The sequence below is a fragment of the Enterococcus sp. AZ080 genome (assembly GCF_051714945.1).
GTDB classification, from domain to species: domain Bacteria; phylum Bacillota; class Bacilli; order Lactobacillales; family Enterococcaceae; genus Enterococcus_B; species Enterococcus_B pernyi.
Window position 1 is genome coordinate 742,501 of sequence record NZ_JBIOSV010000001.1, and the last position, 57,671, is coordinate 800,171.

The 57,671-nt window shown below is 39.4% G+C and carries 52 protein-coding genes, 2 tRNA genes and 1 other annotated feature; of the genes, 41 read left to right on the forward strand and 13 right to left on the reverse strand.

What is annotated here, in order from left to right:
• Positions 1-102: 102 nt before the first annotated feature.
• Positions 103-175 (reverse strand) — tRNA-Thr (locus IGK01_RS03450).
• A 199-nt stretch (positions 176-374) separates the two neighbouring features.
• Between IGK01_RS03450 and IGK01_RS03455 the strand changes: the two genes are divergently transcribed.
• From IGK01_RS03455 to IGK01_RS03470, 4 genes are all read left to right on the forward strand, one after another.
• Positions 375-448: transfer RNA gene (locus tag IGK01_RS03455), tRNA-Asn, on the forward strand.
• Positions 449-612: 164 nt separating this feature from the next.
• Positions 613-1,941, forward strand: a complete 1,329-nt coding sequence (locus IGK01_RS03460; protein ID WP_023519252.1) for an aminopeptidase C — start codon at positions 613-615, stop codon at positions 1,939-1,941.
• A 181-nt stretch (positions 1,942-2,122) separates the two neighbouring features.
• The gene (locus tag IGK01_RS03465) at positions 2,123-2,956 is read left to right on the forward strand and encodes a fructosamine kinase family protein (protein ID WP_062805567.1); all 834 of its coding nucleotides are present in this window, start codon (positions 2,123-2,125) and stop codon (positions 2,954-2,956) included.
• A gap of 14 nt (positions 2,957-2,970) precedes the next feature.
• Positions 2,971-3,720 carry an acyl-ACP thioesterase domain-containing protein gene (locus IGK01_RS03470; RefSeq protein ID WP_010736089.1) on the forward strand — a complete coding sequence of 250 codons (750 nt, stop codon included), beginning with the start codon at positions 2,971-2,973 and terminating at the stop codon, positions 3,718-3,720.
• Positions 3,721-3,924: 204 nt separating this feature from the next.
• Here IGK01_RS03470 and IGK01_RS03475 read toward each other — a convergent pair whose 3' ends face one another.
• On the reverse strand, positions 3,925-4,893 hold the full coding sequence (locus IGK01_RS03475; protein WP_010736088.1) for an asparaginase: 969 nt from the start codon (positions 4,891-4,893) through the stop codon (positions 3,925-3,927).
• Positions 4,894-5,036: 143 nt separating this feature from the next.
• On the opposite strand from IGK01_RS03475, the gene IGK01_RS03480 reads away from it, so the two are divergent.
• The 12 genes from IGK01_RS03480 (at position 5,037) to IGK01_RS03535 (ending at position 19,019) form a co-directional block, all read left to right on the forward strand.
• Positions 5,037-5,870, forward strand: a complete 834-nt coding sequence (locus IGK01_RS03480; RefSeq protein WP_023519255.1) for a DUF72 domain-containing protein — start codon at positions 5,037-5,039, stop codon at positions 5,868-5,870.
• 120 nt (positions 5,871-5,990) lie between these two features.
• On the forward strand, positions 5,991-6,830 hold the full coding sequence (locus IGK01_RS03485) for a Cof-type HAD-IIB family hydrolase (protein ID WP_010736086.1): 840 nt from the start codon (positions 5,991-5,993) through the stop codon (positions 6,828-6,830).
• 31 nt (positions 6,831-6,861) lie between these two features.
• On the forward strand, positions 6,862-7,416 hold the full coding sequence (locus tag IGK01_RS03490) for an HAD family hydrolase (RefSeq protein ID WP_062805564.1): 555 nt from the start codon (positions 6,862-6,864) through the stop codon (positions 7,414-7,416).
• Between the two features lie 203 nt (positions 7,417-7,619).
• Positions 7,620-9,341 carry a septation ring formation regulator EzrA gene (locus tag IGK01_RS03495; protein WP_023519257.1) on the forward strand — a complete coding sequence of 574 codons (1,722 nt, stop codon included), beginning with the start codon at positions 7,620-7,622 and terminating at the stop codon, positions 9,339-9,341.
• Between the two features lie 198 nt (positions 9,342-9,539).
• Positions 9,540-10,682 (forward strand): cysteine desulfurase family protein, encoded by a 1,143-nt coding sequence (locus IGK01_RS03500; protein ID WP_375152134.1) that lies wholly within the window; start codon positions 9,540-9,542, stop codon positions 10,680-10,682.
• Between the two features lie 19 nt (positions 10,683-10,701).
• Positions 10,702-11,913, forward strand: coding sequence for a tRNA uracil 4-sulfurtransferase ThiI (gene thiI / locus IGK01_RS03505; RefSeq protein ID WP_010736082.1), 1,212 nt, complete (start codon positions 10,702-10,704; stop codon positions 11,911-11,913).
• A gap of 259 nt (positions 11,914-12,172) precedes the next feature.
• Positions 12,173-12,826 carry a redox-sensing transcriptional repressor Rex gene (locus tag IGK01_RS03510; RefSeq protein ID WP_010736081.1) on the forward strand — a complete coding sequence of 218 codons (654 nt, stop codon included), beginning with the start codon at positions 12,173-12,175 and terminating at the stop codon, positions 12,824-12,826.
• 103 nt (positions 12,827-12,929) lie between these two features.
• Positions 12,930-13,142: a binding site (T-box leader), on the forward strand.
• 47 nt (positions 13,143-13,189) lie between these two features.
• On the forward strand, positions 13,190-15,835 hold the full coding sequence (locus tag IGK01_RS03515; protein WP_023519258.1) for a valine--tRNA ligase: 2,646 nt from the start codon (positions 13,190-13,192) through the stop codon (positions 15,833-15,835).
• Positions 15,836-15,956: 121 nt separating this feature from the next.
• The gene (locus tag IGK01_RS03520; RefSeq protein WP_010736079.1) at positions 15,957-17,270 is read left to right on the forward strand and encodes a bifunctional folylpolyglutamate synthase/dihydrofolate synthase; all 1,314 of its coding nucleotides are present in this window, start codon (positions 15,957-15,959) and stop codon (positions 17,268-17,270) included.
• Positions 17,260-17,913, forward strand: coding sequence for an HAD family hydrolase (locus IGK01_RS03525; RefSeq protein WP_062805560.1), 654 nt, complete (start codon positions 17,260-17,262; stop codon positions 17,911-17,913). Before IGK01_RS03520 ends, IGK01_RS03525 begins: the two co-directional genes overlap by 11 nt.
• Positions 17,914-17,976: 63 nt before the next feature.
• Positions 17,977-18,669 carry a RadC family protein gene (radC, locus tag IGK01_RS03530; protein ID WP_010736077.1) on the forward strand — a complete coding sequence of 231 codons (693 nt, stop codon included), beginning with the start codon at positions 17,977-17,979 and terminating at the stop codon, positions 18,667-18,669.
• A 149-nt stretch (positions 18,670-18,818) separates the two neighbouring features.
• Positions 18,819-19,019, forward strand: a complete 201-nt coding sequence (locus IGK01_RS03535; protein WP_010736076.1) for a cold-shock protein — start codon at positions 18,819-18,821, stop codon at positions 19,017-19,019.
• A gap of 329 nt (positions 19,020-19,348) precedes the next feature.
• Here IGK01_RS03535 and rnjA read toward each other — a convergent pair whose 3' ends face one another.
• Both rnjA and IGK01_RS03545 read right to left on the reverse strand, forming a co-directional pair.
• Positions 19,349-21,028 (reverse strand): ribonuclease J1, encoded by a 1,680-nt coding sequence (rnjA, locus tag IGK01_RS03540; protein ID WP_010736075.1) that lies wholly within the window; start codon positions 21,026-21,028, stop codon positions 19,349-19,351.
• 1 nt (position 21,029) lies between these two features.
• A complete protein-coding gene (locus IGK01_RS03545) occupies positions 21,030-21,242 on the reverse strand; it encodes a DNA-directed RNA polymerase subunit epsilon (RefSeq protein ID WP_010736074.1) in 213 nt (70 codons plus the stop codon).
• Between the two features lie 384 nt (positions 21,243-21,626).
• On the opposite strand from IGK01_RS03545, the gene efrA reads away from it, so the two are divergent.
• From efrA to IGK01_RS03560, 3 genes are all read left to right on the forward strand, one after another.
• On the forward strand, positions 21,627-23,357 hold the full coding sequence (gene efrA, locus IGK01_RS03550; RefSeq protein ID WP_010736073.1) for a multidrug efflux ABC transporter subunit EfrA: 1,731 nt from the start codon (positions 21,627-21,629) through the stop codon (positions 23,355-23,357).
• Positions 23,354-25,114: a multidrug efflux ABC transporter subunit EfrB gene (efrB, locus tag IGK01_RS03555; RefSeq protein ID WP_438840501.1), complete on the forward strand. Its 1,761-nt coding sequence runs from the start codon at positions 23,354-23,356 to the stop codon at positions 25,112-25,114. Before efrA ends, efrB begins: the two co-directional genes overlap by 4 nt.
• Before the next feature lie 72 nt (positions 25,115-25,186).
• Positions 25,187-25,675: a gamma carbonic anhydrase family protein gene (locus IGK01_RS03560; RefSeq protein WP_010736071.1), complete on the forward strand. Its 489-nt coding sequence runs from the start codon at positions 25,187-25,189 to the stop codon at positions 25,673-25,675.
• Between the two features lie 82 nt (positions 25,676-25,757).
• On the opposite strand, the gene clpP is transcribed toward IGK01_RS03560, so the two are convergent.
• Positions 25,758-26,351 (reverse strand): ATP-dependent Clp endopeptidase proteolytic subunit ClpP, encoded by a 594-nt coding sequence (clpP, locus tag IGK01_RS03565; protein WP_010736070.1) that lies wholly within the window; start codon positions 26,349-26,351, stop codon positions 25,758-25,760.
• A gap of 243 nt (positions 26,352-26,594) precedes the next feature.
• On the opposite strand from clpP, the gene IGK01_RS03570 reads away from it, so the two are divergent.
• From IGK01_RS03570 to IGK01_RS03625, 12 genes are all read left to right on the forward strand, one after another.
• Entirely contained in the window at positions 26,595-27,059 is a 465-nt protein-coding gene (locus IGK01_RS03570; protein WP_371740687.1) for a hypothetical protein, read from the forward strand.
• Between the two features lie 134 nt (positions 27,060-27,193).
• Positions 27,194-27,928, forward strand: a complete 735-nt coding sequence (locus tag IGK01_RS03575) for a glycerophosphodiester phosphodiesterase (protein ID WP_010736068.1) — start codon at positions 27,194-27,196, stop codon at positions 27,926-27,928.
• 7 nt (positions 27,929-27,935) lie between these two features.
• A complete protein-coding gene (miaA, locus tag IGK01_RS03580; RefSeq protein ID WP_010736067.1) occupies positions 27,936-28,859 on the forward strand; it encodes a tRNA (adenosine(37)-N6)-dimethylallyltransferase MiaA in 924 nt (307 codons plus the stop codon).
• Positions 28,856-30,100 (forward strand): GTPase HflX, encoded by a 1,245-nt coding sequence (gene hflX, locus IGK01_RS03585; RefSeq protein WP_010736066.1) that lies wholly within the window; start codon positions 28,856-28,858, stop codon positions 30,098-30,100. The genes miaA and hflX overlap by 4 nt, the downstream gene beginning before the upstream one ends.
• A gap of 169 nt (positions 30,101-30,269) precedes the next feature.
• Positions 30,270-30,665 carry a MerR family transcriptional regulator gene (locus IGK01_RS03590; protein ID WP_010736065.1) on the forward strand — a complete coding sequence of 132 codons (396 nt, stop codon included), beginning with the start codon at positions 30,270-30,272 and terminating at the stop codon, positions 30,663-30,665.
• 29 nt (positions 30,666-30,694) lie between these two features.
• Positions 30,695-32,035 carry a type I glutamate--ammonia ligase gene (gene glnA / locus IGK01_RS03595; RefSeq protein WP_010736064.1) on the forward strand — a complete coding sequence of 447 codons (1,341 nt, stop codon included), beginning with the start codon at positions 30,695-30,697 and terminating at the stop codon, positions 32,033-32,035.
• Positions 32,036-32,691: 656 nt separating this feature from the next.
• Complete coding sequence (locus IGK01_RS03600; protein ID WP_010736063.1) at positions 32,692-34,302, forward strand: CTP synthase; 1,611 nt, start codon at positions 32,692-32,694, stop codon at positions 34,300-34,302.
• 262 nt (positions 34,303-34,564) lie between these two features.
• Positions 34,565-35,434 carry a class II fructose-bisphosphate aldolase gene (locus tag IGK01_RS03605; protein WP_010736062.1) on the forward strand — a complete coding sequence of 290 codons (870 nt, stop codon included), beginning with the start codon at positions 34,565-34,567 and terminating at the stop codon, positions 35,432-35,434.
• A 172-nt stretch (positions 35,435-35,606) separates the two neighbouring features.
• A complete protein-coding gene (locus IGK01_RS03610) occupies positions 35,607-36,878 on the forward strand; it encodes a UDP-N-acetylglucosamine 1-carboxyvinyltransferase (protein ID WP_137072045.1) in 1,272 nt (423 codons plus the stop codon).
• Positions 36,875-38,170, forward strand: a complete 1,296-nt coding sequence (rho, locus tag IGK01_RS03615; protein ID WP_010736060.1) for a transcription termination factor Rho — start codon at positions 36,875-36,877, stop codon at positions 38,168-38,170. The genes IGK01_RS03610 and rho overlap by 4 nt, the downstream gene beginning before the upstream one ends.
• Before the next feature lie 96 nt (positions 38,171-38,266).
• Positions 38,267-38,530, forward strand: a complete 264-nt coding sequence (locus IGK01_RS03620) for a type B 50S ribosomal protein L31 (protein ID WP_010736059.1) — start codon at positions 38,267-38,269, stop codon at positions 38,528-38,530.
• Positions 38,531-39,223: 693 nt separating this feature from the next.
• On the forward strand, positions 39,224-41,443 hold the full coding sequence (locus tag IGK01_RS03625) for a M60 family metallopeptidase (protein WP_438840502.1): 2,220 nt from the start codon (positions 39,224-39,226) through the stop codon (positions 41,441-41,443).
• 157 nt (positions 41,444-41,600) lie between these two features.
• Here the strand turns inward: IGK01_RS03625 and IGK01_RS03630 are convergent, their stop codons facing one another.
• The 5 genes from IGK01_RS03630 to IGK01_RS03650 all read right to left on the reverse strand — a co-directional run bounded on the left by IGK01_RS03630 (position 41,601) and on the right by IGK01_RS03650 (position 46,723).
• Positions 41,601-42,905 (reverse strand): PTS sugar transporter subunit IIC, encoded by a 1,305-nt coding sequence (locus tag IGK01_RS03630; protein WP_023519264.1) that lies wholly within the window; start codon positions 42,903-42,905, stop codon positions 41,601-41,603.
• 28 nt (positions 42,906-42,933) lie between these two features.
• Positions 42,934-43,239: a hypothetical protein gene (locus IGK01_RS03635; RefSeq protein WP_010736056.1), complete on the reverse strand. Its 306-nt coding sequence runs from the start codon at positions 43,237-43,239 to the stop codon at positions 42,934-42,936.
• 225 nt (positions 43,240-43,464) lie between these two features.
• The gene (locus tag IGK01_RS03640) at positions 43,465-44,268 is read right to left on the reverse strand and encodes a TPM domain-containing protein (RefSeq protein ID WP_023519265.1); all 804 of its coding nucleotides are present in this window, start codon (positions 44,266-44,268) and stop codon (positions 43,465-43,467) included.
• Positions 44,265-45,458, reverse strand: a complete 1,194-nt coding sequence (locus IGK01_RS03645) for a TFIIB-type zinc ribbon-containing protein (RefSeq protein ID WP_375152141.1) — start codon at positions 45,456-45,458, stop codon at positions 44,265-44,267. The genes IGK01_RS03640 and IGK01_RS03645 overlap by 4 nt, the downstream gene beginning before the upstream one ends.
• Before the next feature lie 17 nt (positions 45,459-45,475).
• Positions 45,476-46,723: an SPFH domain-containing protein gene (locus tag IGK01_RS03650; RefSeq protein WP_010736053.1), complete on the reverse strand. Its 1,248-nt coding sequence runs from the start codon at positions 46,721-46,723 to the stop codon at positions 45,476-45,478.
• Between the two features lie 464 nt (positions 46,724-47,187).
• Between IGK01_RS03650 and dnaX the strand changes: the two genes are divergently transcribed.
• The 9 genes from dnaX (at position 47,188) to rsmI (ending at position 54,112) form a co-directional block, all read left to right on the forward strand.
• Complete coding sequence (gene dnaX / locus IGK01_RS03655; RefSeq protein ID WP_438840503.1) at positions 47,188-48,924, forward strand: DNA polymerase III subunit gamma/tau; 1,737 nt, start codon at positions 47,188-47,190, stop codon at positions 48,922-48,924.
• A gap of 18 nt (positions 48,925-48,942) precedes the next feature.
• Positions 48,943-49,254 carry a YbaB/EbfC family nucleoid-associated protein gene (locus IGK01_RS03660; protein WP_010736051.1) on the forward strand — a complete coding sequence of 104 codons (312 nt, stop codon included), beginning with the start codon at positions 48,943-48,945 and terminating at the stop codon, positions 49,252-49,254.
• A gap of 23 nt (positions 49,255-49,277) precedes the next feature.
• A complete protein-coding gene (gene recR, locus IGK01_RS03665; RefSeq protein WP_019722633.1) occupies positions 49,278-49,874 on the forward strand; it encodes a recombination mediator RecR in 597 nt (198 codons plus the stop codon).
• 89 nt (positions 49,875-49,963) lie between these two features.
• Positions 49,964-50,626 (forward strand): dTMP kinase, encoded by a 663-nt coding sequence (gene tmk, locus IGK01_RS03670; protein WP_010736049.1) that lies wholly within the window; start codon positions 49,964-49,966, stop codon positions 50,624-50,626.
• Positions 50,623-50,952, forward strand: a complete 330-nt coding sequence (locus IGK01_RS03675; RefSeq protein WP_010736048.1) for a cyclic-di-AMP receptor — start codon at positions 50,623-50,625, stop codon at positions 50,950-50,952. The genes tmk and IGK01_RS03675 overlap by 4 nt, the downstream gene beginning before the upstream one ends.
• A gap of 8 nt (positions 50,953-50,960) precedes the next feature.
• The gene (gene holB / locus IGK01_RS03680) at positions 50,961-51,899 is read left to right on the forward strand and encodes a DNA polymerase III subunit delta' (protein ID WP_010736047.1); all 939 of its coding nucleotides are present in this window, start codon (positions 50,961-50,963) and stop codon (positions 51,897-51,899) included.
• Positions 51,900-51,938: 39 nt separating this feature from the next.
• The gene (locus IGK01_RS03685; RefSeq protein WP_010736046.1) at positions 51,939-52,763 is read left to right on the forward strand and encodes a PSP1 domain-containing protein; all 825 of its coding nucleotides are present in this window, start codon (positions 51,939-51,941) and stop codon (positions 52,761-52,763) included.
• Positions 52,756-53,103 (forward strand): DNA replication initiation control protein YabA, encoded by a 348-nt coding sequence (locus IGK01_RS03690; protein WP_010736045.1) that lies wholly within the window; start codon positions 52,756-52,758, stop codon positions 53,101-53,103. Before IGK01_RS03685 ends, IGK01_RS03690 begins: the two co-directional genes overlap by 8 nt.
• A 139-nt stretch (positions 53,104-53,242) precedes the next feature.
• Positions 53,243-54,112 carry a 16S rRNA (cytidine(1402)-2'-O)-methyltransferase gene (gene rsmI, locus IGK01_RS03695; RefSeq protein ID WP_010736044.1) on the forward strand — a complete coding sequence of 290 codons (870 nt, stop codon included), beginning with the start codon at positions 53,243-53,245 and terminating at the stop codon, positions 54,110-54,112.
• A gap of 261 nt (positions 54,113-54,373) precedes the next feature.
• Here rsmI and IGK01_RS03700 read toward each other — a convergent pair whose 3' ends face one another.
• A complete protein-coding gene (locus tag IGK01_RS03700; RefSeq protein WP_153830327.1) occupies positions 54,374-54,922 on the reverse strand; it encodes a hypothetical protein in 549 nt (182 codons plus the stop codon).
• A 28-nt stretch (positions 54,923-54,950) separates the two neighbouring features.
• On the reverse strand, positions 54,951-55,310 hold the full coding sequence (locus tag IGK01_RS03705) for a hypothetical protein (protein ID WP_034691329.1): 360 nt from the start codon (positions 55,308-55,310) through the stop codon (positions 54,951-54,953).
• A gap of 474 nt (positions 55,311-55,784) precedes the next feature.
• Between IGK01_RS03705 and dinB the strand changes: the two genes are divergently transcribed.
• The gene (gene dinB, locus IGK01_RS03710; protein ID WP_375152659.1) at positions 55,785-56,921 is read left to right on the forward strand and encodes a DNA polymerase IV; all 1,137 of its coding nucleotides are present in this window, start codon (positions 55,785-55,787) and stop codon (positions 56,919-56,921) included.
• Between the two features lie 102 nt (positions 56,922-57,023).
• Here the strand turns inward: dinB and nrdG are convergent, their stop codons facing one another.
• Complete coding sequence (nrdG, locus tag IGK01_RS03715; RefSeq protein ID WP_010736040.1) at positions 57,024-57,626, reverse strand: anaerobic ribonucleoside-triphosphate reductase activating protein; 603 nt, start codon at positions 57,624-57,626, stop codon at positions 57,024-57,026.
• Between the last annotated feature and the right edge of the window lie 45 nt (positions 57,627-57,671).

The window sequence follows — 57,671 nt, forward strand, 5'->3', positions numbered from 1 at the left end:
TCCTTCAGAAATAAGCAGAGAACCCAAAAAATTTAATGGATAATTTTTTTGGGTTCTCTGCTTATTTCTCGGAGTTGGACACTTCTGTCACAACCTCTACAAAGCCACTTGACGGGCTTGAACCGTCGACCTCTTCCTTACCATGGAAGCGCTCTACCAGCTGAGCTAAAGCGGCATTTTTACTACCTAAATAGGATAACTAATTTATAGTCATTTGTCAATAACTTTTCTCTATGAACAGACGACCTTTAAAAGAAATTGAGTTGTTTTTCACAAATATAAAATAACGATGGTTAATTAGTGATTATTTGAAAAATTGAAAAAAAGTATTGCGTTATATGATGAAAATTGATATTATATTTATGTAATTTGATTCCGGCATAGCTCAGTTGGTAGTAGCGCATGACTGTTAATCATGATGTCGTAGGTTCGAGTCCTACTGCCGGAGTAATACAAAAAGTCTAGGAGAGTTCTCCTAGACTTTTTTTGTTTTTCAATGGAAATACGCAGATTGAATCGCATGATTGTTCTGAATTTTCAGAATAGCACGTTGTAATTCAAAGGGTTAAAGAGTAAAATGGAGATATATTTTCAATCGGGAAGGATGATTAAATGAACGCAATTACACCAGATATGACAAAAAAATTTGCCGATCAATTTCAAACGAATAAAAAGCAACAAGCCTTACAAAATGCTGTTGTAAAGAATGGGATCACAGCTTCAGCAGAAAATATTGCTTCACATACAAAAAACACCCCGGTATTTTCTGTAGATCTAGCGACTGGAAAAGTCTCAAACCAAAAACAATCTGGCCGTTGCTGGATGTTTGCGGCGTTGAATACATTCCGTCACAAATTGTTGAATCAATTCCACTTAAAGGAATTTGAATTATCACAAAATTATACTTTCTTTTGGGATAAATACGAGAAAGCAAACTATTTTTATGAAAATATTCTTGCAACTGGTAATGAAGCATTAGACAGTCGTAAAGTCGCTTTTTTACTGGCTGTTCCCCAACAAGATGGTGGACAATGGGATATGATCGTATCATTATTCCAAAAATATGGTGTCGTACCAAAATCAGTGATGCCAGAAAGCGCGAATAGCTCAAATTCTCGTGATTTGAATAACTACTTAAATAAATTATTGCGTAAAGACGCCGTTAAACTACGTCAATTAGTGGCAGAAGGAAAAACAAATGAAGAGATCCAAGTAGAAAAAGAAAAGATGTTAGCTGGGATCTATCAATTTCTAACAACTTCTTTAGGTACGCCACCAACTGAATTTGATTTTGAGTATCGAGATGAAGAAAAAAATTACCATATCGATCAACAATTGACTCCACAAATGTTTTACGATAAATATATAGGTGTAAATTTGGATGATTATGTAAGTATCATCAATGCACCGACCGCAGACAAACCGTATGATCGCTCTTATACGGTTGAAATGTTAGGGAATGTTGTGGGAGGAAAAGAAGTCAAATATCTTAATGTCGATATGACAACGTTCAAAAATTTAGCGATTGCTCAATTGGAACAAGGAGAATCTGTGTGGTTTGGGTGTGATGTTGGTCAATCTTCTACAAGAGATAGCGGCATCATGGCAACAGACGTTTATGAGATGGATGAATTATTTGATTTAGATTTTTCTATGACGAAAGCGGAGCGTTTGGATCATGGCGAAAGTTTGATGACTCACGCGATGGTCTTGACTGGTGTCGATTTAGTTGATGGAAAATCAACGAAATGGAAAGTCGAAAATAGCTGGGGAGAAAAAGTCGGAGATAAAGGATTCTTTGTGATGAGTGACGAGTGGATGGATGAATATACGTATCAAATCGTTGTCCGCAAAGATTTATTGACGGAAGAACAGCTAGCCGCATTTAATGCTGAACCAATTTTATTAGCTCCTTGGGACCCAATGGGGGCATTAGCTTAATTTCAATATCAATCAAAACAGATACAGAGACTTGATAGTTTTCTGTATCTGTTTTTTGTTGATTTCTTGATTTCAGGATTTTATAAATACCTGTGTTATACTTTAAAATGATATAGGAGTTGTTGCGGGCGTACTTGATCGATTAATCATCGATCTTGTGAAATAGCAAGGAGGAGTGAAAATGGATATCCAAGAAGTGTTAACAGAGATTCGTTTGAGTGGTAAAGTGATACCGATTACTGGGGGAGATGTGAATCAAAACTATCGAATTGATGAACAGCAAAAATCCTATTTTCTAAAAATCCATCCTCATGTGACCAAACGCTTTTTTGAAGCAGAAGTGGATGGTCTGAAAGAGCTTGCACCACATGTACGAGTACCTGAAACTTATATGTTAGGCGAAACAAATGAAGGTGCCTATCTATTGATGGAATGGATCGAACCAGGGAAAGGTGATCCTCGAGAACTGGCAAAAGACTTAGTAAAAATCCATCGTTCAACTGCACCACAGTTTGGTTTTCGCAAGGACAATTATCTAGGGAGTTTACCACAGCTCAATACATTTGAAGAAGATTGGTGGACCTTCTTTTTCAAAAATCGCTTGGAGGCTCAAATCGACATAGCGGAGAAAAACAATCGATGGAATGAAACACGTGAAAAAGAGTATCAACGGTTAAAAAAAGAACTACTAAATCGTGACGATCATCGGAAGATTACGCCTAGCCTCTTGCATGGAGATTTATGGAGTGGTAATGTTTTCTATGATAAGCAAGGAAGACCAGTGTTTATCGATCCAGCAGTTTCTTATGGGAATCGCGAGCAAGATATTGCGATGAGTCAGTTGTTCGGTGGCTTTCGTCCTGAATTCCTGGAAGCTTACCAAGAAAGCTGGCCATTGGAAGAGGGCTGGGAGAGTCGTTTGCCACTCTATCAACTCTATTACTTGTTGGCGCATCTCAATATGTTTGGAGAGAGTTATGGGACACAGGTCGATCATATATTAATGAAGAAGTAATTGGAGGTTTTCTTTTGGCACAAAAATATACAAAAAAACATGAAGTATCTTATTATGAATGTGATATCAACAAAACAATGACTTTTCCGTCCATGCTGGGTGTGGTCATCAAGACTTCGGAAGAACAAAGTGATCATTTAGGCCGAGGAACCGACTTTGTCAGTAGCTTTGGCTTGACTTGGGTAATCACGAACTATTCGATGAACATCAATCGCTTGCCTCATGTCGGTGAAAAAATCGATGTTACCACACAAGCGATGCAGTATAATAAATTCTTTTGTTATCGTAATTTTTGGATTCATGATGAGGAAGGAAATGAATTAGTTGAAATCGAATCAGTATTTGTTTTGATGGATCTAGTGAACCGTAAGATGAGTAGTGTGAATGAAGAAATCATTGCACCTTTTGAAAGTGAAAAAATCAAGAAAATCAAACGACAAGAAAAAATCGAGCCAATCGAATCAGGCTTGATGTTGCCATATCGTGTGCGATTTTATGATATTGACAGCAATCAACATGTGAACAATGCGATGTACTTCAACTGGATCATTGATGTTTTAGGTTACGATTTTTTGACAACACATACACCTAAACATGTGTTGATCCGTTTTGATAAAGAAGTTGAATATGGCAATGAGATCGAGAGTCATTATGAACAAACGGTGTCTGGAACAGAGGTAAAAACGAGACATGAGATCAGAATGCAAGAGCAACTTTATTGTGCAGCGAATATCTTATGGGAGAAAAATGAAGAAACAAAATAAATCGAGTGAGATAAGATTGTGAGATATTTTGCTTCGATAAATAAGCGCGAAAAACCGAAAATTGTTCTTCCAATTTTTGGTTTTTTCGCGCTTATTTCCAAAGGAGTTTCATTTGGAACTCCGTTTAACAATGATGTGATTGTAGCGTCTATTGAGTTTTCCATATGAAGAGGCGAGCAAGCCCTGTATTACTCAATTTGATTTCTATTGTGTCATAAATTTGATCAACTGTTCTTCTGACAAGCCACCGTTAATGGCAATCAAAAGTTTTATTCTAGCTTTTTGGCTATTGATACTATTACAAAAAATAACGCCCATACTTGCGAGTTCTTTTCCGCCACCTTCGTAATCATAGACGGGTTCAGCGATTCCGTTGAAACAACGAGAAACCAAGACTACTGGTATTTTTTGTATCAAGAGTTTCTTTAATGCTGTTAATGCCTGCGGAGGCAGGTTCCCAGCGCCTAAAGCTTCAATGACCAGACCGTCGACTTTCGAATGGGCAAGTGCTTCTAATAAATCACCTTGCATACCCGCATAGGCTTTGACGATTGGGATCGTTCCTTTGACTGATGCGATATCTAGTCTTTGCGCTTCAAGTAATTCTTGCATAAACAATATACGATTTTTAGTGATCAAACCGATTGGTCCTAACGTAGGAGTACGAAAAGTAGCAACATTAGTCGTGTGGGTTTTAGTGACATAGCGTGCTGAGTGGATCTCATCGTTCATCACGACCAAAACACCTTTGTCTTTTGCTTCATCACAACTTGCTACCCGAATCGCACTTTCAAAATTATATAGACCATCGCTACCTAACTCATTACTTGAACGCATCGCTCCTGTTAAGACGATCGGTAATTTATCACCAATCGTTGAGTCTAGAAAAAATGCTGTTTCTTCCAACGTATCTGTCCCATGCGTGATCACGACACCTTGGATGTCAGAAAGAACGGCTTGATTGATTCTTTCTTTAAGTTGTAACATATGTTTAGGCATGATGTGCGGGGAAGGAAGATTAAAGATATCTTCCATGATCAAATCAACATTTTCTGGAATCGTTACTTCTGCATCTAATAGTGGGTTAGCCACATCTGGACTCACACCACCTGTTAAAGAATTTTCTTTCATGGCGATTGTGCCGCCTGTGTGTAAGATAAGAATTTTTTTCATTTTCAGAACTTCCTCACGAATAATTTTGCATAGGGTTTCTAGCTTATTGTATACTATATAAAAGAGTTTTGCTATGAATGAATCAAACAGAACAATTTGGGAACAAAGATAAAATGAATTTAAACGAATGGAAGTGATTCGTCGTGATCAAAATTGGCTTGACTTCATTTAAAGAACATGAAAAATTAACAGGAAAAAAGAATAATACTCTTTACGATTATGCGAGTGTCCTTTCATTAGTCGAATTAGATACCGCCTATTATGGTATACCAAGAAAGTCATCTGTGGAGAAGTGGGTGAATGAAGTACCAGCATCTTTTCGCTTCGTGATGAAAGCTTACCAAGGAATCAGTGGTCAAGGCGACTGGCAGAAGTATTATCAATCCGAAGAAGAGATGATTGAACGCTTTTTAGATGTGATGGCACCGATGAGCGAGTCAGGTAAACTCTTTTGTTTTTTAGTTCAATTCCCTGCTTCATTTAAATGCACCAAAGAAAATGTTGCCTATTTAAGAAAACTAAGAAAATGGTTCAATGGCTATCCGGTAGCTATTGAGTTACGTGACTATTCTTGGTACAGCGACCAATTTCTGTCACGCACGAGACAGTTTATGACTCGTGCAATGTTTTCCTTAGCAATCATTGATGAACCACAATTATTGAATACGACGATTCCTTTCGATCCTTATGTGACAAATACGGATTTTACCCTTTTCCGTTTTCATGGAAGAAATGAGCAAGGTTGGCAAGCAAATGATCAGGATTGGCGTAAAAAAAGAACGTTGTATCGCTATTCTGAAGAAGAATTACAGGAATTAGCAGCAGCCATCAAAAAAGTAGACGGTGCAACAAAACATGTTGGGGTGATCTTCAATAATAACTCTGGTGGAGATGCGGCTGAAAATGCTTTGGCATTACAAAAAATCTTAGGGATCGAACCAGATGAGCTTAACCCAAAACAAATCGATTTGTTTTGAAGACCTGGCTTTTGTAACCACTCTATATAAAAAGTAGCAAGCACGCCTTACCAATAAGAAATGAAACTGTTCAACTAGAAATTTTTACTAAATAATAATCGGAAGGGGTGATGGAACGACATGATCAAAGCAGTTTTTTTTGATATCGATGGCACATTAGTCAACAACCAAGCAAAAGCGTTGGCTTCAACTAAATATGCGATTGATCAACTACAAAAAAAGGGCATATTATGCGGTGTTGCCACTGGGCGCAGCCCTGTAAGAATCAAAGAAGTGATCGATGAACTTGAACTAGACATGTTCGTCGTCTATAATGGTCAATTAGTCTTTGACCGTGATCAAACGATCGTCGACCATCCTTTTGATAAAACAGTATTAGCGGATATCGTCCACTTTTCGGATGCCCATCACCGACAAATCATTTTTGGTGGGCGAGATCAACTAGATGGTTCAACGACAATGATGCTAGGACAATCGATCATCATCAAAAAAATCGTCAATCACTTACCCAAAAAATTCCCTGTACGTCTATTGAAAAAAATCTTGCAAGTGTTCAGTCCCCATCGGCAACGAAAACGATATGAAACATTAGCGATCTTAAACGAGCCGATTTATCAATGTATTTTATTGAGCCAAACATCTGAGCAAGAAAAGCTTGACCAACGATTCCCAGAGTGTTCGTTCCAACGTTCCAATCCTTATACGGTCGATATTATTCCTAAAGGAGGGTCCAAATTGTTAGGAATCCAACAATTTGCGACAAATAAAGGAATTGCATTGTCCGAAATCATGGCGTTTGGCGATCATTACAATGATGTTGAAATGCTAAAAGGAGTTGGAATTGGTGTTGCAATGGGCAATGCGCCAACTGGTGTGAAGCAGCAAGCTGATTTTGTCACGGCTTCGAATGAAGCAGATGGTATTTATATAGGTTTGAAGCATTTTGGGATAGTTGATTGAATGTGTGTCAGTTAGGAGGACTAAAATCGTTATGGAGCCAGAAACACCTTATCAAAAAGTAGAACGATTCCATCGGACGTTCGATCCAAGAATACCAGAGCGACCCACTGCATTTACAAAAAAACATGCCGATGACCGAGCGGGTTTTAAAATCGAAGAGTTAGTTGAATTTGTGGCAGCAGCCAGTGACGGTGATGCAAAAAAATTGCATGATTCCGTCCAATATTTGCATGATGCACTTGATCAAGCAGAAAAAAAGATTCTCACAAAACAAAATTGGGGAGAGGAAAGTCTCGTTGAGCAAGTAGATGCGCTGACTGATTTGCTTTATTTTACGTATGGCTCTTTTTCTTTGCTGGGCGTTGATCCTACGAGGATTTTTGATATTGTCCATCAAGCGAATATGGGAAAACTGTTTCCAGATGGAAAACCTCACTACGATCCTGTTACAAACAAAGTATTGAAGCCAGACAATTGGCAAAAGGATTATGCACCTGAAGAAAGGATCGCAAAGGAAATCAATGAACAAATGAAGAAGGCAGAGCGAGTAAAGTTTGCCGAAGAAAATTCTTCAACGAGTCTTTGATAAGGTCTTCTCATTTTAGTTGGTAGAAAGATAGCAAAAAAGATTTTTTATGTAGGTAGTGTATGACTGAACATAGTATGTTATAATATAAAATAGATGTCTTTTTGCACGAAAGACGTATTTACAATGTTATGCAAATCAGATTCGTCTGATCACAAACAAATAGAGACAGTAGATGCATATTGAAAACGGAGGAACCTTAAATGGGAAATAATGTTATCATCGGGATCGTCATTGCAATCATTATAGTCGCCATTCTGGCTTTTTTGGTTAGTTACGTAATGAAGAAAAAAAACCAAGATCGATTGGACGTCTTAGAAAAACGCAAGGAAGAATTATTCGACTTGCCTGTGATTGAAGAAGTTGACGATGTCAAAAAAATGCATCTAGTGGGGCAAAGCCAAAATACCTTTCGTGAATGGAGTCAAAAATGGAATGACATCTCTACCTCATCATTTGCCGAGTTAGAAAGTCAGATCTTTGAAGTTGAAAATCTCAACGAGAGCTTTAGATTCTTAAAAGGGAAAAAAGCAGTAGAAGAAGCCGAAGCAACCATGAACCAAATGGAAAAAGAAGTTGCGGAGATTCGTGACGGCTTAAAAGAATTGCGTGAAACAGAAGAACGTAATTCCTTAGCTGTTCAACAAGCTTTAGACGTTTATGAGGAACTAAAAGCAACGATCCGAGAAGAAGAACAGCAATACGGTCCAGCTTTACCTGAGTTACAGAAGCAAGTGAAAACGATTGAAAATGAGTTTACACAATTTGTTACGTTAAATACTTCAGGTGATCCAGTTGAAGCCCGTGAAGTGCTGGATAAAGCGGAAAAACACACGTATGAAGTGGATGCGTTAATGAAAAAAATCCCGCCATTATTTGAAGATTTGAATACGACTTTCCCGGCGCAAGTGGAAGAGATTCAAGAGACCTATGACCGCTTAATCAAAGAGGAGTATGTTTTTCCAGAAGAAAGCCTGTCTGGCGATATCGAAACGATCAATCGTCGAATCGAACGTTCGTTGATCAATATTGAGAAAACGGAAGTTGAAACTGTTGAATTTGAAAATCGTGAAACGGCTAATCTGATCGATGCATTATACGATATTTTAGAACGTGAGATGGAAGCACAAGTATTTGTGACTAAAAATCAAGCAACGATCGAACAATATATCAAACATGCGACGAAAAACAATCGTCAATTATTGATCGAATTAGATCATACCGCTCAAAGTTATACATTGAACCATAACGAAATCGGGCGTGTACGTGGTTTCCAAACAGAAGTGGAAGAAATCGAACGTCAAAACGAACAAATCAAACCACAGTTACAACAACATGAAGTGCCTTACTCAGAAGTAAGAACGTTCTATAAGAAAGTCTTCAAAGTATTAGAAGATATTGAAAACCAACAGGTTGAAATCAGCGATTCTTTACACGAACTAAGAAAAGGTGAAAAAGAAGCGCAAGAAAAAATCGACACATTCGAATTTAAATTGCGCAGTCTTAAACGGTTTGTTGAAAAACAACGTTTACCAGGTTTGCCAAATGATTATCTAGAGTTTTTCTTTGTGGCAACAGAACGTATCGAAGAATTGAGTACTGTGTTGAATAAAATCAGAGTCAACATGGATGAGGTCGAACGTCTTGTAGCATTATGTGAAGAAGATCTAGAGTTACTCGATAAGAAAACCCACGATCTAGTGGATGCAGCAGCATTAACCGAACAAATGTTGCAATATGCGAACCGTTACCGTCACACACATGAAGAAGTGAAAGAAGCCATTGAAAAGAGTTATTACTTATTCAATAAAGAATATCACTATCAAGAGGCTTTGGATGAGATCGGCACAGCATTAGAGCGCACAGAACCAGGTGCATTCAAACGAATCGAAGATTTTTACTTCAATCATCCTGATTTAGTATAATCCTGCGATCAAAAAAGACAACACAGGCAAGTGCCGAGTGTTGTCTTTTTTTGGAAGTCATTGATGAGTAACTGTTGGGCAGGGAATACATTGATTCGAGCGATTTTTTATAGAGTCCAACTCGGAGAAAACGCCACTTGAAAGCACAAGGGACAACCGTTATAATAGGTAAGAATTTCAAAAAAAGAAGGTTTAAATATGATATATTTCGATAATAGTGCGACAACACCGATCTATCCGCAAAGTTTGGATACGTATGTCAAAACAAGTCAACGGATCATCGGGAATCCATCAAGTCTACACGATTTAGGCAATCAGGCGAACCGTCTGCTACAACAAGCGAGAAAACAAATCGCTGAACTGATTGCTGTGTCTGCGGAAGAAGTGTATTTCACGTCAGGTGGAACAGAAGGAAATAACTGGGTGCTTAAAGGAACGATGCTTGAAAAACTAGGTTACGGTAACCACATGATCATATCAGGCGTTGAACATCCTGCTGTCAGTGAAACAGCTGAGCAGTTAAAAAAACTCGGTATCGAAGTGAGTATTGCTCCTGTCGATAAAAGAGGGATCGTCCGCGTAGATGAGTTGAAAAAATTAGTACGTAAAGAAACAATTTTGGTTTCCGTTATGGCAGTGAATAATGAAGTAGGTGCGATTCAACCAATCAAAGAAATCAGTAGTTTTTTAAATGATTTTCCTAAAATCCATTTCCATGTGGATGCGGTACAAGCGATTGGTAAAGTTCCTTTAGAGGAATGGTTGACAGAACGTGTGGATTTTGCCACTTTTTCTGCCCATAAATTCCACGGGCCTCGTGGTGTTGGTTTTGTTTATTGGAAAAAAGGCCGACGTTTAGCACCGCTGTTCACTGGAGGCGGACAAGAGAAAAATCAACGGAGTGGAACAGAGAATGTGCCGGGGATCGTCGCGATGGCAAAAGCGCTGCGTTTATCTCTAGATATTAAAGCACAAAAACCAAACCAAACTGCCTATCTTAAACAAGCATTGATTGAAGCTTTACATACGTATGATAAAGTAACGATTTTTTCTGAAGGTGAAGATTACGCACCCCATATTTTGTGCTTTTCATTAAAAGGTATTCGTGGTGAGGTATTGGTCCATGCATTAGAAGAAAAACAAATATTTGTCTCTACGACAAGCGCTTGTTCTTCTAGAAAGCACATGGCAAGTAGTACGCTGCATGCGATGCAAGTACCCAATGATTTAGCTACTTCAGCGATTCGCGTCAGCTTAGATGAAAGCAATACGATGGCAGAAGTCGAACAATTCATGATCATCTTTAAACAGTTGTACAAGAAATTTTCAGTCATCAATTAAGAAACAGAGGAGTGTTTTTGTGAAGTACAGTGAAATCATGGTTCGCTATGGTGAACTTTCAACAAAAGGAAAAAATCGTCGAAGTTTTATTATGCAGTTGGCACAAAATGTCAGACAGGCATTGAGCGATTTTCCTGAAATCAAGATCCACGCAGAGCGTGATCGGATGCATCTACTGTTGAATGGTGTAGACGGAGACATAGTTATCCCTAAGTTAGCGAAGATATTTGGGATCCAAAACTTTTCACCTAGCGTACGAGTAGAAAAAGAAGTACAAAGTTTAAAACAAGCGGTTCAGGAAATCATGCAAGAAATCTATACAGGAAAAGAAACATTCAAGATCATTGCAAAACGTAGTGATCATAGCTTTGAATTGGACAGCAATGAACTAAACCAAGCATTAGGAAATGCAGTCATCGATGTTTTTCCGGATATCCAAGTACAAATGAGAAAGCCAGATATTGCGTTGCGTGTGGAAATCCGCCGCGATGGGGCTTATCTTTCCTATGAAACGATCAAAGGAGCTGGCGGTCTGCCTGTCGGTACAAGCGGAAAAGGTATGTTGATGCTTTCTGGAGGGATCGATTCTCCAGTTGCCGGTTATTATGCCATGAAACGTGGGGTAGAAATTGAAGCTGTCCACTTTGCTAGTCCACCTTACACGAGTGAACAAGCCTTGCAAAAAGCGAAAGACTTAACAGTGAAGCTGACACCCTATGTTGGTAAAATCGAATTTATCGAAGTACCGTTTACAGAAGTGCAAGAAGAGATCAAACGAGTGGTGCCCCAAGGCTACTGGATGACGATCACACGTCGGATGATGCTTCGTTTGACAGATGAGATCCGCCGTATTCGTCATGGACTAGTGATTTTAAATGGTGAATCATTAGGACAGGTGGCTTCCCAAACACTCCAAAGTATGGTGGCAATCAATGAGGTCACGAATACACCGATCATTCGTCCTGTAGCGACGATGGATAAATTAGAGATCATCGAAGTGGCTGAACAAATCGATACGTTTGATTTGTCCATTCAACCATTTGAAGACTGCTGCACGATTTTTGCACCGCCACAGCCTAAGACTCGTCCACGACTAGAAAAAGTGCATCAATACGAAGAACGTTTGGATATCGATGGGATGATCGAACGTGCTTTGGCAGGCTTAAAGATCGAAACGATCCACACAGAAACAGCAAAAGAACAAGTAGAAGAATTTTCTGATTTACTTTAAACGAAGGAACTTGTACTTCTTGTACGAGTCGATCACTCGTAATAAAAGATCCAGACTCAAGAAGTAGACACGTGAAAGAGGACGAGACAATTGTTTAGCCTCGAGAAATAAGGCGCCATCCACGAAAATTGTATGTCAAATTTTGTGGATGGTACCTTATTTTTCTTGTTTTTCATGGAGTTAAGTTTCCTCCTATTGCGAGGTTCCTTGTTCCATGCTAAACTAAAATTATGTGAAATGATTAACAAGGAGAAACGATATGCGAGAAAAATCAGAAACGTTACCCAAAGCAACAGCGAAACGGTTGCCTTTATATTTGCGCTATTTAAATATGTTGAATGATTCTGGTGTTCAACGAATCAAATCAAATGAATTTAGTGAGATCACACAAGTACCTTCTGCCACGATCCGCAGAGATTTTTCTCATTTAGGAGAATTAGGACGAAGCGGTTATGGGTACGATGTTCCCTATTTGATTGAAGTATTTGATCGAATTTTGAACACAGAGGAAGAAAAAAGAATCGCTTTAGTTGGTTTTGGGAATTTAGGAAAAGCATTGAAACACAACAATTTCAGAAGAAATGCAAATTTGAATATTGTTTGTGTATTTGACAATGATCCAGCCATCGTCGGAAAAGAAATCGAAGGTGTGATGGTTTATCCTATGGATCGCTTTAGTGAAATCGTTGAAAAAGAAGGAATCAAAGTGGCGATATCAACTGTTCCAAGTAAGTATTCACAAGCAGCCATCGACGAAATCGTCAAAGGAGGCATTACTGCGATCTTGAACTTTGCACCAGATCGTGTCAACGTTCCGCCACATGTCCATATGCAATACATCGATCTGACAACTGAACTACAGACGTTGATCTATTTTGATGAAAATTATTCGCAAGTCTTTCCTTCCAAGTAAAAACTAAGTGGGAAGATCGTGCAAAAGTGGCGTTTTTATGTGAATCGAACAGCGATTCATCAAGAGCTTTTATTGACTTTGGCTACTAACCATTGTAAAATGAGTCAAGATGTTGATCAAGAGGAGTAACTAGTCCGACGTTTAGAGAGAGAGAACGAATGGTGGAACGTTCTTAACGAAAGCTAGTGAAGGTAGCTTGGGAGTTTTTGTCTTGAATCGAGTAGAGATGAACGAGTAGTGATCGTTAACTCACTTTGAGAGGTAATAGGCAACTATTACAAATTAGGTGGTACCGCGTAATTTATACGTCCTAAATACGAAAGTATTTAGGGCGTTTTTTTTATTTCAAAGGAGGAAGACAGTATGACGGAAGAAAAGAATCTATCGACAAAGTATAATCCGCAAGAAGTTGAAGCGGGGCGTTATCAAAACTGGTTAGACGAAGATTTGTTCAAACCTAGTGGCGACAAAAAAGCAAAACCTTATTCAATCGTTATCCCACCTCCCAATGTGACTGGTAAACTCCATTTAGGTCATGCTTGGGATACAACATTGCAAGATATGTTGATTCGTCAAAAAAGAATGCAAGGCTATGATACGTTATGGTTACCAGGGATGGATCATGCAGGGATCGCAACACAAGCAAAAGTAGAAGAAAAATTACGTGAGCAAGGTGTTTCTCGTTATGATCTAGGTCGCGAAAAATTTATTGATCAAGTATGGGAATGGAAAGAAGAATATGCCGGTCATATCCGTGAACAATGGGCAAAAATGGGTTTATCTTTGGATTATAGCCGTGAACGCTTCACCTTAGATGATGGCTTGTCTGAAGCTGTTCGTAAAGTATTCGTTAGCCTATACGAAAAAGAGTTGATCTATCGTGGCGAATACATCATCAATTGGGACCCACAAGCACGCACAGCTCTTTCTGATATCGAAGTGATCCACAAAGAAATCGAAGGTGCCTTTTATCATATGAGCTATGAATTGGCTGATGGTTCAGGTGTGGTGGAAATCGCAACGACCCGTCCAGAAACGATGCTTGGTGATACGGCAATCGCTGTTCACCCAGAAGATGAGCGTTACCAAGCATTGATTGGTAAGAAAGTCATTTTACCACTAGTGAATAAAGAAATACCGATCATAGCAGATGAATATGTCGACATGGAATTTGGAACAGGGGTTGTAAAAATCACGCCCGCACATGACCCAAATGACTTTGAAGTCGGTAACCGTCATGACCTCCCACGAGTGAATGTCATGAATGAAGATGGCACGATGAATGAATTAGCAGGTAAGTATCAAGGAATGGACCGTTTTGCAGCACGTAAAGCGATCGTTGCGGATCTAAAAGAACTTGGTCGTCTGATCAAGATCGAAACGATGATCCACAATGTAGGCCATTCTGAGCGTACAGGGGTAGTTGTTGAACCTCGTTTATCAACACAATGGTTTGTAAAAATGGCACCTTTAGCTGAAAAGGCGATCCAAAATCAAGAAACTGATGATGCAGTTGAGTTTTTCCCACCACGTTTCAACCAAACCTTCTTACGCTGGATGGAAAATGTTCATGACTGGGTAATCTCACGTCAACTATGGTGGGGACATCAGATCCCTGCGTGGTATCATAAGGAAACTGGTGAAATGTACGTGGGCATGGAAGCACCAGCAGACAGTGAAAACTGGTTACAAGATCCCGATGTGTTGGATACTTGGTTCAGTTCAGCGCTATGGCCTTTTTCAACAATGGGCTGGCCTGACGAAGACAATGAAGATTACCAACGTTACTTCCCAACAAGTACATTAGTAACAGGCTATGATATCATCTTTTTCTGGGTAAGCCGAATGATTTTCCAAAGCTTGGAATTTACAGAACGTCGTCCATTTGAGAATGTACTGATCCATGGATTGATTCGTGATGAACAAGGACGCAAGATGAGTAAATCTCTTGGAAATGGGATCGACCCAATGGAAGTCATTGAAAAATATGGTGCTGATGCGTTACGCTGGTTCTTATCTAATGGTTCAGCACCAGGACAAGACGTACGTTTTAGTTACGAAAAAATGGATGCTTCTTGGAACTTCATCAATAAAATCTGGAACGCATCTCGTTTCGTTATCATGAATGTTGAAGGGATGACCGTAGAAGATATTGATCTTTCAGGTGAGAAGACTGTAGCCGATCGTTGGATTTTGACACGTTTGAATGAAACAATCGCTAAAGTGACTGACTTATTTGAACAATTTGAATTTGGTGAGGCTGGTCGCCAATTGTATAACTTTATCTGGGATGATTTCTGTGACTGGTACATCGAGATGAGTAAAGAAACACTTTACGGTGAGGACGAAGTAGCGAAACAAACGAACCGTAGTATTCTTGTCCATACGTTGGATCAGATCTTACGCTTATTGCATCCGATCATGCCATTTGTTACAGAAGAAATCTGGCAACACATCCCTCATAAAGGAACATCTTTAGTAGTGGCTGATTATCCAGTCGTGCAACCGGAATACGATGATGAAGCTGCTTCAAAAGGGATGGAAGTACTGAAAGAATTGATTCGTTCTGTACGTAATATCCGTTCTGAAGTGAATACACCATTATCAAAACCAATCACGTTACTGATCAAAACAAATGATCCGAAGATCGATCAATTCTTAAATGAAAACACTAGCTATATCGAGCGCTTCTGTAATCCAGAAGAGTTGACGATCTCAAGTGACGTAACTGCACCGGATCTAGCAATGTCAGCGGTCTTGACTGGCGCGGAAATCTTCTTACCTTTAGAAGGGCTGATCAACATTGAAGAAGAAATCCAACGTTTAGAAAAAGAACTAGCAAAATGGACAGGCGAAGTGAAACGTGTACAAGGAAAATTAAGTAATGAGCGTTTTGTATCGAATGCACCGGATGATGTAGTTGAAGCAGAGCGTGCAAAAGAAAAAGATTATTCAGAAAAACAAGCAGCTGTCAATGAACGTATTGCGCAATTAAAATCAATCAAATAAAACGAAAGGGAGAGGTGACGGAAGTTGCCTCTCTTTTTTAAGTAAAAAGAGCTCTTCTGGATTTCATTGTTTCCTACGTAAGCTTTTTTGTTATAATGAAGAGGAATGGGGGGATAGTAACGTGAAAATCGAAGAAGCAATCAATTGGATCCATAGCCGATTACCATTTGGCTCACGTCCTGGATTAGACAGAGTAGAGGCCTTATTAGAGGTAGTCGGACACCCAGAAGAAAAAGTCAAAACGATCCATATTGCAGGGACGAATGGCAAAGGTTCAACAGTGACTTATTTAAGATATTTATTAGAAGAAGCCGGCTTGACAGTCGGAACATTTACCTCCCCATATATCGAATCCTTCAATGAGCGCATTTCGATCAATGGACAAGGCATTCCTGATGAATCATTGATTCGACTAGTAAAGAAATATCAACCGCTAGTTGAGCAGATGGATCAATTTGAAGCAGTAGCTGGTATTACCGAATTTGAAACGTTGACTGCTATGGCATTTGATTATTTCTTGGAAGAACAAGTGGACGTCGCGATCATTGAAGTGGGATTAGGTGGTTTACTCGACTCAACAAACGTAGCGAAACCTTTGTTGACGGGTATCACAACGATTGGTATGGATCATACAGATATTTTGGGCGACACGATTGAAGAAATCGCTGCTCAAAAAGCAGGGATCATCAAGCAAAATGTGCCACTGGTCACTGGAAATATCGTACCTGAAGCCTTGGCAGTGATCGAAAAACAAGCAAAATTAAAAAATGCTACACAACACGCATGGGGAGAGGCTTACACAGTCAGTTACAAACATCCGGCAGAAGAGTGGGGCGAAATTTTTTCATTCCAAAATGAATTTGGCAAAATCCCTAAGTTGACGATCCATATGATCGGGAAACATCAAGTTGAAAATGCTGGTATGGCGATTGAAATGTATCAAATCTATTGTGGAATGATGAATCTTCCATTCCGTGAAAAAGACGTGATCAATGGCTTGAAAAAGGCGCAATGGCCAGGACGTATGGAACGATTAAGTGAAGAACCCTTAGTGATTTTAGATGGGGCGCATAATACCCATGCGATGGCACGTTTAGTCCAAAATCTTAAACAAGAATTCAAAGGCTATCATATCCATCTTTTGTTCTCTGCTTTACGAACAAAAGAGGTTGATAAAATGTTACACCAATTACAAGAAGTACCAGATGCAACAATCTACGTCACTACTTTTGATTATCCTAAAGCCATTGAGCTGTCGGATATCCAAGCAACGAGTGATGAGAAAGTTACGATTGTTTCAATGTGGCAATTTGGGCTTGCAGAGATCTTGGAGAAGATGACGGCTGAGGATGTTCTTGTAGTGACAGGTTCACTCTATTTTATTTCGGAAGTGCGACGTTTGCTTGTACAGTTGGGAGGAAAAAATGAAAGTTAATGCAGTGATTTTTGATATGGATGGCTTATTATTTGATACAGAGATCGTTTATTATGAGGCATCCCAAACAGTAGCCGATCGGATGGGGTTTCCCTATGACAAAGATCTTTACTTGCGATTTTTAGGCGTTTCTGATGAAGAAGTTTGGGCGAACTACCATACTATTTTTGCAAACTTTGGTCGAGAAACTGTCCAAAAATTTATCGACGATTCCTATCAAGAAACGCTTGATCGTTTTGCTTTAGGTCAAGTTAAATTAAAACCAGGTGTTTTAGAATTCTTGAACTTTTTGGAAGAAAAAGATATCCCAAAAGTAGTCGCATCAAGTAATCAGCGACATGTCATTGAACTGTTGCTAGAAAAAAATAATCTACGTCATCGTTTTGATATGATCGTCTCAGCTGAAAATGTCAAACGTGCAAAACCAGATCCAGAAATCTTTTTACATGCCCAGGCGTTATTAGGTACTGAAAAAGCGGAGACATTGATATTAGAAGATTCACAAAATGGGGTACTAGCGGCGTATGGTGCAGGAATCCCAGTAATCATGGTGCCAGATTTACTAGCGCCTTCTGATGAATTAGCCGCTAAGACAACAGCGATTGTTTCTTCACTTCATGAAGTTCCGGCATTGATCAAATAAAAATAAAATAAATATCCTCCTTTTTCGTATCTTATTTTGAGCGCACGGGAAAGGAGGTTTTTTATGGAAAAAAATTTGCTTCAAACAGTACCCGCCACGTCTCTACCAAGGGAGAGGATGGAGACTTATGGAGAGGATGCGTTATCAGATCAAGAGCTTTTAGCCATTTTGCTTCGGACTGGTCAGCATCCATATAACGTATTAGAAGTTGCGGGTACGTTATTGAAGAAATTTGGTGGTTTAGCGCTCTTGAGACAAGCAACACTAGCAGAATTAGAAGCGGTTCGTGGGATTGGTCGGGTCAAAGCCTTAGAGATCAAAGCATTGATCGAGCTGGGGCGACGGATACAAGTCGATCAGTTGCGTCAAACAACGACTGTCCATGCGAGTTATGAATTGGCAAAAGAATTGATCCTAGAACTAAAAGATCAAAAACAAGAACATTTAGTTTGCATCTATCTCGATACCAAAAATCAAATCTTACTAAAGAAAACCTTATTCATCGGGTCACTGGATCAGACGATCGCGCATCCACGTGAAGTGTTCCATTACGCAGTCCGCTATTCAGCAGCACGGCTTGTTCTTGCTCATAATCATCCTAGCGGCAACGTTCTTCCATCCAAGCAAGACATGCGATTGACACGACGCATCCAGGAATGTGGAGAGATGATGGGGATCGAAGTTCTTGACCATCTGATTATTGGTAGCAAACAATACTTTAGTTTACGTGAAGAAGGATTAATGGAAAAAGAATGATGTAGCTTTCTTGCAAAAAAAAACAACCAAGTGTACAATTATAATGTAATTTTGTTTGGGAATAGAAGTTGAAACATCTGTTGCACCTCTATCGTACACGAGCAATGTTACAATCAAATAAGTGCTTTGGCACGAGGAGGGTATTATTAATGGAAAACGGAACAGTTAAATGGTTCAACGCTGAAAAAGGATTTGGTTTTATCTCACGTGAAGATGGAAGCGACGTATTCGTACATTTTTCAGCAATCCAAGGTGACGGATTCAAAACATTAGAAGAAGGTCAAGCAGTTACTTTTGACGTAGAAGATTCAGATCGTGGCCCACAAGCTACAAACGTTGAAAAAGCGTAATCTATACGAAAATATACTGTTATGAGGCTTGCTTTGTCATGGAGCGAACCAAATAATTGATGACAGAGGTCGAAACCAACGTGTTTCCCTCGAAAAATAAGACGAGACCCACAAAAATTGTTCTTTCACATTTTTGTGGGTCTCACTTTTTTTTATAAAAAACCGCGAGTAGGACATTAGTTCTCACCACCTAAAACCGAATAAACGGCGGTAACAGAAGAACCTCTTCGATAAACAAGGCGCCATCCACAAAAAATTGAAGAACAATTTTCGTGGATGGCGCCTTGTTTATCGAGGTTGAACACTTATGTCGCAACCTCGGTTTTAAGTTAGTTTTGATCCGGTGTCATCACCATAGGGATGATCATTGGATGTCTTTCTGTACGATCGAACAAGTAAGGTTGTAATGCACCGACCATCGCTTCTTTTAATTTATGCTCCGAACAGTCGGGGGCATTTAGCACATCACGCAATGCGTGGAACAAAATACGTTGTGCTTCATTGATCATATCCCCTGATTCACGCATATAGACGAAGCCACGAGAAAGGATATCTGGTCCAGCTAGAATCTCTTTTTTCTTGATATCGACAGTTGTCACTGCAAGAACGAGTCCTTCTTCTGAAAGTAAATGACGATCTCGTAAAACAACATTACCGATATCACCGATTCCACTGCCATCGATATAGACATCGCCAGCGACGAATTTTCCAGCTAAACGAGCAGAATCACTTGTTAATGCTAATACATCACCGTTTTCCATGATAAAACAATTCTCAGCTGGTACACCTGTGTCTTGTGCAAGAGAGGCATGGATCTTCAACATCCGAAACTCACCATGCACCGGTACAAAATATTTTGGCTTCATCAAGCGAAGCATCAATTTTTGTTCTTCTTGACCACCGTGGCCAGATGTATGGATATTATTGATTTTTCCATGGATCACTTCAGCGCCAGCTTCAGACAACAAGTTGATCAAATGGTTCACACTTGTTGTATTCCCTGGGATCGGTGAGCTAGAAAAAATCACTGTATCATCTGGTTGGATTTGGATTTGACGGTGGGTACCATTCGCAATGCGGCTCAATGCAGCCATTGGTTCACCTTGCGAACCTGTACATAGGATCATTGTTTCATTTGCAGGCAAACGATTGATTTCATGCGCATCGACAAAGGTACCGTCAGGCACTTTGATGTAGCCGAGACGTTGTCCGTTGACAATTGCATTTTCCATACTACGCCCGAAAACAGCAATTTTTCTACCCGTTGCTACAGCGGCTTCCGCTGCTTGTTGTAGACGGAAGATATTAGAAGCAAAGCTGGCAAAAATAATCCGACCTTCGATTTTCTCAAATATTTTCAAAATAGAAAGGCCAATCGTTTTTTCTGATTTCGTAAACGTTGGAATCTCTGCATTGGTACTATCTGAAAGGAGGCAAAGAACGCCTTCTTCTCCGATACGAGCCATTTTATGCAAATTTGCTGGTTCTCCTACAGGTGTAAAATCGAACTTGAAATCTCCAGTAGCCACGATGTTACCAGAAGGTGTTTTGACAACCACACCTAAAGCATCCGGAATACTATGGGTCGTTCGGAAAAAGCTGACGGATGTTTTTCTGAAACGGATCACAGTGTCTTCATTGATTTCATTTAGCACAGCGTCACGAAGTAAGCCATGTTCGTCCAGTTTATTTGTGATCAAAGCTAAAGCTAGAGGGCCAGCGTAGATCGGGATATTTGCTTGCTTTAATAAGTAAGGTATCCCACCAATATGGTCTTCGTGTCCATGAGTGATCACTAAAGCTTTGATTTTGTGTATGTTTTGTACGATATAGTTGTAATCAGGAATGACGTAGTCAATGCCAAGCAGTTCATCTTCTGGAAACTTGATTCCAGCGTCGATGATAATGATTTCATCTTGGAATTGTACCCCATACGTATTTTTCCCGATTTCACCTAATCCACCAATCGCAAAGACGCCTGTCTCATTATTTTTGATGGAAAGTTTCATCTTAAAACTCCACTAATGTGAATGCTGGGTTTTCTTTTTCGTATTCTAGATGGTTACCTTCTAGAAGTTGTACGAATTCGATATTGTATGGGGTATTTTCTTCCACTCGTTGGCGTGCTTCAACATCGCTGTTTGCTTCGATGTATAGCGATTGTGTTTCTTCACGTTTTGGGTTACGGATTTTTGACTCTTGATAATAAACTTTGTAAATCATGGTTTATGTCTCCTTTATCTGCTTAAAGCAGTAATTTAGCGTATTTTTTGGACAACACAAAACGAGGGGACAAGCCACCTGTGTTTTTTTATACTTTAAGAAAAATACTTGATTCTCCTTAAAGAGACAAGCCTCGCATTTGCTTATCCAATTGGAATATTTTTTACTCGGATCCTCTGTATGAAACATACAATAGTTAATTGCTATTCTAGCATAAATCAAGAGATAAGTATAGAAAACGGTCACTGTAAAATGAAAAAACGTACGAAGAGAAAATATTTTTCAGAAAAATTTCTTTTTAAAAAATGTAGTGTTCTATAAAGTAGTAGATTGTGCTACTATTGAAAGTAATGGCAAGATAGAATATTTAAAGGAGATGATAAAGTGAAGTTAATGTGGCATTACACCATGCGCTACAAAAAATATTTGGTGTTGAATTTTATTTGTGTGTTCGGCTTTATTCTGATCGAACTAGGTCTACCAACTATTTTAGCACGCATGATCGATGTTGGAATCCTCAACGATGATTTTGACTATGTGAAACAACAAGGACTATTGATGATCGTGATCACTGTGATCGGGATCATAATGAATATATTTTTAGGTTATTTTGGGTCAAGGATCACGACGAATATCGTTGCAGACATTCGTGATGATCTGTTCAAACATATCCAAACGTATTCACATCAAGAGTATGAAACACTAGGCGTATCATCATTGATCACTCGTACGACCAATGATGCGTATCAAATCATGTTGTTTCTACAAAATATTTTAAGAATCGGTTTTATGGCACCGATGATGTTTGTTGTTAGTTTGTATATGGTTATGCGAACAAGTCCATCTCTTGGTTTATACGTGATTGGTGCATTACCATTCTTATTATTAGCTGTTGTTGGGATTGCTAAATTTTCTGAACCTTTATCAAAAATCCAACAAAAGAATTTAGACAGAATCAATAGTATCTTACGTGAAAACCTATCAGGTCTACGCGTTATCCGCGCGTTTGTAAATGAAAAATTCGAAGAAAAAAGATTTGAAAAAGTCAACGAGAACTATGCTTCAAGTTCTAAAAGTCTCTTTCGCTTAATGGCAGTTGCCCAACCTGGCTTTTTCTTTTTATTCAATATCGTGATGATTTTGATTATTTGGAGTGGTACGCTACAAATTGCAGATGGACAGTTGCAAGTAGGGAATCTAATTGCTTTTATTGAATATATTTTCCACGCGTTGTTTTCATTTATGTTGTTTGCGAGTGTGTTTATGATGTATCCGCGAGCAGCAGTCTCTGCTAGTCGTATCCAAGAAGCTTTAAATGCTACGCCTGCTATTGTTGAAGATCCAAATGGCATAGCGGAAACAAAAACGAAAGGCTACATTGAATTTAAAAATGTGACCTTCGCTTACCCTGGACATTCGCAAGAACCAGTGATCCGTAACGTCAGCTTTACTGCTTCACCTGGCGAAACAGTGGCATTTATTGGTAGTACAGGTAGTGGGAAGTCTACATTGATCCAATTGATTCCACGTTTTTATGATGTTACTCATGGTGAGATCCTGATTGACGGTGTAGATGTGCGTAAGTACAAGTTGAGTAAACTAAGACAAAAAATCGGTTTTATTCCACAGAAAGCACTATTGTTTACTGGGACGATCGCTGAAAACTTGAGATACGGAAAAGAAGATGCAACGCAAGAGGAAATGGAACGTGCGGCTGATATTGCGCAGGCTACTGATTTTATTTCTAAAAAAGCGGACGGTTATGATGAACATCTTTCTGAAGGTGGCGCAAACTTCTCAGGTGGGCAGAAACAAAGGTTAGCCATTGCTCGGGCAATCATCCGCCGACCAGAAATCTATATTTTCGATGATAGTTTTTCAGCACTTGATTATCAAACGGATGCAAAACTTCGTGCAAGACTGAAAAAAGAAACAACTGAATCAACCGTATTGATTGTTGCCCAACGTGTGGGTACTATCATGCACGCCGATAAGATCATCGTATTAAATGAAGGAGAAGTAGTAGGTATGGGCACGCATCGTGAACTACTAGAAAATTGTCCGATTTATTACGACATTGCCGCTTCTCAATTATCGAAGGAGGAACTAGCATGAAAAAAACCTTCGCTTCTTTTAAACGTTTAGCTCGCTATATCCGTCCTTACCGATTGACGTTTATCTTAGTGCTACTATTTACATTTTTAACGGTGGCTTTCAATGCGGCATTGCCTTATGTCGTCGGGCTTCCAACAACAGAAATCAGCAAAAATCTAGTGAATAATGAGGCAATCAATTTTTCTTATATCATCAACTGTTTGATTTGGATCGCGGTGGTTGGTACCGGTTATAGTATTTCTCAATTGCTTTCTGGGGTATTGATGACAAATGTTGTTCAGAGTGCCATGAAAGACTTGCGTAGAGATATTGAAGAAAAAATCAATCGTTTGCCGGTTTCTTATTTCGATAAAAATCAACAAGGAAATATTTTATCTCGTGTAACGAATGATGTAGATGCAGTTAGTGGCGCCTTGCAACAAGCCTTTATCGGTATTGTCAATGCTATTTTGGGCATCACGATGGCAGCAGCGATGATGTTTTATATCCAACCGGTCATGGCGTTGATTTCAATGATCATGATTCCAGCGTCAATTTGGATATCTAAACGAGTGATCAATGCTTCTCAAAAATATTTCCAAGAAATGCAAAATTCTTTAGGTGAATTAAATGGCTATGTTCAGGAAAACATGACTGGATTCAGTGTGTTAAAAGTATACGGTCGTGAGAAAGAAACATTTGAAGGATTTCATAAGGTCAACCATAGCTTGAAACATTTTGGGTTTCGAGCAGCCTTTATTTCTGGATTGATGATGCCGTTAGTACAATTAACTGCCTACGCTACGTATATCGGTATGGCAGTTTTAGGAAGCTTTTATGTAATTTCTGGAGTCATTGTGGTTGGGCAATTACAAGCCTTTATCCAATATATTTGGCAAATCAGCCAACCAATGGGTAATGTGACGCAATTATCCTCCGTATTGCAAAGTGCATCCGCAGCCACGAAACGGGTATTTGAGATTTTAGATGAACCTGAGGAAAAAGAAAACAAGACCGATGTTCCTTTGCCAGAAACGATCCAAGGAAATGTTTCGTTTGAACATGTCGATTTTGCTTATGATCCGAAGAAACCTTTGATCCAAGACTTGAACTTTGAGGTGAAAGCTGGACAAATGGTGGCAGTTGTCGGACCGACGGGCGCTGGGAAAACAACATTGATCAACTTATTGATGCGTTTTTATGATGTGACGCATGGCGCGATCAAAATTGATGGTATTGATACGAAAGCGATGAGCCGAAGTGATGTTCGTTCCATGTTTGGGATGGTACTGCAAGATGCTTGGTTGTACGAGGGAACGATTGCCGACAACATTCGTTTTGGTAAATTAGATGCAACGGATTATGAGATCGTTGATGCAGCGAAAACAGCGAATGTCGATCATTTTATCCGAACGATGCCTGATGGTTATGAAATGGAGATCAATTCAGAAGGAGATAATGTCTCGTTGGGACAAAAACAATTGCTGACGATTGCTCGTGCGGTTGTTTCCGATCCGAAGATATTGATTCTGGATGAGGCGACTAGTTCCGTTGATACGAGACTTGAAGCATTGATCCAAAAAGCAATGGATAAAGTGATGGAAGGACGAACGAGTTTTGTGATCGCTCACCGTCTATCAACGATCCGTGAAGCCGATCTGATCTTAGTGATGGATCAAGGTCAAATCATTGAAAAAGGAACACATGAAAGTTTATTAGCAAAAGGCGGTTTCTATGAGAAACTTTATAACAGCCAATTTGCTGAAGCAGCGGAATAATGACAAGAGGTTTCTAGGGGCGAACAGCCTTCTAGGACCTTTTTTCTTCAATAAATGAAAAGAGGGAAAAAGATGGCAAGGTTTATAGCAGATAATGCGACGGTTATCGGTGATGTAGAATTAGGAGAAGATGTCACAGTTTGGTACCAAGCAGTGGTTCGTGGCGACAGCAATTGGATCAAGATCGGCAAAGGAACCAATATACAAGACGGAACAGTCATACACGTTGATCATGATGCACCAGTTGAGATCGCTGAAAATGTCACAGTCGGACACCAATGTATGCTGCATGGTTGTAAAATCGAAAAGGGTGCGTTGATCGGTATGGGAGCGACTGTTTTGAACCATGCAGTCATCGGTGAGAATAGTTTGATCGGAGCAGGCTCACTTGTGACAGAAGGAAAAATCATCCCACCGAATGTTTTAGCTTTTGGTCGACCAGCCAAGGTAATCCGTCCGTTAACAGAAGAAGAAATCCAAAAAAATAAACAGAATATCACACATTATATCGAAATGGGACAAAAACATGCAGATGGATTCTTCAAAGAATGGCAACAATAGTTTTAACACATGTTTTTACAGCAAAAAAAGAAGGTCTGTCATCCAAGGATGAAGGCCTTCTTTTTTGATCTTGATAGGTTGATTAGCTTAATGAAGCACTGTTTTCCATGACTTCATCGATCAAGCCATATGCTTTGGCTTGTTCAGCAGTCATATAGTTGTCACGATCTGTGTCTTTTTCAATCACTTCGATTGGTTGACCAGTACGTTCCGCTAAGATTTTATTCAAACGTTCGCGGGTTTGTAAGATATGACGTGCAGCGATTTCGATTTCTGTTGCTTGTCCTTGTGCGCCACCAAGTGGTTGGTGGATCATGATTTCAGCATTTGGTAAAGCAAATCGTTTTCCTTTTGTTCCGGCAGTCAATAAGAAACTTCCCATTGAAGCAGCCATCCCCATAACGATTGTTTGGACATCTGCTTTGACAAAATTCATTGTGTCATAGATGGCCATTCCAGCAGTCACAGAACCACCAGGTGAGTTGATATAGATGTAAATGTCTTTTTCAGAATCTTGTGCATCTAGAAATAGCAATTGTGCGATGATTGAGTTTGCTAAATCATCTGTTACTTGTCCACTCAACATGATGATGCGGTCTTTCAATAAACGTGAGTAAATATCGTAGGCTCTTTCCCCACGTGAGGATTGTTCAATAACTGTAGGAATTAAATTCATAATAAGGTTCCTCCTTGATTTGTTTAGAAATAGTGTAACATAAATTGATTTTGATTACCTACAAAGTAGTATACATTTTTGGTCAATAAAGGTCAAATGAAAAAACTTTCCGAGAGCTAGTCTCATAAAGTGAGTTTATGTTATGATAAAAAAGAAATCAATAAGAAGGAGGAACCGTAATTGGTAATTGCTATCACAGGTTTTATCGGTGTATTAGTAGGAGCAATCTTAGTCTACTTAGGGATGGCGATCCAAATGCGTCATCTTGAGAATAAAGAGCAACGTAGACGCGAATTGGAACTGAAAGTCAAAGAAATCGAAACATTGAATCAATTAAATAAAAAAATCAATGAGATTCTCCAAAAGCGTGCGAGCTTGTTGGAAGAATATGTCAGCTTTGATGCTTTTGACGATTGTTATATCACAATCGATGACTTTGCGTATTTGCAATCATTTTCTGCACAAAATAATTTTTATTTACCAAATTACATTTTAGATGAATTATTCCAAAATATCGCTCATCGCAAAGTGATTCTTTCACCGGATGAAACGATGAAGATCGGCGGCTATGCTTACAAAGGTGGGCGTGTCATTTTGGAAAATTTCACAGATAATTTGACCGCAATGATCAATGAGAAAAAATCCCAGTTGAAAAATACAACGAGACAACCAATCGGCTTTTTCTCAAAAGATGATGTGTGGAGCTAAACAAAACATATTGTTTACTCAAGGATAAGAGAAACTAAACATTTTGATAAAGTAAAAGTTTGGGCACTTACAATGAGTCCAAGCTTTTTCTTTTTTGTTCCTGTGGTAAAATAGGGATGATCGGAGTGAGGACTATGGTACAGATTTATGCACATCGAGGAAGTAAAGGAACCCATCCGGAAAATACATTGCCCGCCTTTTCTGAAGCAGTAAGAGTGGGGGTGGATGGGATCGAGCTAGATGTCCATCTTAGTAAGGACGGTCAACTGATTGTTATCCATGATGAAACCGTTGATCGAACAACCAATGGAAAAGGCCTTGTTCGAGAAAAGACTCTCGAAGAGCTGAAAAAATTGAATGCAGGCAGTTGGTTTAGTAAAGATTTCCCAGCAGCGAAAATCCCTGCGCTAAAAGAAGTACTCTCGCTACTTCTCCAAAAAAATTATCGAGGAACATTGATGATCGAAATCAAAACGGACAAGTATGAGTATGAAGGGATCGAAGCACAAGTATCTGAACTTATGACAAAAAATGAGTGGCCGTTTCGTCATGCTTATTGTAGTTTCAACCTTCGTTCCTTAGAACGTTTATCCGTCATCGAACCAGACGCACAACTGGATCTTTTAATGAGTGATTCAATGAAAAAATTAGATCTAGCTAAGACCTTACCTTTTATTGAAGGTCTTCACCCTAAAGCAACTTGGGCATTTGCGCATCCTCAGGAAATACAGGAGTTTCCAAAGCGTATTCGTCTTTGGACAGTCAATACGACAGAAGAGCTTGAAAGAGGATTAAAGGAACCTGTGGATGCACTCATCACAGACTTTCCTGAACGTGCTTGGTATGTTAAACAATTAATGAAAAAGTAGGAGCCATATGGAAAAAGTATTAGTGATCGTAGGACCCACAGCAGTTGGTAAAACAGCGTTAAGTGTGACACTTGCCCAAAAATTCAACGGCGAGATCATCAGTGGAGATTCCTTACAAATTTATAAACATCTGGATATCGGTACGGCAAAAATCAAGCCAACTGAAATGATGGGGATTCCTCATCATTTGATTGATGTGATCGAGCCAGACCAGCAGTATTCGGCAGCGGATTTTCAACAGGCAGGTCGCAAGTTGATCAAGGAAATCACCGAAAGAGGACATTTGCCGATCATCGTTGGTGGCACCGGTTTATATATTCAATCGTTATTGTACGATTTTCAATTAGGAGCAAATGAAGAAACGGATGCTACTGTTCGAGAGAAATATGAAAAAATGGCTGAAGAACTAGGAAAAGAAAAACTTTGGGCTTATTTGAATGAACGCGATCCGCTTGCAGCGGGGAAAATCCATTGGAATAATCAGCGAAAAGTGATTCGCGCATTAGAAGTATTTGAGACAACAGGCTATAGTATCATGGCACCGAAAGATAGACCTGAGTGCTTGTATGATTATTATATGATCGGTCTGGATACGGAGCGTGAGTTCCTTTATAGTAGAATCAACCAACGAGTGGATCAAATGCTCACAGAGGGATTGATTGCAGAAGCAAGAAAGGTCTATGAATTAGGGGCGGTTCAAGCCAGTCAAGGGATCGGCTATAAAGAATTCTTTCCTTATTTTGAAGAAAACATCACTCTAGATGAGGCAGTCGAACAAATCAAATTGAACTCTCGGCGCTATGCCAAACGACAACTGACTTGGTTTCGTAATCGTTTGACGGCGCATTGGTTCGATCTCTTGAAAAAACCGACAGATCTAGCAGAGATCGAAAATGCCATCGAAGGTTGGCTGAAAGAGGTGGGAACATGAGAGAAGCAAAAGAAAAAGTAATCATTGTTGGTGTAGAAACGGAAGAAAATCAGCGATATTTTGCTGAATCAATGAAAGAATTGGAACAATTGATCGATACAGCAGCTGGTGAAGTCGTATATAGACTCACGCAAAAACGACCGCAAGTGGATCGTCAAACGTTGATCGGTAAAGGAAAGCTTCAAGAATTGACCCAATTAGCAGATGCTTATGAGGCAGATCTTGTCATATTCAACCACGAATTGACTCCGCGTCAAAGTCAGCTGATTACCGATGCGGTAGGGGCGCCGGTCATTGATCGAGTCCAATTGATCTTGGATATCTTTGCGATGCGTGCGCGATCTAAAGAAGGGAAACTGCAAGTCGAATTGGCGCAATTGCAATACCTACTACCTCGTCTCGCTGGACAAGGTGAGTCGCTTTCTCGTCTTGGTGGTGGGATCGGTACAAGGGGACCAGGAGAAACGAAACTGGAAACGGATCGTCGGCATATCCGCAACAAGATCTTAGGCGTAAAAAGAGAGCTAAAAGCAGTGGAGGCCCATCGAGAACGTAATCGGCAAAAAAGACAAAGTAGCGAAGTGTTTCAAATTGGTTTGATCGGTTACACAAATGCGGGTAAATCAACAATCCTTAATTTATTGACGCAAGCTGAATCATATGCGAAAGATCAACTATTTGCCACCCTTGATCCGCTGACGAAAAAATGGCGTTTTGCGGAAGGATTCGAATTGACTGTAACGGATACCGTTGGTTTTATCCAAGATCTGCCCACCCAGTTGATTGATGCGTTCCATTCAACCCTTGAAGAAAGTCAAGGGATGGATCTCTTGCTTCATGTTGTCGATGCAAGTTCTTCTGATCGAATCTTGCAAGAACAAACAGTTTTAAAGTTGATGGATGAGTTAGATATGAAAGAAATGCCTGTATTGACTGTCTATAATAAATCAGACCAGATCGACACAGCAGGATTTACACCGACTTTATTTCCGAATGTCTTGATTTCTGCTCAGACACAAGAGGGGAAAGAACGCTTGATCGAGGCCGTCAAACGGCAATTGATGGAGTTGATGCTTCCTTATACGAAAATTGTGCCGAGTGATCAAGGACAAACATTAAGTGAGTTGAGACGGCAGACACTTGTATTAGATGAACACTTCATTGAAGAACAAAATAGCTATGAAGTACGTGGGTTTGCGAATAAAAATTCAAAATGGCTAAAAAAAGATGAGTTATTTTAAAAATGAAATAATAAGAAAAAACGAGCTTGATCGACTTCATATAGAAGTGGATCAAGTTTTTTTATAAAAAAAACTGCTCCTTATGTAAGAAAACCTAACATGGGAGGTTGACAGTCTTTTTTGTGATTGGTATACTTTATTCAATTGATAGGACGAAAGGAGACGTCAGATGGGAGAAAAGGAATTACGTCGTTCAATGTCAGTATTTCCAATTGGTACAGTTATGAAACTAACAGACTTGACTGCTCGACAAATCAGGTATTATGAAGAACAGGAATTTGTTCATCCCGAGCGAAGTGAAGGAAATCGACGCATGTATTCATTGAATGATATCGATATTCTATTAGAAATCAAGGATTATCTTTCAGAAGGATTGAATATGGCTGGAATCAAACGGGTCTATGAAATGGCACAGGCGAAAAAACAAGAAGAAAAAAGTAAAAAACCGCTGACCGATCACGACGTTCGTCAAATTTTCCGTGATGAGATATTAGCTCAAGGTGGGTTAGCCAAAACAGGACATTATCAGTCACAAGGCTTGCAACAACGTCAATACTTTGACTGAATGAAATAAAAAAAAGAAAGAGGGATACCATGGTAAAGAAACAAATCACAGGCGAAGAAATTAAACGAATTATTGAGGATGAGAACGTACGCTTTTTACGTTTGATGTTTACAGATATATTAGGAACAATCAAAAATGTTGAAGTTCCAGTGAGTCAAATCGACAAAGTACTTGAGAATAAAATGATGTTTGATGGTTCTTCGATTGAAGGATTTGTCAGAATCGAAGAAAGTGATATGTACTTGTATCCTGATCTTTCTACTTGGATGATTTTCCCATGGGAAAGCGACCACGGCAAAGTGGCGCGCCTGATTTGTGACATTTATAATCCAGATGGTACTCCATTTGCTGGTGACCCTCGTGGCAATCTGAAACGTTCATTAAATGATATGAAAAAACTTGGCTTTACCTCATTCAATTTAGGGCCTGAACCAGAATTCTTCTTGTTCAAATTAGATGAAGATGGTGGCATCACTACGACGTTGAATGACAAAGGTGGTTACTTTGATTTTGCACCAACGGATCTAGGCGAAAATTGCCGTCGAGATATCGTATTGGAATTAGAAAGCTTAGGTTTTGAAGTGGAGGCTTCTCACCATGAAGTGGCTCCTGGACAACACGAGATCGACTTCAAATATGCAGATGTCGTGGATGCTTGTGACAATATCCAAACGTTTAAATTAGTCGTGAAAACCATTGCTCGTAAACATGGCTTGCATGCGACTTTCATGCCAAAACCATTATTCGGGATCAACGGTTCTGGAATGCACTGCAATATGTCTTTATTCAATGAAGATGGAAATGCCTTTTACGATAAAGACGGAGATTTAGAATTAAGTCAAACTGCGTATCATTTCTTAGGTGGCTTACTGAAACATGCGCGCGCGTATACAGCGGTCTGCAATCCAACGGTCAACTCTTATAAACGTTTAGTTCCAGGCTACGAAGCACCTGTTTACGTGGCATGGAGTGGACGTAATCGTTCGCCATTGGTACGTGTACCGGAATCTCGTGGTTTATCCACTCGTTTAGAATTACGTTCTGTCGATCCAGCAGCGAACCCTTACCTAGCAATGGCTGTTTTACTACAAGCAGGTTTAGATGGTATCCGTAATGAATTGACACCACCACCGGCTGTTGATCGTAACATCTACGTGATGAACGAAGAAGAACGTGAAGAAGCGCAAATCCAAGATCTTCCATCAACGATCCACAATGCCATCAAAGAATTGCGCAAAGACAAAGTGATGATCGATGCGTTAGGCAATCATATCTTTGCGAACTTTGTGGAAGCAAAACGTCTGGAATGGGCTGCCTTTAGACAAACCGTTTCTGAATGGGAAAGAGAACAATATTTAGAGCTTTACTAATAAAATCCCGTTAAATCAAAGAAAAGTATAGAAGAGGTCGTGACAGAAGTGTTCAGCCTCGAGAAATAAGGCGCTATCCACGAAAATTGTTCTTCAAATTTTTGTGGATGGCGCCTTATTTCCAAAGAGGTTACTTCTGTTTCTGCCGTTTATTCGGTTTTAGGTGGTACAAGAGGACTAATGTCTCAGACGCTTTTTTTCTTCATCACTGGAGTGTGAATTTTTGGCCTTGTGGCTCGCTTGCAGTGGATCCTGAGAAAACTTTCCTATTACCTGCTTTGATAGAGTATGGAAAGGAGTAAAAAGGGTGACATCCAAATAAAATTTTCCTATAAAGCGATTATTTGATCGTTTATGAGATTTTTTGTTCCAACTATTTCGATATATATAGTAATATTTTTTTCACTATTTTTATTCCGTTTCATAGGACTTAATGTATTGACGTCAGTGAAAGTGCTTTTATCCATCAAGTAGGTATAAACGTAATTGAATACTTGACTTTCGTTTAGATAGCTTGTAATATACACCTTGGGCACCCTTTTAGAGGGTCAGAAGTTTACAGAAATCAACGCTCCCTATTCTTTAGAAGGATAGGGAGCCTTATTTATTTTCTTAGACTTTTCCTGCAGATAAAACAAGAAGGAGTTTTTGAACATATGACAAAATACATTTTTGTGACAGGCGGCGTGGTTTCATCGATTGGTAAAGGGATCGTAGCAGCATCTTTAGGCCGTTTGTTGAAAAATCGTGGATTGAAAGTAACGATCCAAAAATTTGATCCATACATCAACGTGGACCCAGGAACAATGAGTCCATACCAACACGGAGAAGTTTTCGTTACAGATGATGGAGCAGAAACGGATTTGGACTTAGGCCACTACGAACGTTTTATTGACATCAACTTGAACAAATACTCCAATGTGACGACAGGAAAAATTTATTCAGAAGTCTTGCGTAAAGAACGTAAAGGGGAGTACTTAGGCGCAACTGTCCAAGTGATTCCGCATATTACGAATGAAATCAAAGAAAAAATCATGCGTGCAGCTAAAATGACTGACTCAGATATCATTATTACAGAGGTCGGCGGCACAGTTGGGGATATTGAATCACTGCCATTCTTAGAAGCATTGCGTCAAATGAAAGCTGATGTTGGCTCTGATAACGTGATGTATATCCATACAACGTTGATTCCTTATTTAAAAGCGGCTGGTGAAATGAAAACTAAACCAACACAACATAGCGTGAAAGAGTTACGTGGATTAGGTATCCAACCAAACATCTTAGTCGTGCGCACAGAGCAACCAGTATCTCAAGATGTCAAAAATAAATTGGCACAATTTTGTGACGTTGAACCAGAAGCAGTAATCGAATCACCAGACGTAGATACACTATATTCAATCCCGTTATTATTGCAATCACAAGGAATGGATCGGATCGTTTGTGATCATTTGAAGCTTTCAACACCAGAAGCAGATATGACCGAATGGAAAGCATTAGAAAATCGTGTCTTGAACTTGAAGAAAAAAGTTCGCATTGCTTTAGTAGGGAAATATGTTGAATTACCTGATGCGTATATCTCAGTTGTTGAAGCATTGAAACACTCAGGTTTTGCGTTTGATGCGGATATCGAATTGGATTGGGTAAAAGCCCATGAGTTAACGAGTGAAAATGTGGATGAACGATTGAAAGAGGCCGATGGGATCTTAGTACCAGGTGGTTTTGGTGATCGAGGAATCGAAGGGAAAATCGAAGCCATTCGTTATGCTCGTGAAAATGATGTCCCATTCTTAGGAATTTGTTTAGGGATGCAAATGGCGTGTGTTGAATTTGCACGTAACGTTGTAGGTCTAGAAGACGCTGCTTCAGCAGAAACGATTCCAGAAACTGCAAACAACATCATCGACTTGATGGCAGATCAAGAAAACATTGAAAATCTTGGTGGAACATTACGTTTAGGGCTTTATCCATGTAAAGTCAAAAAAGGCACGACTACTGCTACAGCTTATGATGGGGCAGAAGTGGTTCAAGAACGTCATCGTCATCGCTATGAATTCAACAATAAATACCGTCAACAATTTGAAGAACATGGCTTAGTCTTCTCAGGTGTATCTCCAGACAATCGTTTAGTTGAGATCGTTGAGATCACAGATAAGAAATTCTTTGTTGGTTGTCAATTCCATCCAGAATTGATTTCACGTCCAAACCGTCCGCAAAAATTGATCAAAGCATTTGTTGGTGCTTCGTTAACGGAACGCGAATCAAAATAAAAAATACTAGGAATTGATCCGTCAAAATCAGCGAGTGTCAAATTATTAGAATTGTTATTAATAAATATTTTAAATGTTTATAGAGAACCTTTTACCTACGATATTTCGGTGGATTTTATTTATTTAATGAAAAAAGCGTCTTGAAAATTTTCATTTTTATTGATTTTAGTAGAAAACTAGTGAAATGTTTGGTAAAATAGGTTCGTTGGTTAAGGATCATCTTAACAAATTTAGTTTTCACAAAATTTAGGAGGAATTTATTATGCCAGTAGTATCAGGAGCTGAATTTTTACAAGCTGCTCGTAAAGGCGGTTATGCTGTCGGCGGGTTCAACACAAACAACTTAGAATGGACTCAAGCGATCTTAGAAGCAGCTGAAGCTAAAAAAGCACCAGTACTTATCCAAACTTCAATGGGTGCAGCTAAATACATGGGTGGTTACAAAGTATGTAAAGACATGATCACTAATTTAGTTGAATCAATGAACATCACTGTTCCAGTGGCAATCCATTTAGACCACGGTGACTACGATGCTGCATTAGAATGTATCGAAGTTGGCTATACTTCAGTTATGTTCGATGGTTCTCATTTACCATTCGAAGAAAACTTGAAATTAGCTAGAGACGTTGTTGAAAAAGCTCACGCTAAAGGAATCTCAGTTGAGTGTGAAGTTGGTTCAATCGGTGGAGAAGAAGATGGAATCATCGGAACAGGTGAATTAGCAGACATCGAAGAATGTAAACAAATGGTAGCAACAGGTATTGACTACTTAGCATGTGGTATTGGTAACATCCACGGTCAATATCCAGAAAACTGGAGCGGATTAGCATTTGATCACTTACAAGCAATTGCTGATGCTGTAGGTTCAGATGTACCTTTAGTATTACACGGCGGATCTGGTATTCCTCAAGATCAAATCGAAAAAGCTATCTCAATGGGTATTTCTAAAGTAAATGTGAACACTGAATTCCAATTATCATTTGCTGCAGCAACTCGTGAATATATCGAAGCTGGTAAAGACCGCGAAGGTAAAGGATTTGACCCTCGTAAATTATTAGCACCAGGTAAAGCAGCAATCGTTAAAGATGCTGAATCTCATATCGACTGGTTCGGTTCTGCTAACAAAGCATAATCGATAAAAGTTAGATCGAACGAGATAACTGATAGAAGAGAACAATGTGCCGATCCGGCGATTGTTCTCTTTTTTTATTTAAATAAAAGGAACGATACTCGTTTCTTCGTTTCATCTATGATAAAATACAAGCATATGTATAAATTTGAGGAATAAACAAGGTGGGGAACAAATGAAAAAAATAATCATCGAAGGAAATCGTCCATTGACTGGTGAAGTAACGATCAGTGGTGCTAAAAATAGTGCAGTTGCCTTGATACCAGCAGCGATTTTAGCAGATTCTCCTGTGATCTTGGAAGGTGTACCTGACATTCAAGATGTTCATTCATTGATAGAAATTTTAGAAATCATGGGCGCAACTGTCCGTTTTGAAAACAATGTATTAGAAATCGATCCACGTGGTGTCGTTTCAGTACCGATGCCAAGTGGGAAGATCAATAGCTTGCGTGCTTCTTACTATTTTATGGGCACCTTATTAGCTAAATTTGGCGAAGCAGTTGTTGGTCTACCAGGCGGCTGTTACCTTGGTCCGCGTCCAATCGACCTTCATATCAAAGGGTTTGAAGCGTTAGGAGCAAAAGTCACAAATGAACATGGTGCGATGTACTTACGAACAGAAAACAAAACGCTTAATGGAAATCGTGTGTTTATGGATGTGATTTCTGTTGGTGCAACGATCAATATCATGTTAGCAGCAGTGAAAGCAAATGGACAGACGACAATCGAAAATGCGGCGCGTGAACCTGAAATCATTGATGTTGCGACATTATTGAACAATATGGGTGCCAAGATACGTGGAGCAGGTACTGACGTGATTCGTATTGAAGGAGTAGAAGAACTGCATGGCTGCCGCCATTTCATGATTCCTGACCGTATCGAAGCAGGGACTTATTTGGCTGTAGCTGCTGCCGCAGGAAATGGCGTAAAAATCAAGAATGTGATCTATGAGCATCTTGAAAGTTTTATTGCTAAACTTCAAGAAATCGGTGTGAGCATGAAAATCAGTGAAGACGAGATCGAAGTTTATCCTTCAAAGAATTTAAAAGCCGCGAATGTGATGACTTATCCGTATCCAGGTTTTGCCACAGACTTACAACAACCGTTGACACCGTTATTATTGATGACTACTGGAACTGCTGAGATCGTGGATACGATCTATTCGAAGCGAGTGAATCATGTTCCTGAATTAGCACGAATGGGTGCTGATATCTCAGTAGAAGGTAATATGATCATCCTGAATGGGCCGAATAAACTCCATGGCGCTGAAGTTGTTGCTTCAGATCTACGCGCAGGGGCTTGTTTAGTGATTGCAGGATTGATGGCAGAAGGCACGACAACGATTTATAATGTCGAATATATTTTGCGTGGTTATGATCATATCATCGAGAAATTAACAGCAATCGGAGCAAGTATCAAAATGGTGGAGGAAGTGGAAGCCGAATGAGCGATTATTTGACAATGGCCGAACTGGAAAACAAAACACTAAAAGATGTTTACAGTTATGCAAAAGAATTCAAGATTCCTTATTACAGTAAGATGAACAAAAAGGAATTATCCCTAGCTGTTATTCGAGCTCAGGCTGAAAAACAAGGCTTTTACTATATGGAGGGGATTTTAGATATCGTTGGACAAGACGGCTATGGTTTTTTGCGTCCGATCAACTATGGTCCAAGTGTCGAAGATATTTATATCTCTGCCTCCCAAATTCGTCGCTTCAGTTTAAGAAACGGTGACAAAGTAGCTGGTAAAGCAAGACCGCCTAAAGAATCAGAACGATATTACGGATTGATGCACGTTGAAAGTGTCAATGGGAGAGATCCTGAAGATGCGAAAGAGCGCCCGCATTTCCCAGCATTGACGCCGCTTTATCCGGAGAAGCAACTTCGTTTAGAAACGACACCGCAACAAATTGCAACACGCATGATCGATATTTTCTCGCCGATTGGCTTTGGACAACGTGGGTTGATCGTTGCACCGCCGAAAGCAGGAAAAACATCCATCTTAAAAGAAATCGCTAATGGGATCACTGAAAATCATCCAGAAGTGGAGTTGATCGTTCTATTGATCGACGAAAGACCTGAAGAAGTAACCGATCTTGAGCGTAGTGTCAAAGGCGATGTGGTTTCTTCCACATTTGATCTGCAACCACAAAACCACACGCGGGTTTCTGAATTGGTTTTAGAGCGTGCCATGCGTTTAGTTGAAGATAAACGGGATGTCGTCATCTTGATGGACAGTATCACTCGCTTAGCTCGTGCTTATAATCTAGTGGTACCACCAAGTGGTCGTACATTGAGCGGAGGAATCGATCCTGCAGCATTGTACAAACCGAAAAAATTCTTTGGCGCTGCCAGAAATATTGAAGAAGGCGGTAGCTTAACGATTTTGGCTACGGCATTAGTTGATACTGGGAGTCGGATGGATGATGTCATCTACGAAGAATTCAAAGGAACAGGGAACTTAGAATTACAACTATCTCGTGAATTATCAGAACGCCGTATTTTCCCTGCCATCGACATCAAAAAATCAGGTACTCGTAAAGAAGAGTTATTGATGGATAGTGATCAGCTAGAAGAAATCTGGAAACTCCGTAAGCATATGATTGGCGACTCATTAGAATATACGGAACAATTGATCCGTTTCTTGCGAAAAACTAAAAATAACCAACAATTTTTTAAAGATTTCCAAGATGTTTCTTTTGGCAAAAAAAATCCCACAAGAAATTTAAAAAGATAATTGCAAGCTTATAGGAAACATGGTAAGATGTAAATGTTGTAAATCGACAAATCAACTCTGGTTCAGCAAATGAAGCAGGGCAAAGGAGCGAATAGCATGAAAGAAAATATCCATCCAGATTACCATCCAGTCGTATTTTTGGATTCTACAACTGGTTTCAAATTCTTGTCAGGTTCAACAAAAACTTCACAAGAAACAGTTGAATGGGAAGACGGTAATACATACCCAGTCATCCGTGTCGAAGTAACTTCTGACTCACATCCATTCTACACTGGACGTCAAAAATTCACACAAGCAGACGGACGTGTGGACCGTTTCAACAAAAAATACGGTCTCAAAGACGAAAACGCTGCAGAATAATCAAACCATTGTTAAGTCAAGGTTTAACAGACTATCCTATCAGGATAGTCTGTTTTTTGCTTTTGATCTTTTGTAAATACCAATGTACCACTCATGAAAACAGCAAAACGATTTACTGTTTCTTCTGATCACTGGTTGGCTGTTAACGAAGAATTCTAAACATTAGGTTTATTCGCTTGGTATACAGAAGTACGTGTTAATTTCCTACGTTTTCAAAAATAATAATAGGTTTATGAATTAAGTTTTTTAATGTGTAGATGTATGCTCAGAATCTTTTTCCAAATAAAGAATATTCTGCAAGTAACGATGATTCAGCATTCGACATCAGAAGAAAAGATACTTGCTGTCGAATGCATATCAGACGCGGACATTCCAGAGATAAGAAAAATCTATTTGCTTAAACATTCTAAAACTGTTTCTATCAGAGGCTAGGTCATTCAAGTAGTCTGTTTTTTTATTATATAGGCAAAATATACAAAACATGTTTATTCTTTCCTTATTTTTTTAAATCATTGTTTGATAAGGATAGTGATATAAACAGCAATTTTATAGGTAATTATCAGTTGAAGCATAAATAAAATAAATTTTTTTTCATTTTTTTTAGATGTGATGAAAAATTGGTAAATAACATATTCTTTCAGATGTTATAGTTATTTTGTAATAAAAATTAATTTTAGGGGAGTTATTTTAAAAATGAAGAAAAGTTTATTATTTAGCGCTGCACTGTTAGGAATAGTTATGTTTTCTGATATAACTACTGCAGATGAAGTTATTCATTCGAGGGATAATGAAAAAGCTACCATATCTGCAATCGTACAAACAAATCAAAATATTTCTACTAAACTGGAACTCAAACAGAGTGAGAATCTAAATACATATAGATCAACTATTTTAGATAATCCATTTGGTCCGAGTACTAATCAATCGACCGGAATATATAAGCGTGGGAATGATGTGATCGAGATATACGTAGATGAATCAACTGATCAAACACAACTGCCGACATATACAGTTACTACACCTGCTTTAACGAGTTTTTCGGAAGGGTCGGCAAATGGAACACAACTGGTTAAGGGACGTAATGTGATTTCTGGTTCGCAAGTCGGTCTGATCCACATTCGAAATGAATCTGGTCAAACAGCGCAAGGAAAACTAAGTATTGAAATCAAAGGTGGGATAAAGATTCCTCGGTTTATTCTTGGTAAAACAACCCAGCAGGAATGGACAAAAATGATTGCCGATAATCCGACAGCAGTAGGCTATGAACTAGTCGGTGACCGTGTGTTAGTGACAGGATCGAATCGAACACTCCAGGATGCAAAGGATCCTGAGACGATTCTTAATGCACATGAGAAAGTCATTACATTCCATAATCAAACGTCTTGTTTAGATGGTAGTTCTGCTGTCCATCGAAAGCCAGTTGGTTTGTTCCAGCATTTGCGAGAAACCATTCAGTCTGGCTATTATATGTATGCTTTTTATCAACATACAGCTTATAACAGCACCTCAGATGCAATGAGAGCAGTACTGAATCCTACGACTATCGGACAATGGGGAATTTGGCATGAACTTGGTCATACGTATCAATTATCACGAATGAATTGGAAAGACTTGACGGAGGTCACAGTAAACATTTATTCTCTGCGCGCAGAAAAAGGACTGAGCGAGCGTAGTCGTCTAGAAAGAGATAATCGTTATCCAACTATTTTCAACTATTTGAATGGAACAGGACAGAAACAATTTGATGACCAGGATATCTGGACAAAATTAGGAATGTTCTGGCAATTGGAATTAGCATTTGGTGAAGATTTCTATCCTAATTTACATAAAATGTATCGAAATGAACAACGCGCCCTTCCTACGGAACAAGATAAACGTCAGTATTTTGTCGTTGCGGCTTCAAAAATCAGTGGTCAGAACTTACAACCTTTCTTTGAAAAATGGGGTATTCAAGTAACTGCTGAAAGTCGACTTGAAATGGAAAAACTACCAAGCTTGACTAAAAAAATCTGGGAGTATCGAGATGAGATGACAGGTGAAGTAGGAGATATCGATGGTGGTACGAACAATAATGACAAAGAAGCACCGACGATTCCATCAGATCTTGCGGCGAATGAGGTAACAAGTCATTCTGTCAAATTAACATGGAATCCATCATCAGACAACACAAAAGTCAAAGGGTATAATGTTTATCGGAACAACGTAAAAGTGGGAACAACGGATAAGCCAGAGTATTTAGATGAAAATTTAAAGAGTAACGAAGTATATGTGTATCAGGTGAGTGCTTATGATGAAGCAGGTAATGAATCAGCAAAAACGGGCTTCTTGACGGTTGTTACACGACAAGAAGAAAAAGATGACGAAGCACCAAGCATCCCTACAGGTTTGACACAAGGCACTGTTACTACAAATACCGCACAGATCACTTGGACTGCTGCGACAGATAATTTACGTGTGGCTGGCTACAATATCTATCGTGATGGGGTGAAAATCAATTCAGTAACAGGCTTGAATTTCACCGATACAAATCTAGCAAGCAATACTAGCTATACTTATCAAGTCAGTGCTTATGATGGAGCAGGTAATGAGTCAGGAAAAAGTCCGGCAGTGATAATCAAGACCAATGAGCAAAATGTTATTCAAGATACTTGGCGCAGTGACCAAATTTACACAGCAGGAGATTTAGTGATTTATAACGGCATCCAATACCGTGCTAAATGGTGGGTCAGAGGTGAACGTCCTGATACATCTCAGGCATGGGAGAAAGTAGATAAAACACAAACAGAAGAATGGAGAACAATCAAAGCATATTCTGGTGGTGACCGAGTCGTCTACAAAGGAAAGACCTATGAAGCAAAATGGTGGAATACCAATAGCAATCCCGAAACAAGCAGTGTCTGGGTATTGAAATAATAAGTTACAACAAATCAGTTTCGCTAGAATGAAAAAACAGTAATGAAAAATAGCACCTACTTCTTTCTTTAAGGAAAGTAGGTGCTGTTTTTATGAAATAAAAGAAGTTGACTCAAACTTACTTTAAGTATTTCTCAAATTAGTTAGATAGTGGTGTCTATCTTGGTGTTCCAGTTTCTAAAGCCTGTTCTTTTGCTAATTCATTTTTATCATAAATCTTAACAAATGGATAATACATGAAAATGGAAAGAATGATCAATAAAATGTTCAATACGGCTGCCCGCCAGTCACCACCTGTAGCTAAGTAAGCACCAATAGGACCAGGGAGCGTCCATGGTGCGGTGATGGTAACAGCACTGACTAAACCTAGTTTAGTCGCAAACCAAGCGATGGTTGCGCAAACCATTGGAGCAAAGATAAACGGAATGATCAGTGTTGGATTCAATACGATCGGTACGCCAAAGATAACTGGCTCATTGATATTGAAAATAGAAGGAGTGATGATTGCTTTACCTAATTTTGAAGCATATTTTGATTTGGCTGTGAAGGCAAGCAGAATCGCTAAACCGATCGTACAACCTGCGCCACCGATCCAAACAAACCATTGATAAAAAGGTTCAGCTGCAATATTGGGTAAAGCCTCACCAGCTGCTGCTGCAGTTGTATTGGATTCTAAGATCTGCAACCATAAGGGGCGAGCAAGTGAACCAATGATGGATACGCCATGGATACCGAATGCCCAGAAGAAAGTGATTAGAAAAATCAGCAACAAGACACTCGGCAACGTATCGGTTGCGCTGATCAAAGGGCTGACAATTTTTGAAACGGCAGTGTGCCAATCAAAGCCGATGTAATAGCTGATCGATGCCATGACTAAAATCACGATCAAGGTTGGCGTTAATGCTTCGAAAGAACGAGCGACCGCAGGAGGTACTTGCTCAGGCATTGTGATTTTAAATTTCGATTTATCCGTCAAACGATACACTTCGACTGCAAAAATTGAAGTAATGATTCCGACAAACATCCCACCACCGCCAAGATTGGCCATAGGCAAAACAAAACCAGAAGTACCAGCAGCTTCCGCAGCCTCAAGAGGAATATTGACAGGGATAAAGGTCAACAAAAAAGCAATCGTAGCGAGTAACCCACCAGAAACAACATCTAGTTTATAGGTTTTGGCTAAACTGGCACCGATGCCAAATGTCGCATATAGAGACATGATATACATGGTCATGCGATAAGGTAATAAAATAGTTGCTGCATTTTCGGACAAGAACTGATAGATCCCCCAACTGGGCGGTAAGGGCGGAAAAGCAATGATCAAGAAAAACGAACCGACGATAATTAGTGGCAATGTAGCTATGATCCCATCACGTATGGCACGTAAATGTCTTTGGTTGGCAATTGTAGCCATTGGACCTGCCAAATAACGCTCAATGATTTCTGTAAACTTTGTTAACATATTGACACTCCTTTTTTATCGATAGAATTTAGAAGATGATGCCTTGATACAACCATAGATAAGCGACGAACATCAGACAGACTGTAGCGATAAGAAATGTTCGGATACATCCTTTAGTAAAACCTGTATTAGTTGAAATAAAATAATAATTGCCAGTGATGACAGCAGCTAAAGAGGGAGGAAGAAAGAGAAAGACACCCAGTCGAACTTCCCAGTGCAATAAATAGAATAAATAGGGAATGAAGATACCACTGACGATACAAGCAAGAAGCAAGTAACAAGCCGATTTCATCCCAAAATGAATGATTGATGGAACTGTTTCTTTATTATTCATGGTGAGACCTCCTTTTGTCCATTTGAAACGCTTTCATAAATCAAGTATACATTTATGAAATTAAAAATCAATATATTTATCTATCTAACGTAATTTTATTTCTATACCTATGAAGTATGGACAAGTGTGTAAGTATTTGATGAAAGAATCAAATAATATGGATCAGATAGAGGGAGTCCCTCATAATCTGATCCATGTTTTGGTTTGTGTTCTGTTTTCGTTTAATTAAAAACTTCGGCCGCCGCCGCCAAAGGTACCGCCACCACTCGAATGAGTCGTGCTGCCACCACCACCGCTTCCTGGGGGTGGCGCTTTAGGGATACGACGAGTCGTGACAAAGGAGTTCGTTAAACGATCTGTTTTGTCCGTCAATTTGATACTTGCCTTTTCACGAAATGGGTATTTATATGTCCCGGATTTCAATTGGTATCGTGAGGCGGTGATCATATAAAAAGCGATGCTTAAGATAGCTGCCAAAGCCACCGCAATCACTATTTCGACGGTAGTCAAAACTTTATACCGAGTGATTTTACCTGTGGCTTCATCTATACGATAATGACCGCCAGGCACTCCTTCATCTACATAAGTAGAAGCTTTGGTCAAATAGGCTTGGGCTGCTGCATAATAGTTTGCATTCGTCATCTGATCATAGACATCATCTAAAATCGAATCGATCCGGCGATCCGTCAAATAGTCAATCATATTTCCAGAAGTGGAGATATAGATTTCTCGTTGCCCCATATCTAAAAGTAAAACAGAACCATTTTGATCATTTCCTATTGCGGTTTTTAAATAGTTGTCAGCGAAGTCTCTAGGTTCTGCAGTATTTGAGGTAGTCGTGACAATAAATACTTGTCCTTTGATCTTGTCATTGATTTCTTTCGCTTGTTGGCTCAGTGTGTTGACTTGTTCGCTTGTAAATAAATTCGCCTCGTCATTGATTGTTGGGGTAGCGGCTCCTACGATCGGTGTCCACAGTAAACTAATGGCTAATAAAAAGAAAATGGAGAGACTTTTTTTACTCATCATATCAAATAGCCTCCAATCATAAAGAGGATCGCTAAAACAGTGAATATCCCGAAAGAGGTCAAAGCGAGTTTTTTATGACTGATCGGTAATACACCGCTAACTTTACCCGTTTGGCCATTCATTGCATAATAATAGACTTTCTTGTTAGAATCGTTGCTACGGTAAGTAACAAGCCAGACCGGTAACAAGACATATTCATTTTTTTCGCCAGTGATTTCTGCAGAAGCACGTACTCCGGTCAAAGTAGTATAGCCATTGGCTGTATCTCGCAACAATTTTTCGGAATAGTCACGTAACTCATTTTGGATATCTGCTTTGATTGCTTGGTACTCAATGTCACGTTTCTCTGCTTGGAATCCAGCGAGATATTGACTTTTGAATCCGATAGCTTTAGCTAAAGGAAATGGTTGGACAGCTTCCACCATTTTTTGTTGAGTATTTTTTGACAAAGCATTTTTTACTAATTCTTTGAAGAAAAGCTTTCCTTCACGGTGTACGGCATATTGTTTTGTTTCGGTATACTCGATATCACCGACACGCCAGATTCTGACAACTGTCCCGTTGGCTTGTAAAGAACCATCTAGTTCAGCGTCGGTTGCCCAATATGGGAAATAAACGCCAGTTAATTTGTCGATTTGCTCCTGATTGAAAAATGCTTTTGGTACAAACCATTTTTTCTTCGTCCATGCGAGAAACTGTTTAATTGCTTCTTCTTTTTCTACAGCAAAAGGCAGAACTTTATTTGGTAAGAAGTCACCACTTAGTCGTCCGGATAGCACGACTGGATTATGACAGTAGTAACAATAGGTAGCAGCTGTAGTGGCTTCTGTGACGATTTCTGCACCGCAGTTTGGACATAAAAATAGTTCCATGTTGCTTTGTTCGTCAGTAGCCGTCTGTTCAGCTGTTGCCTCTGTATCAGTCATTCCACCAGCATCGGCAAATGCTTGACGTTCTGTTTCATCCATTTGATCGAGCTGTTCTTCTGCTGTAAAGGTGAACTCATCCGTTGCAACTGGTTGATCTTGAGTCCCATTAATGTCGCGGGCCGCTTTTTGTTCCTCTTCATATTGACTGACTTCTGCTTCTGTATAAATATTTAGGCAATAGTCGCAATGAAATTTTTGATCTTTTGGATCGAAGGTCAATGGTCCGCCACAATTGGGGCATTTATGTGTTAAAGCATCCATTCAGGCACCCCTTTCAACTAGTCGAGTGGGATACCTTTGAATGGTTTTCCACAATTTGGACAAAACTTAGGAATTCCATTTGAAAGATCCACTACTTCATGACATTCGCTACATTTCATTTCAAGCTTTGGTTGGCTATTTGCCACTGGTTTTGCAGCACCACAGTTTGAACAGAATTTCCCGGTGTTTTCGGTACCACAGACAGGGCAAGTCCATGTATCGTTAGTACCTTGAGCTGTTTGTTGGTTTTGTTTTTCTTGTTGTTGCTTGATTTGTTCTTGATTATTTTGTGCGGACTGAGCTAAGTAGGAGCCATTGGCATTCATGCCCATTCCCATACCCATAAAGCCAGTCATCGCACCGGCATCATTTTTACCTGCAGCTTCCATCCCACGAGCAATCGAACCTTGCACATAGCCCTCACGGACACTAGGATCACCTAACATGGCACCTTCATTACGCATGTTGATGAGTTTGACCGAATCATCTGTGTAAGAGATGCTAGCAACTGCGACAGAAACAATCTCCATCCCACGAAGCTCACGCCAGGAATCGTCTAACGCTGTGCCCATATATTTGCTTAGTTCTAAACTTTTTGATGGGACATAGGAAATACGTTGCCCATCAGCAGACATTTGGTTGATCGCTGATTGAAGAGCAGTCAAGAATTCTGCTAAATATTGTTCATTGATATCTGCAATTTCAACTTGCGTCTTATTTTTAGGAATTGCATTTGTATAGAATAATATTGGATCGGTGATATGGATAGAGTACGTTCCATGCGCACGTAAGAATAATTCTGCATTATAGAAATTATCAAAGTAATTTAATGGCGCGCTTGTGCCAAATTTGATTCCTTTGATCTCTTGTAGATTGATATAGAATACTTGTTGTTTTTGTGGAGTTACGCCACCAAATTTAAAGCGGTCAAAGGTTTCAGCGATTGCACCTTTCAATGAACCATTGAACATGGAAGGGGCAGCATCGTTTTTGATCGTATAATAGCCTTCTTCAGCTGTGTAATCGATGATTTTTCCACCATCTACCAAAAGCATCATCATGTTCGGATAGACATGAACGACTGTGCCATCTGTCAATACATCTTCTGTACCTTTTCGATTGGATCCTCTTTTATCGTCTTTACGTACCTTGACACCTTTTGTCATGACTGTGGTGTCGCTCATATTGTCTGGTTCAATGACTTCGATCCATTGATCTGCTAATCCGCCGCCGATCATGCTAGTTGCTGCTTTAATAAGTCCCATAAAAAGTCCTCCCTGTGAGCAAGTATTTTTTTACTACGTATATGTTTGTATTATACCATAGGAGACTGAAAATGCTCTCAGTCGAAAGATGTAGAAAACCAGAGCAGCTATTTCCCACATTCAGCCATACGTTTTAGAACTGAACTTTTTTTCAGAATCTGGATAAATACTGTTCAAGGCGCAACTCTTTGGACACAGCTCAAAAAATCAACGATGAAATAGCTATTTTTGCTGTTTCTGTCTAATAGTCTAGAGTTTAAGGTTTCTTTCACAACCTAGACAAACGATGTTCGAAATTGGTATTTAGCCGAAACATCCCAAAATACGAGCAGCTTTTTTGAATGTTAAGGCTTATTTCTAAGTGTTGCTCACTTCTGTTACAACCGAATAAAGTATAGTAGTTTTTTTTGGCTAAATCACGTATAATAAAAGTTAGTGAATTTTTCAAAAGAAGGGGGATCCTTATGGCATATCAAGCACTTTATCGTGTGTGGCGTTCACAGCGATTTGAGGATATCGTTGGACAAAAAGCTGTGACACAAACATTGAAAAATGCGATTGTTTCCCATAAAACCTCACATGCCTATTTGTTTACAGGACCAAGAGGGACAGGGAAAACAAGTGCGGCAAAAATATTTGCCAAGGCGATCAATTGCCCAAACAGCAAAGATGGTGAACCTTGTAATCATTGTGAGATGTGTCAGTCGATCACGACTGGGACACAAGAAGATGTCATTGAAATCGATGCGGCAAGTAACAATGGTGTCGAGGAGATCCGTTTCATCAGAGATCGAGCAAATTATGCACCAACAAAAGCCGCTTACAAAATTTATATCATTGATGAAGTCCACATGCTTTCGACTGGAGCGTTCAATGCTTTACTGAAAACACTGGAAGAACCAAAAGAAAGTGTTATTTTTATTTTAGCAACCACTGAACCGCACAAAATCCCTGCAACGATCATCTCTCGAACACAACGTTTTGATTTCAAACGGATCAATGCAGCAGATATTACCGAACATTTAGAATATATCTTGGATCAAACAGAGATTGCTTACGAAGCGCCTGCGTTGACAGTCATCGCACGAGCAGCAGAAGGTGGGATGCGAGATGCGTTAAGTATTCTTGACCAAGCGATTTCTTTCAGTGATGGCACGATCACGTTGGATGATGCAATGCAAGTCACGGGGAGTTTGACGAATGAGATGATGGATGCGTATCTATCCGCTTGTTTTAGCAAAGAGATCCCACAAGCCTTACAAGCATTGAATCAAATTTTAGCGGCAGGAAAAGAATCACGGCGCTTTTTAGAAGATCTGTTGTCTTATTGCCGTGATCTATTGATGTTTCAGCAAGCACCAAATCTATTAGAGGAAACCTCACATGTCAAAACAGAAACATTCACGACATTGGCGAAAGAAATCCCGGCACAACGCTTGTTTCAAATGATCCAAATTTTGAGCGATACACAAAATGAGGTGCGTTTTACAAATAGTGCCACTATTTATTTAGAGGTTGCGACAGTGAAACTAGCTCAATCTTCAGCAAATGAAAGTCAGCAAGTGCCTAGTGAAATCGATCAGCAACAAGTAAAACAATTGCAACAAGAGATCCAAGAGCTGAAAAAGGAAATCAAAGAAATCAAAAATGGCACGGTGAAAGTCACTGCGAATCAGCAAACGCCGCAATCACCTGTTCAGAAAAAACAGCCAAGTACATACCGTATTCCTACGGAACGGGTGTATAATGTACTAAAAGAGGCGACAAGGAAACACTTGAATGAAGTAAAAGAAGTCTGGGATGATCTTTTGATGAGTTTGTCAGTGACCCAGAGAGCGATGCTCAAAGCAAGTGAACCAGTTGCGGCAGGACCTAATGGACTAGTGATTGCTTTTGATTATGAAATCGTCTGTCAGCGCGCAGCTAATGACGAAGAGCTTCAATTAGCGATCCACAACCAACTTAGTCGCATGATCAAAGATTATGCGCCAGAGCCTGTCTATATCACACGGGAAAGTTGGCCTGGTCTAAGAAAAAATTATCTCGTCCAAGCAAAGGATGGAGAAGCAGAAGAATCGTTTGCGTCTGATGATGAATCAGACGAGATCGAATTGCTTCCTCAAGAACAAACAAACCAAGAAAATGTAGTGACGAAAGCTGAAGAACTTTTCGGTTCAGCAGTCACAGTAATCGATGATTAGAAAAGGAGAGCGATATTAATGATGCGCGGAATGGGAAATATGCAAGGGATGATGAAGCAAGTCCAAAAAATGCAAAAAGAAATGGGCGAAGCCCAAGAAAAACTAAATGAAACAGAATTTACTGGTAGTTCTACGAATGATCTAGTCAAAGTCGTCTTTACTGGTAATCGTCGAATGAAAGATATCCAGATCAATGATGAAGTAGTTGACCCAGAAGATACAGAAATGCTACAAGATTTGATTGTGATGGCTGTAAATGACGTATTAGAAAAAATCGATACAGAATCAGAAAAAACAATGGGAAAATACACTAAGGGCTTACCCTTTTAAATTTTCCTGAAGGGGAAATGAACATGCAATATCCAGAACCAATTGCCAAACTGATCGACAGTTATATGAGACTTCCAGGTATTGGTCAAAAAACAGCGACAAGACTGGCTTTTTATACGATCGATATGAAAGATGAAGTGGTCAATGAATTTGCCAAAGCTTTATTGAGCGTCAAACGCGATCTACATTTTTGTAGTATTTGCGGAAATATCACAGAAGAAGATCCTTGTGAGATCTGTAAAGATCCATCGAGAGATCGTGGCATCATTTTAGTCGTTGAAGAACCAAAAGATGTCATGGCGATGGAGAAGATGCGTGAGTATCGTGGCTTGTACCATGTGCTACATGGTGTATTGTCACCAATGGAAGGTACGGGTCCAGAAGATATCAATATTCCTCCTCTCTTACAACGTTTGCATGATGCAGAGGTCCAAGAAGTGATCATCGCAACGAATGCGACCACTGAAGGAGAAGCAACAGCAATCTACCTTTCACGATTGATCAAGCCTGCTGGTATCAAAGTCACACGGTTAGCTCATGGCTTATCTGTTGGTTCCGATATCGAATATGCAGACGAAGTGACTTTAATGAAAGCGGTCGAAGGCAGACGTGAACTATGATTTTTTTCTACGAGTCAGATCGCGCTAGTTTGATCAACAAAGATTTTCAGATACAATAGAAAAGCAAGAGAAGAGATGGAGGAACAAGTGTGAACGGCTTATTTATTACGATCGAGGGACCTGATGGTGCAGGTAAAACGAGTATCATCAAAGAACTATATCCTCTTTTACAACAAGTAGCAAAAACAGAGATCATTCAAACTCGGGAACCAGGTGGGATACCAATTGCTGAACAGATTCGTGCAGTGATTCTTGATCCCAAAAATGATCGCATGGACGAGCGAACAGAAAGTTTATTATACGCAGCTGCTCGAAGACAGCACTTGGTCGAAAAAGTTTTACCTGCACTTTCGAGTGGGAAAATCGTTTTGTGTGATCGTTTTGTCGATAGTTCGTTAGCCTACCAAGGTGCGGGTCGTCGGATCGGCGTAAACGAGATTGCTGAACTGAATGAATTTGCTACAGAAGGAACGACTCCTGATTTTACTCTTTATCTTGATGTGGATTCTGACACAGGATTACGTCGCATCGCTAAAAATCGGCAGAATCAAATCGATCGCTTAGATTCAGAGGGATTAGAGTTCCACCAGCGTGTCCGTCATGCCTATTTGAAATTGGTAGAGGAGCATCCAGACCGCATCCATAAGATCGATGCAAGAAATAGTTTTGAAGAAGTGTTACAATTGAGTTACCACGCAATTATCAACCAATTTCCACAATATTTTGAAAGTCAGGAAGGTGAACGTAAATGAAAATCATTTTAGCAATCATTCAAGATAAAGATAGCAACCGTTTGTCCAATGAATTGATCGATGCAAACATTCGTGCGACTAAATTATCTTCTACTGGTGGTTTCCTTAAAGCGGGAAACAGCACATTTATCGTTGGTATTGAGGACGATCGTGTCGAAGAAGCATTAGAGATCATCAAAAAAACATGTGAGTCAAGAAAACAATTTGTTTCTACTCCAGTAACGTTAGATATTTCAATGGACGGTGGCGTTCCTTATCCTGTAGAAGTAGAAGTGGGCGGAGCAACAGTCTTTGTCTTACCAGTTGAAGGATTCCACCATTTCTAGGAGGAACTATGGCTCAAGAAAACATACTTGCGCAAATGCAACCTCTCGTGTATCAACAACTTCAACGAAGTTTTGAGCATGGGCGTCTCGCTCATGCTTATCTTTTTGAAGGTGAAAAAGGTACAGGAAAGCATGAGGTAGGCATTTGGTTAGCACAACATTTATATTGTACGAATATGAACAACCAACAACCTTGTGGCAGATGCAATAATTGTCAACGGATCAAAAATCAAGAACATCCGGATGTACTCGTTCTTGCACCCGATGGTCAGTCGATCAAGGTCGATCAGATCCGGCGCTTACAGACAGAGTTTAGTCGTAGTGGATATGAATCAAGGAAAAAAGTATTCTTGATCCAGGAAGCAGAAAAAATGAACGCGAGTGCGGCCAATAGTCTATTGAAATTTTTAGAAGAACCACCTGGTGATTTTCTAGCGATTTTAGAAACGGAAGCCATTGGTCGGATCTTACCTACGATCCAATCTCGTTGTCAAACCTTGCATTTCCAAGAATTGTCAAAGGATTCATTGATTCAAAAATTACAAGATCAGCAAATTTCTGCGGAAAAAGCAAAACTTTTGTCATTCTTGACAAACAGTTTAGGAAAAGCAGTTGAAATCTCAGAAGATGAATGGTTTAATGAGGCTAAGGACTTGATTTATCAATGGTTTGTCTACTTAGATAAAAGAGATACACAAGCCTTTATCTATGTCCAAAAACGATTGGTGAAAGTATTTAAAGAAAAAAAACAACAATTTACTGGTTTTTCAATTTTAATGTATTATTATCAGGAAGCTCAAAAACAGGCGATAACATCTGGGGAGTATGGTAAAGTCAAACGGCTGAATCAAACGATTGAACGTATTTTGTTAGCAGAACAAAAACTGCGTAGCAATGTGAGTTTTCAAGCCGTTGCTGAGCAATTTGTATTACAAACGATTTTTTGATTTGTCAATTTATATTTTGCGTAATCAAGGAGGCCACAAATGGTAGAAGTAGTAGGTGTCCGTTATAGAGATGCTGGTCATGTCTATTATTTTACACCCGGAGATTCAGAATATGCATACAATGATAAAGTGTTAGTCGAGTCTCAGCAAACTTTACATATCGCAACGGTTGCTATTCCCAAAAGAGATATTGATCTGGAAGATTTACCTGAAACCATCAATCCCATTTTGCATAAAGCAACAACTGCTGAGCTAAAAAAATGCAACAAAAATGAAGAAGATGCAAAAAAAGCTTTTTTGATTGCGAAAGAAAAAATTAGAGAGAGAAAACTAGAAATGAAGATCGTCCAAGTTGAATATACTTTTGATCGAAGCAAATTGACTTTTTATTTTGCGGCAGATGGACGTATTGATTTTCGTGAATTAGTGAAAGATTTGGCGGCCGTTTTTCGTACAAGGATCGAATTGAAACAAATCGGTGTTCGGGATGAGGCGAAGATGATCGGAAGTATCGGGCCTTGTGGGCGACCACTCTGCTGTTCTTCTTTCTTAGGAGATTTTGTCCCTGTTTCGATCAAAATGGCAAAAGAACAAGGATTATCACTGAACCCAACTAAAATTTCTGGCTTGTGCGGTCGCTTGATGTGCTGTCTACAATATGAAAGTGAAGCATATGAAGCCGCAAAAAAAGAACTCCCTGACTTTGGGAAAACACTTGAAACTCCTGATGGTAAAGGGAAAGTCGTAGGATTGAACCTGCTTAGTTGCTTAGTTAGTGTGCGACTGAACGGACGGGAGAATCCTGTTGAATATGAATGGGATGAACTAAAAAATTTCATCCAAGTAGGTGAGATGAATGGATAAGAGATCATTATATGATGGGTTGAACCAATTGGAGTCAGAGTTACGAAATACATTGACTGAATTAGTAGAGATGAAACATGCACTGCATGAGATCGTTGAGAAAAATACCACCTTAGAGATGGAAAATCAACGATTACGTGAACATCTTCGTGAATTGAACCAAGTGGCGCAAGCTCCAGCTGAAAATGCCAAACAAGAACTATCAAAATCCCGAATGAATCTTGAAAAGATTTACGAAGAAGGATTTCATGTTTGTTATGATTTGTATGGTTCAAGACGTGAAAATGATGAACCTTGTGCGTTCTGTTTAGAAGTGATCTATCGTGAAAGTGGACGCTAAATCAAAGGATCTAGTGGCTTCTATCACAGTCAATGAATACCGCAAAGCATTCTTGTTTTGCGGTATTCGTCGTTGAACTACCAGGATAAATTTTTTAATTAGAGTAGCTTCCTTTACTCTGTTTGATAAGGAGAATCATATGTATAACCAAAAGAGCTTTAAAGGAAATCACGTGTTTGGCACACTTTACCTCGTTCCAACACCGATCGGAAACTTGGAGGATATGACTGTTCGCAGTGTGCGGACATTACAAGAAGCGGATTTGATCGCGAGTGAGGATACACGCAATACACAAAAGCTATTGAATCATTTCGAGATCCAAACTCCCCAAAAAAGTTTGCACGAACATAATTATAAAGAACGTATTCCTCAATTGATCGACTGGCTAAAAGAAGGAAAAACGATAGCACAAGTAAGCGATGCGGGCATGCCATCTATCAGTGATCCTGGACATGAGCTTGTTGTTGCTTGTATCAAAGAAGATATCCCAGTTGTAGCATTGCCAGGTCCTACAGCGGGTATAACCGCATTGATTGCCTCTGGGCTTGTTCCGCAACCATTTTTATTCTATGGTTTCTTACCTAGAAAGAAAAAGGAACAACAGGACATACTAGCATCTCTTGTCGCACAGAAAGCAACATTGATTTTTTACGAATCACCTTATCGCGTAGCCGCAACGTTGACTAACATGTTGGAAGTGTTCGGCAATCGTCAAGTGGTGCTTTGTCGAGAATTGACGAAGATCCATGAAGAATACCTACGCGGAGACATCGAAGAATTACTTGGTTATTTAGAAAAACAGCCGATCAAGGGAGAATGCTGTTTACTTGTTGAGGGAAGCAACGAGGAAATAGTTCCAACTGAACAGCTTCAAGGTAGCTTGAAAGAACAAGTACAACAATTGATCGATCAAGGAGAAAAACCGAATGCGGCAATCAAAACGATTGCAGTCAAAAACGGAATCAAGAAACAAGAAGTTTATCGTCAGTTCCATGAATTGGATAATTAAACGAAATAAGAAGAACAAGCTACATCAACTATTCTAGATAAATGAAGCGGAGAGACGGAAATCAGGTTTAGATTTTCGTCTCTCCGCTTATTATTGATGAATCATTTCTTAAATTATAGTTTTCGTATTTTGAAAAGAGTAGAAGGGAACAATACAGCTATTTAGTTTACTGCGATGATTCCACTCTTTTTTGATGCAGAAATTATTTCGACAGCTTGTTCGTTTGATTGCATCTAAGTGATATAAGAAGGGTTAACCGGATTAATCTACAGGATCACGATAAGGTAAAATAGAGATATTCTCGCTTTGTCCGGCTTGCCCAGCGCTACCACTTTTTCCAGCACTGCCACTTGTTCCCGGTGAGCCCGGCTTGCCATCACTTTTCTTAGACCCGCCTTTTCCAGCAGCACCGCCTTTTCCACCTTGTCCAGGTGAAACGTCATGTGTACCTGTAAGAATATATTCCACTCCTTCCTCTATATAGATAACTATATTTGCTCCGTTTCCACCGTTTCCGCCATCCGTGCAGCTCTTTGAGGCTTCGCCGTCTCCGCCACTGTCACCATTTCCACCATTCCCACCATAGCTGCCAAAAGGAGTATCTCCTGTAAGTTTTTTGATATAAAACTTACATTCAGATGAGTTGCCACCCTCTGTTCCGGGAGAGCCATCTGCACCCTCAGTCCCATTTCCACCCAATTTTTTATTAATATCGGAACCACCGTTTCCGCCGTTTGCTCCAGCTGCTCCATTCCCGCCATTCCCGCCATTTCCTCCATGTGTCCCAATGACGACAATTCCATTATTCAAGGAAGTATGCTCCAATTGAGTCATCTGTTCAGTTTGAAAGTGGACATGTGTGTGCACAAACGAGACTAGCGTTCTTTTCTAATGTCACCGACTTAAAAGAAAGGGAGACCGTATCGCCAGAATCAATCACAAAACTAGTGTTTTCTTTGATTGTGAGATTTTGCTCCTTGCTGCCATAATGCTGGAGAGTCATAGGGAAGATAAAGCGATTCAACATTTCCTCGTACACCTGAGCATCATTAGAATTACCATATACATAAGCTTTTAGAACAGTACATAGATTTTGACTTGTACGGTTTTCTTTTAAATTGATATCTGGTAGTACTTTGAAGCGTTCATCTTCGGTTGTTAACTCATTTTCAAATAGAAAATCTGGCGTTCCAGTCAATAGTTTGAGAGTCTGAACATCAGGACATTTGATTTGCTGACAATTTTTTTTGCACTATCAGGAGTCAAAGTAAAAATATCAGAAGTACTCACAATATGATTGGATGGTAGAGTATTATCGGGAGTAGTTCTTGTCAAATTTTTTTTTAAGAATTTAGTTCTGAACTGATTGATTTTTTAAAACTCTTTTTCTAAAACGGGGCTAACGTTATTTTTTAAGTTATTTAACATGGATACTCTCCATTAATTTTAATTAAGACTGGCCAGTCTTTTACAAACAGATAACAGCATAATATAATGATGTTTTAAAATCATAAGAATTGTTATTTAATATTGAGCATGTCCAAACGAATAAGTAGACTTGCACAAATAGAGACGTGTGCCAAAGAAAAGACAGCGCGTATTCACAGGATTTAAGGAAAGATCTTTTCTTGAAAGGGAACAAAAGTTCGTGTATAATGATAGTGGGGTGAGTCTGATGGAATTACAGTTTCCTTTACATAATGATACGTCTAGAAAAATCATTCATATCGATATGGATGCTTTTTTCGCGTCCGTTGAAGAACGAGATCACCCTGAACTTCGTGGAAAACCCTTAGTGATCGCCAGACATCCCAGTGATACTGGCGGGCGTGGGGTAGTGACGACGGCTAACTATGAAGCACGTAAGTTCGGCATCCATTCAGCAATGAGTGCCCAAAAAGCCTATGAACTTTGTCCAGAAGCGATTTTCAAACCGGGAGACCACCAAAAATATAGTGAGATATCAAAAGAAGTCAGGGAGATTTTTTATCGCTATACAGACTTAGTCGAACCAGTTAGTATTGATGAAGCTTATTTAGATGTCACGAATAATAAAATCAATTGTAAATCAGCGATTAAGATCGCCCGAATGATTCAACTTGATATTTGGCAAACGGTGCATCTGACTTGTTCGGCTGGTGTCAGCTATAATAAATTTTTAGCGAAACTTGCATCAGATTTTCAAAAACCTAAAGGAATGACGGTCGTCACCCCCGAAGAAGCTGTCGATTTCTTAAAAGCATTACCAATCGAAAAATTTCATGGTGTCGGCAAGAAAACTGTTCCTAAAATGCATGAATTAGGTATTTTTACAGGAGAAGATCTGTATCAATGTACTGAAATGATGTTGATCCAACAGTTTGGTAAAATGGGGTATTCGTTGTATCGAAAAGTACGAGGTATCCATGATTCGCCGGTCAATGTTACCCGAGAGCGTAAGTCAGTTGGGAAAGAGCATACGTATGGACAACCACTAAGAACAGAAGAAGAAGTTCTTGGTCAGTTACGTCAGCTGGCTGAGAAAGTGGAAGATTCTCTCCGGCGTGTTCAGAAACATGGAAAAACAGTTGTCTTGAAGATCCGTTATACCGATTATTCTACAGTAACGAAGCGAGTGACATTACCAGAATATGTCTATAAAAAAGAAGCACTGTTTTATCAAGCTAGTCTGATATGGGAAGAGATTTTAGGGATAGAGAAGGGGATTCGTTTATTAGGTATCACACTGACGAATTTAGATCCGATGACTTATGAGAATATTGTGTTACCTTTGTGGGAAACGCAAGCGATAGAACCAGAAATAGAATAAAGAATGCTCCATCTTAGACTTTGAGACAAAAGCGGAATTCACTTCTGTCTGGGTCTTTTAGATGGAGCATTCTTTATTGTGTTCAATCAAAACTGAGTATAGTTAAATCAGTTCTTGTTTTTTTATTTGTTCATATGTTTGCGTAGCATCTGTACATTTTTCCCAGATGACGACTTGTTTTTCAGCAAGCGATCGTTGCACGTCAATGATACGCTGATTGCTGCTTCCACGAAATTGTAATTTGAAATCTCTTTTTGACCATTCAAAACGGCCATCAACAAGAATATCGAGTTTCGAGAGCAGTTCTAATTTATCTTCAGAATCTTGTAATAATTCATCGAAGGTATAACCGGTCCAAGACCAGATGTCTTTGCTGTGACCAAATTCTTGCCGGATTCGATCAACTACACGTAGGCAAACATTCGTATTCAAAAAAGGTTCACCACCTAAGAGTGTCAATCCTTGGACGTAATCGTTACGTAGATCAGCCATGATCTGTTCTTCCAGTTCTGGAGTGAATGGTTTGCCGTAACGGAAATTCTGAGCGGCTTTGTTAAAACAACCTTCACAGGCAAATAAACAGCCACTTACATATAAGCTATTACGAACACCTTCGCCATCCACAAAGTTGAACGGTTTATAATCGGCGATATAGTCATGACTATAATCTTGAGCCAGCCATTCTTTAGGTTTAGGATTTCTCATAGTAAAACTTCTTTCATTATAAAATGGTATCCGTTATAAAAAATT

Bases quoted from the DNA above. Each gene is read 5' to 3' on its own strand.
- IGK01_RS03460 (WP_023519252.1), top strand. From the start codon at position 613: ATGAACGCAATTACACCAGATATGACAAAAAAATTTGCCGATCAATTT.
- IGK01_RS03465 (WP_062805567.1), top strand. From the start codon at position 2,123: ATGGATATCCAAGAAGTGTTAACAGAGATTCGTTTGAGTGGTAAAGTG.
- IGK01_RS03475 (WP_010736088.1), bottom strand. From the start codon at position 4,893: ATGAAAAAAATTCTTATCTTACACACAGGCGGCACAATCGCCATGAAA.
- IGK01_RS03485 (WP_010736086.1), top strand. From the start codon at position 5,991: ATGATCAAAGCAGTTTTTTTTGATATCGATGGCACATTAGTCAACAAC.
- IGK01_RS03490 (WP_062805564.1), top strand. From the start codon at position 6,862: ATGGAGCCAGAAACACCTTATCAAAAAGTAGAACGATTCCATCGGACG.
- IGK01_RS03495 (WP_023519257.1), top strand. From the start codon at position 7,620: ATGGGAAATAATGTTATCATCGGGATCGTCATTGCAATCATTATAGTC.
- IGK01_RS03500 (WP_375152134.1), top strand. From the start codon at position 9,540: ATGATATATTTCGATAATAGTGCGACAACACCGATCTATCCGCAAAGT.
- IGK01_RS03510 (WP_010736081.1), top strand. From the start codon at position 12,173: ATGCGAGAAAAATCAGAAACGTTACCCAAAGCAACAGCGAAACGGTTG.
- IGK01_RS03515 (WP_023519258.1), top strand. From the start codon at position 13,190: ATGACGGAAGAAAAGAATCTATCGACAAAGTATAATCCGCAAGAAGTT.
- IGK01_RS03525 (WP_062805560.1), top strand. From the start codon at position 17,260: ATGAAAGTTAATGCAGTGATTTTTGATATGGATGGCTTATTATTTGAT.
- radC (WP_010736077.1), top strand. From the start codon at position 17,977: ATGGAAAAAAATTTGCTTCAAACAGTACCCGCCACGTCTCTACCAAGG.
- IGK01_RS03535 (WP_010736076.1), top strand. From the start codon at position 18,819: ATGGAAAACGGAACAGTTAAATGGTTCAACGCTGAAAAAGGATTTGGT.
- rnjA (WP_010736075.1), bottom strand. From the start codon at position 21,028: ATGAAACTTTCCATCAAAAATAATGAGACAGGCGTCTTTGCGATTGGT.
- IGK01_RS03545 (WP_010736074.1), bottom strand. From the start codon at position 21,242: ATGATTTACAAAGTTTATTATCAAGAGTCAAAAATCCGTAACCCAAAA.
- efrB (WP_438840501.1), top strand. From the start codon at position 23,354: ATGAAAAAAACCTTCGCTTCTTTTAAACGTTTAGCTCGCTATATCCGT.
- IGK01_RS03560 (WP_010736071.1), top strand. From the start codon at position 25,187: ATGGCAAGGTTTATAGCAGATAATGCGACGGTTATCGGTGATGTAGAA.
- clpP (WP_010736070.1), bottom strand. From the start codon at position 26,351: ATGAATTTAATTCCTACAGTTATTGAACAATCCTCACGTGGGGAAAGA.
- IGK01_RS03570 (WP_371740687.1), top strand. From the start codon at position 26,595: ATGGCGATCCAAATGCGTCATCTTGAGAATAAAGAGCAACGTAGACGC.
- IGK01_RS03575 (WP_010736068.1), top strand. From the start codon at position 27,194: ATGGTACAGATTTATGCACATCGAGGAAGTAAAGGAACCCATCCGGAA.
- miaA (WP_010736067.1), top strand. From the start codon at position 27,936: ATGGAAAAAGTATTAGTGATCGTAGGACCCACAGCAGTTGGTAAAACA.
- hflX (WP_010736066.1), top strand. From the start codon at position 28,856: ATGAGAGAAGCAAAAGAAAAAGTAATCATTGTTGGTGTAGAAACGGAA.
- IGK01_RS03590 (WP_010736065.1), top strand. From the start codon at position 30,270: ATGGGAGAAAAGGAATTACGTCGTTCAATGTCAGTATTTCCAATTGGT.
- glnA (WP_010736064.1), top strand. From the start codon at position 30,695: ATGGTAAAGAAACAAATCACAGGCGAAGAAATTAAACGAATTATTGAG.
- IGK01_RS03600 (WP_010736063.1), top strand. From the start codon at position 32,692: ATGACAAAATACATTTTTGTGACAGGCGGCGTGGTTTCATCGATTGGT.
- IGK01_RS03605 (WP_010736062.1), top strand. From the start codon at position 34,565: ATGCCAGTAGTATCAGGAGCTGAATTTTTACAAGCTGCTCGTAAAGGC.
- IGK01_RS03610 (WP_137072045.1), top strand. From the start codon at position 35,607: ATGAAAAAAATAATCATCGAAGGAAATCGTCCATTGACTGGTGAAGTA.
- rho (WP_010736060.1), top strand. From the start codon at position 36,875: ATGAGCGATTATTTGACAATGGCCGAACTGGAAAACAAAACACTAAAA.
- IGK01_RS03620 (WP_010736059.1), top strand. From the start codon at position 38,267: ATGAAAGAAAATATCCATCCAGATTACCATCCAGTCGTATTTTTGGAT.
- IGK01_RS03625 (WP_438840502.1), top strand. From the start codon at position 39,224: ATGAAGAAAAGTTTATTATTTAGCGCTGCACTGTTAGGAATAGTTATG.
- IGK01_RS03630 (WP_023519264.1), bottom strand. From the start codon at position 42,905: ATGTTAACAAAGTTTACAGAAATCATTGAGCGTTATTTGGCAGGTCCA.
- IGK01_RS03635 (WP_010736056.1), bottom strand. From the start codon at position 43,239: ATGAATAATAAAGAAACAGTTCCATCAATCATTCATTTTGGGATGAAA.
- IGK01_RS03640 (WP_023519265.1), bottom strand. From the start codon at position 44,268: ATGATGAGTAAAAAAAGTCTCTCCATTTTCTTTTTATTAGCCATTAGT.
- IGK01_RS03645 (WP_375152141.1), bottom strand. From the start codon at position 45,458: ATGGATGCTTTAACACATAAATGCCCCAATTGTGGCGGACCATTGACC.
- IGK01_RS03650 (WP_010736053.1), bottom strand. From the start codon at position 46,723: ATGGGACTTATTAAAGCAGCAACTAGCATGATCGGCGGCGGATTAGCA.
- dnaX (WP_438840503.1), top strand. From the start codon at position 47,188: ATGGCATATCAAGCACTTTATCGTGTGTGGCGTTCACAGCGATTTGAG.
- IGK01_RS03660 (WP_010736051.1), top strand. From the start codon at position 48,943: ATGATGCGCGGAATGGGAAATATGCAAGGGATGATGAAGCAAGTCCAA.
- recR (WP_019722633.1), top strand. From the start codon at position 49,278: ATGCAATATCCAGAACCAATTGCCAAACTGATCGACAGTTATATGAGA.
- IGK01_RS03675 (WP_010736048.1), top strand. From the start codon at position 50,623: ATGAAAATCATTTTAGCAATCATTCAAGATAAAGATAGCAACCGTTTG.
- holB (WP_010736047.1), top strand. From the start codon at position 50,961: ATGGCTCAAGAAAACATACTTGCGCAAATGCAACCTCTCGTGTATCAA.
- IGK01_RS03685 (WP_010736046.1), top strand. From the start codon at position 51,939: ATGGTAGAAGTAGTAGGTGTCCGTTATAGAGATGCTGGTCATGTCTAT.
- IGK01_RS03690 (WP_010736045.1), top strand. From the start codon at position 52,756: ATGGATAAGAGATCATTATATGATGGGTTGAACCAATTGGAGTCAGAG.
- rsmI (WP_010736044.1), top strand. From the start codon at position 53,243: ATGTATAACCAAAAGAGCTTTAAAGGAAATCACGTGTTTGGCACACTT.
- nrdG (WP_010736040.1), bottom strand. From the start codon at position 57,626: ATGAGAAATCCTAAACCTAAAGAATGGCTGGCTCAAGATTATAGTCAT.